Origin of the sequence: Streptacidiphilus cavernicola (assembly GCF_042510955.1) — a bacterium.
Taxonomy (GTDB): domain Bacteria; phylum Actinomycetota; class Actinomycetes; order Streptomycetales; family Streptomycetaceae; genus Streptacidiphilus; species Streptacidiphilus cavernicola.
This window is the reverse complement of the sequence record NZ_JBHFAB010000015.1, coordinates 113,405-170,075: the sequence shown is the minus strand read 5'-3', so window position 1 is coordinate 170,075 and position 56,671 is coordinate 113,405. Positions and strand designations below refer to the sequence as shown.

At 72.8% G+C, this 56,671-nt stretch carries 48 protein-coding genes and 1 pseudogene (2 of these 49 cut by a window edge); 18 read left to right on the top strand and 31 right to left on the bottom strand.

Features of this window, described 5'->3' with window-relative positions; translation table 11 throughout:
* Positions 1-1,344: the 3' portion of a chloride channel protein gene (locus tag ACEZDE_RS21025; RefSeq protein WP_380538045.1), read on the top strand. Its footprint begins 477 nt before the window's first position; only the last 1,344 of its 1,821 coding nucleotides appear in the window; the start codon falls outside the window, past its left edge; it ends in the stop codon at positions 1,342-1,344.
* Positions 1,345-1,375: 31 nt separating this feature from the next.
* Here the strand turns inward: ACEZDE_RS21025 and ACEZDE_RS21020 are convergent, their stop codons facing one another.
* A complete protein-coding gene (locus ACEZDE_RS21020) occupies positions 1,376-2,500 on the bottom strand; it encodes an FAD-dependent oxidoreductase (RefSeq protein ID WP_380538043.1) in 1,125 nt (374 codons plus the stop codon).
* Positions 2,501-2,924: 424 nt separating this feature from the next.
* Between ACEZDE_RS21020 and ACEZDE_RS21015 the strand changes: the two genes are divergently transcribed.
* A complete protein-coding gene (locus ACEZDE_RS21015; RefSeq protein WP_380538065.1) occupies positions 2,925-7,421 on the top strand; it encodes a golvesin C-terminal-like domain-containing protein in 4,497 nt (1,498 codons plus the stop codon).
* A gap of 84 nt (positions 7,422-7,505) precedes the next feature.
* On the opposite strand, the gene ACEZDE_RS21010 is transcribed toward ACEZDE_RS21015, so the two are convergent.
* The gene (locus ACEZDE_RS21010) at positions 7,506-8,105 is read right to left on the bottom strand and encodes a DUF6461 domain-containing protein (RefSeq protein ID WP_380538040.1); all 600 of its coding nucleotides are present in this window, start codon (positions 8,103-8,105) and stop codon (positions 7,506-7,508) included.
* Between the two features lie 501 nt (positions 8,106-8,606).
* On the opposite strand from ACEZDE_RS21010, the gene ACEZDE_RS21005 reads away from it, so the two are divergent.
* Positions 8,607-9,404, top strand: a complete 798-nt coding sequence (locus tag ACEZDE_RS21005) for a hypothetical protein (protein ID WP_380538038.1) — start codon at positions 8,607-8,609, stop codon at positions 9,402-9,404.
* Between the two features lie 97 nt (positions 9,405-9,501).
* Positions 9,502-10,017, top strand: coding sequence for a hypothetical protein (locus ACEZDE_RS21000; protein WP_380538036.1), 516 nt, complete (start codon positions 9,502-9,504; stop codon positions 10,015-10,017).
* 74 nt (positions 10,018-10,091) lie between these two features.
* Here the strand turns inward: ACEZDE_RS21000 and ACEZDE_RS20995 are convergent, their stop codons facing one another.
* From ACEZDE_RS20995 to ACEZDE_RS20955, 9 genes and pseudogenes are all read right to left on the bottom strand, one after another.
* On the bottom strand, positions 10,092-12,845 hold the full coding sequence (locus tag ACEZDE_RS20995; protein WP_380538034.1) for a bifunctional YncE family protein/alkaline phosphatase family protein: 2,754 nt from the start codon (positions 12,843-12,845) through the stop codon (positions 10,092-10,094).
* 4 nt (positions 12,846-12,849) lie between these two features.
* Positions 12,850-14,235, bottom strand: coding sequence for an ABC transporter permease (locus tag ACEZDE_RS20990; RefSeq protein WP_380538032.1), 1,386 nt, complete (start codon positions 14,233-14,235; stop codon positions 12,850-12,852).
* Entirely contained in the window at positions 14,232-15,173 is a 942-nt protein-coding gene (locus tag ACEZDE_RS20985) for an ABC transporter ATP-binding protein (protein ID WP_380538030.1), read from the bottom strand. The genes ACEZDE_RS20990 and ACEZDE_RS20985 overlap by 4 nt, the downstream gene beginning before the upstream one ends.
* A 156-nt stretch (positions 15,174-15,329) precedes the next feature.
* Positions 15,330-16,964 (bottom strand): hypothetical protein, encoded by a 1,635-nt coding sequence (locus ACEZDE_RS20980; protein ID WP_380538028.1) that lies wholly within the window; start codon positions 16,962-16,964, stop codon positions 15,330-15,332.
* Between the two features lie 65 nt (positions 16,965-17,029).
* Positions 17,030-18,193 (bottom strand): metallophosphoesterase family protein, encoded by a 1,164-nt coding sequence (locus ACEZDE_RS20975; RefSeq protein ID WP_380538026.1) that lies wholly within the window; start codon positions 18,191-18,193, stop codon positions 17,030-17,032.
* A 227-nt stretch (positions 18,194-18,420) separates the two neighbouring features.
* Entirely contained in the window at positions 18,421-18,963 is a 543-nt protein-coding gene (locus tag ACEZDE_RS20970) for a Chromate resistance protein ChrB (RefSeq protein ID WP_380538024.1), read from the bottom strand.
* Positions 18,964-19,029: 66 nt separating this feature from the next.
* Positions 19,030-19,794, bottom strand: a complete 765-nt coding sequence (locus ACEZDE_RS20965) for a succinate dehydrogenase/fumarate reductase iron-sulfur subunit (RefSeq protein WP_380538022.1) — start codon at positions 19,792-19,794, stop codon at positions 19,030-19,032.
* A pseudogene (locus tag ACEZDE_RS20960) lies at positions 19,791-21,777 on the bottom strand (fumarate reductase/succinate dehydrogenase flavoprotein subunit). Before ACEZDE_RS20960 ends, ACEZDE_RS20965 begins: the two are co-directional and overlap by 4 nt.
* Positions 21,777-22,475 (bottom strand): succinate dehydrogenase cytochrome b subunit, encoded by a 699-nt coding sequence (locus ACEZDE_RS20955; protein ID WP_380538020.1) that lies wholly within the window; start codon positions 22,473-22,475, stop codon positions 21,777-21,779. The pseudogene ACEZDE_RS20960 and the gene ACEZDE_RS20955 overlap by 1 nt, the downstream one beginning before the upstream one ends.
* Before the next feature lie 92 nt (positions 22,476-22,567).
* Between ACEZDE_RS20955 and ACEZDE_RS20950 the strand changes: the two genes are divergently transcribed.
* From ACEZDE_RS20950 to ACEZDE_RS20940, 3 genes are all read left to right on the top strand, one after another.
* Positions 22,568-23,494: a LysR family transcriptional regulator gene (locus ACEZDE_RS20950; RefSeq protein ID WP_380538018.1), complete on the top strand. Its 927-nt coding sequence runs from the start codon at positions 22,568-22,570 to the stop codon at positions 23,492-23,494.
* Between the two features lie 111 nt (positions 23,495-23,605).
* Positions 23,606-23,830: a hypothetical protein gene (locus ACEZDE_RS20945; RefSeq protein ID WP_380538016.1), complete on the top strand. Its 225-nt coding sequence runs from the start codon at positions 23,606-23,608 to the stop codon at positions 23,828-23,830.
* A gap of 35 nt (positions 23,831-23,865) precedes the next feature.
* Positions 23,866-24,378: a hypothetical protein gene (locus tag ACEZDE_RS20940; RefSeq protein WP_380538014.1), complete on the top strand. Its 513-nt coding sequence runs from the start codon at positions 23,866-23,868 to the stop codon at positions 24,376-24,378.
* A gap of 21 nt (positions 24,379-24,399) precedes the next feature.
* On the opposite strand, the gene ACEZDE_RS20935 is transcribed toward ACEZDE_RS20940, so the two are convergent.
* Positions 24,400-24,963 (bottom strand): dihydrofolate reductase family protein, encoded by a 564-nt coding sequence (locus ACEZDE_RS20935; protein WP_380538012.1) that lies wholly within the window; start codon positions 24,961-24,963, stop codon positions 24,400-24,402.
* Between the two features lie 232 nt (positions 24,964-25,195).
* On the opposite strand from ACEZDE_RS20935, the gene ACEZDE_RS20930 reads away from it, so the two are divergent.
* Together ACEZDE_RS20930 and ACEZDE_RS20925 are read left to right on the top strand one after the other, a co-directional pair.
* The gene (locus tag ACEZDE_RS20930; RefSeq protein WP_380538010.1) at positions 25,196-26,686 is read left to right on the top strand and encodes an alpha/beta hydrolase; all 1,491 of its coding nucleotides are present in this window, start codon (positions 25,196-25,198) and stop codon (positions 26,684-26,686) included.
* Positions 26,687-26,726: 40 nt separating this feature from the next.
* A complete protein-coding gene (locus ACEZDE_RS20925) occupies positions 26,727-27,896 on the top strand; it encodes an alpha/beta hydrolase (protein ID WP_380538008.1) in 1,170 nt (389 codons plus the stop codon).
* A gap of 35 nt (positions 27,897-27,931) precedes the next feature.
* On the opposite strand, the gene ACEZDE_RS20920 is transcribed toward ACEZDE_RS20925, so the two are convergent.
* The 4 genes from ACEZDE_RS20920 to ACEZDE_RS20905 are packed head-to-tail and all read right to left on the bottom strand — an operon-like array spanning position 27,932 to position 29,696.
* Complete coding sequence (locus tag ACEZDE_RS20920; protein WP_380538006.1) at positions 27,932-28,525, bottom strand: hypothetical protein; 594 nt, start codon at positions 28,523-28,525, stop codon at positions 27,932-27,934.
* A 6-nt stretch (positions 28,526-28,531) separates the two neighbouring features.
* Positions 28,532-29,143 carry a DUF6286 domain-containing protein gene (locus ACEZDE_RS20915; RefSeq protein ID WP_380538004.1) on the bottom strand — a complete coding sequence of 204 codons (612 nt, stop codon included), beginning with the start codon at positions 29,141-29,143 and terminating at the stop codon, positions 28,532-28,534.
* Positions 29,140-29,517 carry a hypothetical protein gene (locus ACEZDE_RS20910; RefSeq protein WP_380538002.1) on the bottom strand — a complete coding sequence of 126 codons (378 nt, stop codon included), beginning with the start codon at positions 29,515-29,517 and terminating at the stop codon, positions 29,140-29,142. The genes ACEZDE_RS20915 and ACEZDE_RS20910 overlap by 4 nt, the downstream gene beginning before the upstream one ends.
* Complete coding sequence (locus ACEZDE_RS20905; protein ID WP_380538071.1) at positions 29,514-29,696, bottom strand: hypothetical protein; 183 nt, start codon at positions 29,694-29,696, stop codon at positions 29,514-29,516. Before ACEZDE_RS20905 ends, ACEZDE_RS20910 begins: the two co-directional genes overlap by 4 nt.
* Before the next feature lie 190 nt (positions 29,697-29,886).
* Between ACEZDE_RS20905 and ACEZDE_RS20900 the strand changes: the two genes are divergently transcribed.
* From ACEZDE_RS20900 to ACEZDE_RS20885, 4 genes are all read left to right on the top strand, one after another.
* Entirely contained in the window at positions 29,887-30,369 is a 483-nt protein-coding gene (locus tag ACEZDE_RS20900; RefSeq protein WP_380538000.1) for an Asp23/Gls24 family envelope stress response protein, read from the top strand.
* Between the two features lie 64 nt (positions 30,370-30,433).
* Positions 30,434-31,033 (top strand): RNA polymerase sigma factor, encoded by a 600-nt coding sequence (locus ACEZDE_RS20895; RefSeq protein ID WP_380537998.1) that lies wholly within the window; start codon positions 30,434-30,436, stop codon positions 31,031-31,033.
* The gene (locus tag ACEZDE_RS20890; RefSeq protein ID WP_380537996.1) at positions 31,024-31,668 is read left to right on the top strand and encodes a hypothetical protein; all 645 of its coding nucleotides are present in this window, start codon (positions 31,024-31,026) and stop codon (positions 31,666-31,668) included. Before ACEZDE_RS20895 ends, ACEZDE_RS20890 begins: the two co-directional genes overlap by 10 nt.
* Positions 31,665-31,973 carry a hypothetical protein gene (locus ACEZDE_RS20885; protein ID WP_380537994.1) on the top strand — a complete coding sequence of 103 codons (309 nt, stop codon included), beginning with the start codon at positions 31,665-31,667 and terminating at the stop codon, positions 31,971-31,973. The genes ACEZDE_RS20890 and ACEZDE_RS20885 overlap by 4 nt, the downstream gene beginning before the upstream one ends.
* A 22-nt stretch (positions 31,974-31,995) precedes the next feature.
* On the opposite strand, the gene ACEZDE_RS20880 is transcribed toward ACEZDE_RS20885, so the two are convergent.
* The 5 genes from ACEZDE_RS20880 to ACEZDE_RS20860 form a co-directional block, all read right to left on the bottom strand.
* Positions 31,996-32,664, bottom strand: coding sequence for a DUF5825 family protein (locus ACEZDE_RS20880; protein WP_380538063.1), 669 nt, complete (start codon positions 32,662-32,664; stop codon positions 31,996-31,998).
* 38 nt (positions 32,665-32,702) lie between these two features.
* A complete protein-coding gene (locus ACEZDE_RS20875) occupies positions 32,703-34,625 on the bottom strand; it encodes a RiPP maturation radical SAM C-methyltransferase (protein WP_380537992.1) in 1,923 nt (640 codons plus the stop codon).
* Positions 34,626-34,948: 323 nt separating this feature from the next.
* Positions 34,949-36,838 carry a prolyl oligopeptidase family serine peptidase gene (locus ACEZDE_RS20870; RefSeq protein ID WP_380537990.1) on the bottom strand — a complete coding sequence of 630 codons (1,890 nt, stop codon included), beginning with the start codon at positions 36,836-36,838 and terminating at the stop codon, positions 34,949-34,951.
* The gene (locus ACEZDE_RS20865) at positions 36,835-38,154 is read right to left on the bottom strand and encodes an MFS transporter (protein ID WP_380537988.1); all 1,320 of its coding nucleotides are present in this window, start codon (positions 38,152-38,154) and stop codon (positions 36,835-36,837) included. The genes ACEZDE_RS20870 and ACEZDE_RS20865 overlap by 4 nt, the downstream gene beginning before the upstream one ends.
* 126 nt (positions 38,155-38,280) lie before the next feature.
* Complete coding sequence (locus tag ACEZDE_RS20860) at positions 38,281-40,056, bottom strand: hypothetical protein (RefSeq protein ID WP_380537986.1); 1,776 nt, start codon at positions 40,054-40,056, stop codon at positions 38,281-38,283.
* Between the two features lie 115 nt (positions 40,057-40,171).
* Between ACEZDE_RS20860 and ACEZDE_RS20855 the strand changes: the two genes are divergently transcribed.
* From ACEZDE_RS20855 to ACEZDE_RS20840, 4 genes are all read left to right on the top strand, one after another.
* Positions 40,172-43,687 (top strand): ricin-type beta-trefoil lectin domain protein, encoded by a 3,516-nt coding sequence (locus tag ACEZDE_RS20855; protein WP_380537984.1) that lies wholly within the window; start codon positions 40,172-40,174, stop codon positions 43,685-43,687.
* Between the two features lie 260 nt (positions 43,688-43,947).
* Positions 43,948-44,460 carry a hypothetical protein gene (locus ACEZDE_RS20850; RefSeq protein ID WP_380537982.1) on the top strand — a complete coding sequence of 171 codons (513 nt, stop codon included), beginning with the start codon at positions 43,948-43,950 and terminating at the stop codon, positions 44,458-44,460.
* Between the two features lie 70 nt (positions 44,461-44,530).
* Positions 44,531-45,049 carry a SigE family RNA polymerase sigma factor gene (locus ACEZDE_RS20845; RefSeq protein ID WP_380538061.1) on the top strand — a complete coding sequence of 173 codons (519 nt, stop codon included), beginning with the start codon at positions 44,531-44,533 and terminating at the stop codon, positions 45,047-45,049.
* Positions 45,046-45,840, top strand: coding sequence for a hypothetical protein (locus ACEZDE_RS20840; RefSeq protein WP_380537980.1), 795 nt, complete (start codon positions 45,046-45,048; stop codon positions 45,838-45,840). The genes ACEZDE_RS20845 and ACEZDE_RS20840 overlap by 4 nt, the downstream gene beginning before the upstream one ends.
* 11 nt (positions 45,841-45,851) lie before the next feature.
* Here the strand turns inward: ACEZDE_RS20840 and ACEZDE_RS20835 are convergent, their stop codons facing one another.
* The 6 genes from ACEZDE_RS20835 to ACEZDE_RS20810 all read right to left on the bottom strand — a co-directional run bounded on the left by ACEZDE_RS20835 (position 45,852) and on the right by ACEZDE_RS20810 (position 50,703).
* Complete coding sequence (locus ACEZDE_RS20835) at positions 45,852-46,292, bottom strand: VOC family protein (protein WP_380537978.1); 441 nt, start codon at positions 46,290-46,292, stop codon at positions 45,852-45,854.
* Between the two features lie 29 nt (positions 46,293-46,321).
* A complete protein-coding gene (locus tag ACEZDE_RS20830) occupies positions 46,322-47,584 on the bottom strand; it encodes a vWA domain-containing protein (RefSeq protein WP_380537976.1) in 1,263 nt (420 codons plus the stop codon).
* Positions 47,585-47,657: 73 nt separating this feature from the next.
* Positions 47,658-48,116 carry an ATP-binding protein gene (locus ACEZDE_RS20825; RefSeq protein ID WP_380537974.1) on the bottom strand — a complete coding sequence of 153 codons (459 nt, stop codon included), beginning with the start codon at positions 48,114-48,116 and terminating at the stop codon, positions 47,658-47,660.
* A complete protein-coding gene (locus tag ACEZDE_RS20820; RefSeq protein ID WP_380537972.1) occupies positions 48,113-49,045 on the bottom strand; it encodes an MEDS domain-containing protein in 933 nt (310 codons plus the stop codon). Before ACEZDE_RS20820 ends, ACEZDE_RS20825 begins: the two co-directional genes overlap by 4 nt.
* Before the next feature lie 155 nt (positions 49,046-49,200).
* Entirely contained in the window at positions 49,201-50,400 is a 1,200-nt protein-coding gene (locus tag ACEZDE_RS20815; protein WP_380537970.1) for a cytochrome P450, read from the bottom strand.
* Positions 50,401-50,505: 105 nt separating this feature from the next.
* Positions 50,506-50,703 carry a ferredoxin gene (locus ACEZDE_RS20810; protein WP_380537968.1) on the bottom strand — a complete coding sequence of 66 codons (198 nt, stop codon included), beginning with the start codon at positions 50,701-50,703 and terminating at the stop codon, positions 50,506-50,508.
* Positions 50,704-51,061: 358 nt separating this feature from the next.
* On the opposite strand from ACEZDE_RS20810, the gene ACEZDE_RS20805 reads away from it, so the two are divergent.
* The gene (locus ACEZDE_RS20805; protein ID WP_380537966.1) at positions 51,062-52,426 is read left to right on the top strand and encodes a PP2C family protein-serine/threonine phosphatase; all 1,365 of its coding nucleotides are present in this window, start codon (positions 51,062-51,064) and stop codon (positions 52,424-52,426) included.
* Between the two features lie 79 nt (positions 52,427-52,505).
* On the opposite strand, the gene ACEZDE_RS20800 is transcribed toward ACEZDE_RS20805, so the two are convergent.
* The 4 genes from ACEZDE_RS20800 to ACEZDE_RS20785 form a co-directional block, all read right to left on the bottom strand.
* A complete protein-coding gene (locus tag ACEZDE_RS20800) occupies positions 52,506-52,646 on the bottom strand; it encodes a hypothetical protein (protein WP_380537964.1) in 141 nt (46 codons plus the stop codon).
* A gap of 43 nt (positions 52,647-52,689) precedes the next feature.
* Complete coding sequence (locus tag ACEZDE_RS20795; RefSeq protein ID WP_380537962.1) at positions 52,690-52,845, bottom strand: hypothetical protein; 156 nt, start codon at positions 52,843-52,845, stop codon at positions 52,690-52,692.
* Positions 52,846-52,993: 148 nt separating this feature from the next.
* Entirely contained in the window at positions 52,994-55,585 is a 2,592-nt protein-coding gene (gene lanKC / locus ACEZDE_RS20790; RefSeq protein WP_380537960.1) for a class III lanthionine synthetase LanKC, read from the bottom strand.
* Between the two features lie 104 nt (positions 55,586-55,689).
* Positions 55,690-56,671 carry the 3' portion of a peptidase domain-containing ABC transporter gene (locus ACEZDE_RS20785; protein ID WP_380537958.1) on the bottom strand. 1,190 nt of this gene lie beyond the right edge of the window, so only the last 982 of its 2,172 coding nucleotides appear in the window; its start codon lies beyond the right edge, outside the window — the gene reads right to left on this strand; its stop codon occupies positions 55,690-55,692.

Here is a 56,671-nt window from a genome sequence, read left to right as displayed (position 1 = left end):
CGCCTCTCGGCCGACGAGCGCAAGACGCTGTTGGTGGCCGGTGCCGCGGCCGGGATGGCCGCCACCTTCAACTCCCCGCTGGCCGCCGTGCTGCTGGCGGTGGAGCTGCTGCTGTTCGAGTGGCGACCGCGCAGCTTCGTCCCGGTCGCCGCCTGTGTCGCGGTGGCCACGGTCTGCCGCGGGTTCCTGCTCGGCACCGCCCCCGTCTTCCCGGTGCCCACCGCCGGGCTGCACCTGACCGCCCCGGACGAGGTCCTGGCCGCGGTCGTGGGACTGACCGGCGGCGCGCTGGCGGTCGGCGCGACCTGGCTGGTCTACCGGGCCGAGGACGGCTTCGCGAAGCTGCCGTTCCACTGGATGTGGTGGCCCGCCATCGGCGGCGCGGTCATCGGCGCCGGGGGCCTGGTCGAGCCGCGCGCCCTGGGCGTGGGCTACGACGTCATCGACCAGCTGCTCACCGGCCGGGCGACGCTCTCGCTGATCATCGGCATCCTGGTGGTCAAGACCCTGATCTGGTCCCTCTCGCTGGGCTCGGGCACCTCCGGCGGGGTGCTGGCGCCGGTGTTCATGATCGGCGGCGCGCTCGGAGCCTGGGAGGGGATGCTGTTCCCCCAGGTCATCCCCGGCTTCTGGGGCATGTGCGGGCTGGCCGCGGTCGTCGGCGGGGTGATGCGCTCACCGCTGACCGGTGTGGTGTTCACCCTGGAACTGACCCACGCCTGGGGCGCCCTGCTGCCGCTACTGGTCGCCTCCACCGCCGCCTACGCGCTGTCCGCGCTGCTGCTCAAGCGCTCCGTGCTCACCGAGAAGATCGCCCGCCGCGGGCTGCACCTGACCCGCGAGTACTCCACCGACCCGTTGGAGACCTTCTTCGTCCACGAGGTGATGGACCGTCACCCGGTCACGGTCGCCGCCCACCGCGCGGTCGACGACACGCTGGTGCGCCAGCTCACCCACGACCGGGCCGCGCGCAGGCAGCCGCACTACCCGGTGATCGGCGACCACGGCCCGGTCGGCCTGACCACCCTGCACCGGCTGCGCCGGCATGCCGCCACCGGTCCCGTCCTGGCCGCGCAGGCCGCGCAGCCCGTCCAGGCGGCCGTCCGCCCGCACGACACCCTGCGCCACGTCGCCTACCTGTTCGCCGAGCACGGGCTGACCAGCGCCCCGGTCCTCGGCGACGACGGGCAGGTGGTCGGGCTGATCGCCCTGCCGGACCTGCTCCAGGCCCGGCTGCACGACCTCACCGAGGAGCACCACCGCCAACGCCTCCTCCCCGCGCCGGCCGCACCCGGCGCGGCCGACCCGGCCGGCCGGACCGCCGTCGGCACCAGCGCCACCTGAGCGATCGGGAAGGAGACGGCCTCCGGCGGCCTCAGGACAGCTTCGCCTCCGGGGCGAAGGCGGGCAGCTTCTCCAGGCTGCTGCGCACGGCCTCGGCGCCGTAGGCGAACATCTGCCGCTCGTAGTCGTCGACCGCGCTGAGCAGTTGCTGACGGCCCTGGTCGGCCTCGATCAGGCAGCGGCGCAGCAGGTCGGCGTCGCGCAGCGCGGTGTTCGCACCGTTGCCGCCGGTCGGGGAGGTGGCGTGGATCGCGTCGCCGAGCAGGGTGACCGGGCCGGAGGCCCAGCGCTCACCGGGCTTGACCGCCCGGATGGACAGCAGCGTGCTGTTGTCCGGGTCGGCCTGCTCGATCAGCGCGCGCAACTCCGGGTGCCAGCCCTCCATCCGGGAGAGCACCGCGTCCTGCGCGGTCAGGTTCTCCAGTGAGCCGTTCGGCGGCAGGATCATGGCCCAGCGCACGTAGTCGCCGATGTCGGGCAGCGTGACCTCGGGGGCCAGCTGTTCGGCCGCCTGCTTCGGCGGGGTGCGGAAGCGCATCGCGCCGAGCAGCAGGCTGACGCCGTCGCCCGCGATCTTCGAGCCGTAGGCCTTGGACAGGCCGGCGAACTCGTCGGTCAGCGGGGTGCGGCCGATGACGAACCGGACGCCGGTGTCGGTCGGGACGGTGTGCGGCGAGAGCACTCCGCGGACCGCGGAGGTGACGCCGTCCGCGCCGACCAGCAGGTCGGCGGCGGCCGGGCCGCGGCGGGCGAAGCGGGCCCGGACGGTGCCGTCGGCCAGTACCTCGTAGCCGGTCAGCGCGGCGTCGGTGCGCACGGTCAGGCCGGTCAGCAGCAGGTGTCGCAGCACCTGCCGGTCGACCACGATGCCGGTCCGGCCCCCGCCGAGCCTGCCGGTCTCGTTCAGCAGCGGGTCCAGGACCAGCTGCTCGGCGGAGGCCTCCGTCACGATCTCGTCCAGCAGCGGGTGCCAGCGCGTGGGCAGGCAGGCGCGCACCGCCTGGAACCCGTCCGGGTTCAGCACCAGCCGGTAGCCCTGGAACCGGGCGACGATCCCCGGGTCGCGCTCGAACACCTCGGCCTCGATCCCGGCACCGCGCAGACCCTGCGCGAGGGCCAGGCCTCCCAGACCGGCTCCGACGACGGACACGCGCATCAACACCTCCAGGCCACCGCTGACGAACTTAGTTCGTCCTGACGATCAAAGTTCTACCCAACGAACTTAGATCGTGTCAAGCGGCACACGCGACCCGCACCCCCGCTCGACACGGCCGGCCTGCACCCAGCTCATTCGTGCGCCAGTGAATCTCGTTCGCATATGTCCTTTTTCAGCAGGGCCGAAAAAGGACACAGCCGACTCTAAGGGATGCAATGAATGTGACCCAGGTCACGGCCCGGGAGCCTTGGCTTTATATGGGGTTTTTCCCGGGCCCGGGAAGGGTCTAGGGTTCACAGGAAGGCGCATGACGCTTCGTCATCGTGGCCCGATGCAACCCATGAATGGCGCGGGGCGGCGCTTTCTTGGCATTCAATTCGTGTACGTATATATTGAGGGGTGGAAGTTGCAATCCATCAGAAGGATGACCGGGGTGGCGGCGCTCGCCGCCGCCGCAGTCGTCGGGGGGCTGATACAGGGGCCGACGGCAGTCGCCAGTCCCGCGTCGGCGGTCAAGGCGGCCCCTGCCGCGAAGCCGTCGTCGGGCCCGGGGGTGAAGAATCCCGACAGCGTGCTGGGCAAGGGCTGGAAGGCGTCGTCCGACCGCGCGGTGACCTCCGCGGCCGACAGCGACGGTCTGCACCTGCTGGTCGCCGACAGCAAGGACGCCTACGCCTGGCGGACCGCGGCGGTGCTGGCGGAGCCGGGGATGCCGGCCGACAGCTGGATCGGCAACCAGTGCGTCATCGACGCCTCGCACGCGGCCGTCGTGTACGCGCCGCGCAGCTTCACCAACCAGCAGGACCTGATGCTGGGCGGGGCGTTCGCCGCGGTGGTGAACCTGGACACCGGCGCGGTGACCAAGCTCCCGTTCACCGCCTCGCTGGCGTACTTCGACCCGACCTGCAACCCCAGCACGCACACGGCGGTCTTCACCGCGTACCGGGACGACAAGACCCGCCTGGTCACCGTGAACAGCGCGGGCGCGCAGGTCGCGGACACCAGCGCGGCCGGGCAGGTGACGTCGGCGGTGCCGGTCGCGGACGGGGCGGTCGCCGCCCTGGGCAACCGGCTGGTGCACATCAGCCGGGCGGGCAAGGCCACCACGCTCACGGCCACCGACAGCGTGCCCTACGACATCCGTCCGACCGGCAAGGACACCCGCGGCAAAGACAGCTTCGGCTTCCTGGACCACAAGGGCCAGAGCACCGCGCACGCCAAGGTGTGGAAGAACGGCAAGGTCGCCACCGTCGCCACCGGCGCGCTGGACGCCCTGTCGCTGCAGCAGGCGGGAACCGGCACGGTGTTCCTGGCCGGGCACCCCAAGGGCACGCCGAAGACTGCCGGGACCGGCATCACCGCCGTGGCCGCCGGACCGGACGCCGACGTCTCCAGCCAGGGACGGCTGGCCGTCGACCCGGTACTGACGCCGGGGGTCGAGGCGGGTCTCGCCAACATCGCCGACGCGGGCCGCGACTTCGCCGCGTCGGCCGCCAAGACGGCGCCCACGCCGCAGCCCGCCGCGGTGGCTCCGGTCACCGCCAACGGCCCGCTGACGCTGACCGCCACGGCGACGGCCACCGGCAAGAAGGTCACCGAGACGGTCGTGCCGACCACCGGCGCCAAGGCCGACGCCGCGCACGCCGCCTCGGGCCTGGCCCTGTCCCCGGCCCTCGGCGGCACCGCCGCCGACGCGGGTTCCAGCGCCGGTTCCAGCACGGGCACCGGCGCCGCCAAGCAGAAGGCGCTGACCACGGACGCGGTCACCGACGACCACAACCCCGTGGACACCGGCCGCTGGTGCTCGGTGCCGCGCAACGACATCAGCGAGCAGGCGCTGCAACCCACCCCGAACCAGGTGGAGTGGGCCGTCGACATGGCGGTGCGCGGTGACCTGAACGCCAGTTGGGTCAGCCAGGGCGGCTGGCGCACCCAGATCGGCCTGGGCACCGTCGACCCGCAGGCGCTGTTCCCCTCGCCGACCCTGGCCGGCGGCGGCCGGATTCCCGCGCAGGTCGAACTGGGCGTCCTGGCCCAGGAGTCCAACCTGTGGCAGGCCGAGTCCGGCGCGGTCCCCGGCCAGATGGGCAACCCGCTCGCCTCGGTGGCCGGATTCTATGGACACACCGGCACCGACCCGGCCCAGTACTGGAAGATCGACTGGACCAAGTCCGACTGCGGCTACGGGGTCGGACAGGTCACCGACGGCATGCGCCTGGCCGGGCACGAGAAGCCCGGTGAGACCAGCCTGTCGCCGACCGTGCAGAAGGCGGTGGCCCTGGACTACACCGTCAACGTCGCCGCGTCGCTGCAGATCCTGGCCGACAAGTGGAACGAGATCCACACCGCGGGCCAGACCATGACGATCAACAACGACGACGCCTCCAAGCCGGAGAACTGGTTCGCCGCGATCTGGAACTACAACTCCGGCTTCAACCCGCCCGGCTCCTCGGGCGGCGCCTGGGGTCTGGGCTGGTACAACAACCCGGCCAACCCCATCTACCCGCCCACCCGGCTGGCATTCATGGACACCAGCCTGGACGCCCTGGCCAACCACGACGCCGCCCACCCCCAGGACTGGCCCTACGAGGAGAAGGTGATGGGCTGGGCCGCCTGGTCCATCGACACCGGCCACTCCTACGCCACCTCCGGACGCCAGGACTGGCCCGGTGAGAGCGGCTTCTCCTCGGCCGGCTTCGAGCCGGCCTGGTGGCTCACCGCCGGGGACCGCAGCGCGATCAAGCCGCCGCTGAGCACCTTCTGCGACGCCAGCAACGCCTGCGACGTCTCCAACCCGCCGCCCTGCGAGACTCAGCACATCGACGGCTGCGACCAACTCCACTGGTGGAACGCGGCGAACACCACCTGGAAGACCGACTGCGCCGACTACTGCGGCCACGAGAGCATCAAGTACGCCACGCTGCGCGCAGAACCAGGACGCGGCACCCGGCTGCAGTACGGGCAGCCCGACTGCTCCGCTCCCCCGGCCGGCGCGCTGGTCGTGGACTCGATCCCGGACGGCACCCCGACCTGGAGCGACTGCGGGGACGCCACCTCCTCCGGCAACTTCCAGTTCACCTTCTATCCCGACAGCGACGGCAACTACGAGGCCAAGGGCGACCTGCACCAGATCGGCGGCGGCTACCAGGGCCACTTCTGGTACGCCCACGACCGCAGCGCCGACCACCTCGGCGGTGACGGCGGCCCGATGACCGTCCTCGGTGACTGGACGCTGGGCTCGGCCCTGCCCTCGTCGGCGTCCGAGGCCCAGGTCTACGTCCACATCCCCGACACCGGGGGCCAGACCACGCAGGCGATCTACCAGGTCGTCACACCGTTCGGCACCGTGGACAAGACGATCTCGCAGAGCGCCAACGAGTCCAACAAGTGGGTCTCCCTCGGCGCCTACCGCTTCAACGGCCAGGCGCCCGAGGTGCGGCTGTCCAACTCCAACTACATCGGCACCGGCGACAACGACATCGCCTGGGACGCCGTGGCGTTCGTCCCCGGCAACTACGACAAGATGCCCGACGTCACCTTCCCGGCGGCCGTCCCGGACGCACCCGACCCGGACTCCCCCGACGACCCGGTGGCGATCACCCAGGCGTCCGGCTCCACACCGGCGGCGCTGAAGAGCAACGCGGCGGTGTCCGGCAAGAGCACGGCGGTGCCCAGCGTCGCCCCCGGGCACTGCAGCGCGGCGTCCGCGAGCGGCGTCACCACCTGTGTGACCCTGGCCAAGGCCACGCCCGCGGCCCTCGCGTTCGCGGCCAAGGCACGACAGAAGAGCACGTCACCGACTCGGCAGGCGCAGGCCGGGACCGGCGCCGTGAAGCAGAGCGCGACAGCGTCCGCGGACGACAGCCTGTGCACGGACCTGGCCGGCGGCCGTAACTTCACCCGGTTCGCTTCGTGCACCGGAGGCCTTCTCGGCGTCAACCAGTACGTCGACGAGTCGCTGGTCGCCAGCGAGACCTTCGTGATGGAGCAGACCACCACCCTGACGGTCAACAACACGCAGATCCAGCAGACCATGTCGCTGACGCCCTATCAGGCGACCCCCGACATCGGCGAGGTGAGCCTGAACGTCGACTTCGAGTGCCGGACGGACTGCACGGCGCCGGTGCCGAGCTGGAGCTCTCCGCCGCTGTGGGCCACCTTCGCCGACCAGCACACGGCCACGGCGACGGCGACCAGCAGCTGGACCCAGACCACGGGTTCCAGCCTGCTGGACCTGAGCTGGGTGCTCTCCGGGACCATCAACGGCGGTGCGACCGACACCGCGGGCTGGTACGAGCCGGAACTCACCATCCGCTGCGACAACACCTTCAACGGAAAGCTGGCGGGCTGCGTCTTCCCGAAGTACACCCCGACGTTCAATGTGAACAGCAAGGCCAACCCGGCCGCGGCGGCGCTGTACTGGGTCCTGCAGCAGAAGCTGAGCAACCACCCCGGCAGCAAGGCGTTCAACTCACCGCTGCACCGGTTGGCGGACACGACCCTGCAGACGCAGAACCGCAACATCATGTGCAAGAGCGCCGCGGCGAAGTGGGTGAAGAACCCCAACACGCCCACCTCCAGCTGCGACGAGTACCCGTTCGCGGCGTCTCAGGAGAGCGGCGGGTCACTGCCCGGGTTCGGGCTGACGCCCGGAATGCTGACGGGCAAGGACTGCGTACAGATCTACTCCGCTCCGGTCGGATCGGCGTGGCAGCTGTACATCGACCCCAACTACCCGCTGCCGGACTGGACCATCAACTGCGGCCGGGGCAGCATCCCGCTGACCCAGAACACCACGGAAGGCGGCTCGCTGGGGAGGTGGTCCCCCACCATGCGCGTCATGGACGGTGACGCCTACTACGTCAACGAGCCCGGCTTCGAAGGCTGCAACCCCGACACCGTGTGCGCGGCGACCCCGTAGCGCGGTAGACAGTCCCTCGACGACCAGGGGTGCCGGAACGGCTCAACACCGTTCCGGCACCCCGCCGCGTTGTGGCGGCAGCCGCTACTCGCCGAGCACCCCGGCGGTCAGGCCGCCCTCCAGTACCGCCTGGCGTGGTAGGTCCACGCCGAACTCCTGCTCGGCCAGGGCGAGCACCCGCAGCAGCGGGCCGTCGAGGTCGAGGCCGTGTTCGAAGGGGGTGCTGCCGTCGGGCAGCACCAGTCCGGCCCGGCGCAGCGCGGGGAGCAGCCGGTCGGGGTCGGTCCCCGACCGCTCGTGCTCCAGGCCCGGTTCGAACGCGCACACGGTCTGCCCGTCCTCGGCGAAGGCGAAGCCGGTGTCGGCGTTCACGGTGCGCCACCACTCCAGCGCCACCGTGCCGGACGACAGCAGACGCGCGGTCACGTCGACGCCGAGCCGCACCGGGCCGTTCTCCACCACCCCGAAGGCCCATCCCCCGCTGCTGCCCACCCGGACCGCGATCCCGCCGAGCCGCTCCTCCACGGCATCCACGTCGAACCGGGTGACCGGCTCGTCCACCGGGGTCACCGGGGCGAGGCGCCGGAGCAGCTCGCCGGGCTCCAGGCCCCGGGCGAACATCACCCAGTACCCGAGGTCGAACTGATTCTCCGTCTCGATCCACTGAACGCCGTCTGCTGCCATGCGGCCCAGGCTACCGGCCGTGCGGGATCCGCCACCGGTCCGACCACCTGTCAGGCAGCTGTGATCCCGCTCACTTTGGCTTGCGTCGAATCCACCCTTTGCCCCCTTTGCAGGGTGGGGAGAAAACGGTCAGACGGTAACGATCACGGAGTCGAAGGCGCAGGCAGAGCGCGGTGGAACCCCCAACCGGCTTGCCTGTGCAGGCGCGTACCGGAAAGAATCCGGGTGCCGCGGGCGGAACACCGCTCCGCGATCGAAGTGTGCACTGCCGGAATTCGTCCGCTTTTTGACGTTCCGGAGCGAGGAGGGGGACGAATGGGGAGCACTCCTCGTATACGGCCGGTACCGGCACTGCTCGTCTGCGCCGGAATTGCCGCACTCCTCGGCGGCTGCGCCGCGAATTCAGCGGACCGTGCGCAGCCGACGCCGCCGAGCCCGTCCGCGTCCGCGAACGCGAACACCGGGGCTCCGGATCCGGGCGACCGGTCCGACTGGCCGCCCGTGGTGCCGACCTCGGGCCTGACCGCCGGCATGGTGCTCCCGCTCGAGGGCTACGAGGAGACCTACCCCCAGTCCGTGCAACTGGAGCAGGCGAACGGGAAGCTGATGGGCAGTTGCCTGCAGCAGTTCGGCTTCGCCCCGCTCCCGTCGAACGCCGGGAAGTACCCGCCGCCGAGCAACGACCTGTCGAACATGCCGAGGCGCTACGGCCTGGCGGACCCGCAGGCGGCGGCCCAGTACGGCTACCACCTCCCGGCCGACCACTCGATGCCCCCCGGCGCCGCCGGACCGCCGCTGAGCGCCGCTGAGCAGCTGGTGGCCTTCGGTCCGGCGCACGGTGGCGCGGCGTCGGCGGCTCCCGGCAGCTACCGGGGCAAGCAGATCCCGCAGGGCGGCTGCCTCGGCGTGGCCACCCGGGCGGTCGGCAGCACCGTCGCGCTCTCCCTGGTGAGCCGGCTCGATACGGCGAGCCTGGACGCGTCGCAGAGCGATCCCCGGGTCGTCGCGGTGGTCCGGCAGTGGTCCGGCTGCATGGCCGGGCACGGGTACCGGGTGGCCGACCCGTTCAAGGCCGCCGACCTGGCCCCTTCCCTCAACAGCCCCAAGGCCGACGCCAAGGAGATCGCGATCGCCACCGCGGATGTGGCCTGCAAGCAGCAGACCGGCCTGGTGAAGACCTGGTTCGAGGTGGAGTCAGCCGTGCAGCGGCAGCAGATCGAGCAGAACCGGCTCGGTCTCTCGCAGGCCCGCACGCAGTTGGAACAGGCCGTCAAAAAGGCCGCAGACGTGGTCGGTTGACCGTCCGCCGGAAAACCGGCCGCGGTCCCGGGCACCCCGGATCCCCCGGCTCCGCCCCGGAGTCGGATGAAGTCGTCATCAGACGGAGGAGAATCCCATGGGAGCATCCCGCATTCTGTCCCGCACCGTGGTCGGGGCGGTCGCCCTCGGCCTCGCGGTCACCGGACTGGTCGCCACGGCCGGATCCGCGTCCGCCGACTCCTACGAGACCAAGTCCACCAACTGCAGTTGGACCGACGGCAGCGCGGGCCTGGAGCTGTACTACAACTCCAACGAGGGCGGCGCCGCCGCGTTCATGTGCAGCGACGTCTACGACTACGCCGGGTACGTCTACAGCCCGAACGGCGCCGTCGCGGACCACGTGACCTACGTCTTCTCGTCGAAGTACGCGGGCTCGGCCGGCAACGGGGTCGCCCTGAAGAACAACGCCGCGTCGGCGGAGGCGCAGTGGGGCGCGTTCTCCGGCAACATCCCGGGCTACTACATGGTCTACTACAACAGCGGCTACGCCGGGCACTCCCAGTACTTCGGCGCCCTCGACAACGGCGGCGCGCCCGCGAACCTGGACTCCACCCTGAAGAACAACGAGGCCTCGCAGCGCGCGTTCGCCTGACCCGTCCCCCGGGCAGCGCGGCAGTTCGCCGCGCTGCCCGGGGCCGTCGGTCGCACCGGCCGGCCGGCTCCGGGTCAGCCGTCGTTCTCCGCCGACGGGATGTAGCCGCCCGGGACGTCGTTCGGGGCGTAGATCCTGCTGTCGCCGGGGTACGGCGTGGTCCAGTTGTGGGTCTGGTACCAGGTGAAGCGGTTCATCTGCTCCGGGTTGGCGAAGTCGGGCACGGCCTTGGTCCCGGTCAGCCGCTGCTGCGACTGCCAGGTCTTCCACTGCGCCGCGACGGCCTGCTCCGCCGCCGGCACCGACACCGTGGTCGGCACCGGCGCCGCGGCGGGGTCCTGCGGGGCGGGGACGTCGGAGCCGCAGGGGGGCTGGGTGCTCAGGCCGAGAGTCAGCGAGGTGCGGTTGGGCAGCGCCGTGAACGGCGTGTCGTCGGGGTGCTGGGTGAAGGCCCCGGACATCGGCGTGGCCGCGCTGTCCTTCTGGTTCATCGGCTGGATCCCGAGGATCTGCTCGATGGTGCGGATCATGGTGATCTGCGAGTAGTAGTGGTCGTCCACGGTGCCGTGCTGGGCGTACGGGCTGATCACCTGGACCGGCGCGCGGTGGCCGTCGACGTGGTCGAGGCCGGCCTGGGAGTCGTCCTCGACCACGAAGATCGCGGAGTCCTTCCAGTACGTGCTGTGCGAGATCTCGTCCACCATCTTGCCCACCGCGAGGTCGTTGTCGGCGACCTCGGCGGCCGGGCTGGCCGGGCCGCCGGTGTGGTCGTTGGAGAACCAGAACATGTTCAGGTTCGCCGGACCGTTCTTCTCGAAGTCCTGCTTCCAGATCTCGTACTTGTAGGTGTCGGGGACGTCGAGGTCGAACAGCGGGAAGCCGGGCACCGAGACCTTGTTGAGCGACGGGATGGCCGAACCGGTCTGGATCGGGTAGGCGCTCGGCGCCCCGGTCGCGTCCATGGTCTTGGCGTCGCAGTAGAGGTTCTGCCAGGTCGCGCCGGCCGGCTTGCTCTCCAGCGACTGGAACTCGCCGAAGTCCTTGACGGTGTCCCCCGCCGCCTGCGCGCCGGTCCAGAGGAAACCGCTCTTCTGGTGGCCCAGCACGTCGTTCTCGGTGTCGTAGCTGCGGGTGTACTCACCGGCCGACGACTCGGTGTACTCCGGGTTGTCGGCCTGCATCAGCCAGTTGTGGCCCTCGGCGGAGTTGGTGCCGACGTCGTAGAAGTTGTCGTAGAGGCCGAACTGCGCGGCCAGCGCGTGCTGGTTCGGCGTCACGTTCTCGCCGAACTGGGTCAGCGCCGGGTCGCCGTTGCCCTGCGGCATGTCGCCGAGCACCTGGTCGTAGGTCCGGTTCTCCTTGACCAGCAGGAAGACGTGCTTGATCGTCGACGGGTCGCCGATCCGGGTCGGCACCGGCACCGGCTTGGCCTGGCGGCCGTGGGCGGTGCTGACCGAGTCGCGGGTCCAGCCGTTCTGCTGGAAGACCTTGACGGTCTGGTCCCTGATCACCCGGTCGCTGGGCAGCGTGAAGGTGGTCAGGCTCGACGTGGTGTCATGGGTGCCGTGCCCGGCGTTGGTGGTGGGGCGGAGGGCGTCGATGCCACGGGTGTTGGAGACCACGACCTGCTTGCCGACCGTGCTGATCTCGGCCGGGAAGTAGTCCGTCGGCAGCAGGCCGACATAGGAGACCGGCTCCTGGGCGCCGGAGTAGCGGTAGACGGCGACCGCGTTGGCGCGGCCGAGCGTCACCAGCAGGTGGCCGTCGGCGGTGAGCGTCACCGCGTCCGGCTCGTAGCCGACCGAGGCCTCCGGCCAGGGCTGGGTGGAGACGGTCTGCACGACCCGGTCGCGGGCGGTGCTGATGACCGACACGTTGTTGTCGGCGGTGTTGGTGACGAACACCGCGCCCTTGGCCGCGTACACCGCGGTCGGGTGCAGGCCGACCTCGATGGTGCCGACCGCGGCGGACGGGTCCGCCACCTTGATGACGCTGACCGTGCCGGTGGTGGAGGCGCCGGTCCTGGGGTTGGCCGGCACGGCGGTGCCGTAGGAGTTGATCGTGGTCTCGCCGGGCCTGGCCTGGCGCCCGCCCTCGTTGCTGACGTAGAGCTTGCTGCCGACCAGGGCCAGGCCGCGCGGGGCGATGCCCACCGCCCAGCTCCGCTCGATCGCCCCGGTCGCCGCGTCGATGGCGACCACCCGGTTCTGGCCGTTCACCGCGGAGTACACGGTGGAGCCGTCGGCCGAGAACACCGCCGCGCCGACCAGCGCGTGCGCGGCGCCCTCGGCCGGGATCGGGACGGCCACCGGGGCGGTGAGGGTGCCGTCCGGGTTCACCGTGAACCGGGTGTAGCCGTCGCTCTGGCCCAGCCACAGCTGCTTGCCGTCCGGCGAGTACGAGGGGCCCTCCTGGCCGATCGCGGAGCTCGCGATGCGCAGGGTGTCCGCGGCGTTGGTGCCGATCCTCTGCTTGACCTGGCCGGTCCTGAGGTCCATCAGCACCAGCGCCGCGTCGCCGTCGGTGACCGAGGCCGCGAGCGTGCTGCCGTCCGGGCTGACCGTGGACGACATGATCTTGCCGTCGTCGATGACGGTGCGGCTGCCGTACGGGTCGAGGTACTGGTCGTCGGAGACCACCTGCCCCTTGGCGGTGACCTGGCCGACCTGCTGGGTGCCGAACTGCTGGGTCGAGGCGACGGCGGTGCCGGTGACGCTGAGGGCGACCGCGATACCGGCGGTCACCAGCGCGCCGCGCCGGCCCATCCGTCGGCCGAGAATGCTGATCTGGGCCTTCTCCTTGATCCGACGCTGCCGGGTCACCTGCATGCTGTCATCCCTTCGGGGAGCTGGAGAGGAGTTCGACGCCGCCGTCGAACTGCCACAACGGGTTCGGTGCGTCTCCGTGGGAGGTGTGCACCAGGAAGTAGCCGTTCACTTCCTTGGGTCCGTCGCCGTCGGCGACGTACCGGCCGTTCGCGGAGATGTCGAGCTGGTAGATCGCCTGCCCGGCGACCTGGACTCCGGGCAGGTGCCAGCTGATGACGCAGCGCCAGTCGTTGCCGGGGCCGGTGTCGTCGGTCTGGCCGTCGCCCTTGTCGCACGCCGCCGACACCCGGAGCTGCGCCTCGGTGACGGCGGGGCGGTTGAGCTCGTCGGTCTGCATCCGGTAGAGGTGGGCGAAGGCGGTGGCGGCCGAGCGCTGGACCTTGTCCCGGTCGATGCCGGAACCGGTCGACGGCGTCGCGACGGCGACACCGCCCACGGTGACCGCGAGCAGCCCGGCCAGCGGCAGCACGCCGAAGGCGACCGCCCGGCGCCCGGCGCCGTCGTAGGAGGCGTTGGTGAAGTCGCGGCGGACGAACAGCGCGTAGGCCAGCGCGGTCGCGACCACCGCCCACAGCAGGCTGACCCCGATGCTGATCAGCAGCGGGTCGAGCTGGCTCGGGCTGGTGAACAGCCCGTTCCAGGAGATGAAGGCGTAGCCGGGCAGTGCCAGCCGGACCGCCACCGGCAGCGGCAGCAGCTGCGCGAGCTGCATCGCCAGCGCGACGAACGCGGGCAGCAGCAGGCCCATCGGGGACCGCCCCAGCGCGATCGAGCCGAGCAGCGCGATCGCGGCCAGGGCCAGGGTCGGGGCCAGCACACAGGCCCAGGCGAGCAGCACCTGTCCGGCCGCGTCCGACGGGGCCAGCAGGTGGCCGTCGAAGCCGACCAGCGGCCGGTTGCCGACCGCGAGCAGCCCGCCGACCACGCTGGAGCAGGCCAGCCCGACCACGAGCAGCACGATCAGGGTGAGGCCGGACAGGGCCTTCGCCGCGAAGATCCGCCGCGGGGATCTGACCGCCACCAGCAGGTGGCGCCAGGTGCCGAACCGGTCCTCGACGGCGAAGACGTCACCGGTGACCACCGAGGTCAGCAGCGGGAGCGCCCAGCTGCCCGAGAAGCCGAGCACCACCAGCGGTCCGGCCCATCCGGTGGCGTGCATCCAGCGGCCGAAGAGGGTGTCCGAGGGCAGCGTGCTCTGCCGGCTCACCGCGGCGACGAACAGCGCGGGCGCGAGCCAGCAGACCAGGACCAGCAGCCGGATCCGCCACTGGGAGACCAGCTTGACCAGTTCGAAGCGGTAGCCGCGGGCCACCGAGACGGGGTGAGCGCTGCCGGCGACGTGGTCGGCGGCAGCGGCGTCGACCGGTGTCGCGAGGGCGGTGTCGGTCATCGGGCGGCCTCCTGCGGTTCGGTCAGGGCGAGCAGCGCGGCCTCCAACGGGGAAACCACCGGGGCGAGTTCGCGCACCGCGACGCCGTCGCGGACCAGGTTCGCCACCAGCGCGTCGAGGGCGGGCACCAGGGCGCGGACGACGAGTGCCTCGGCGCCGCGCCAGGCCACCGCCCGCTCCACCACCTGGATCCCGGCCGTGCCGTCGGCCAGGCCGAGGGCGGCCCGGGGGTCGGAGGTGAGCAGCCGGTAGTCGAGTTCGCGGTTCCCGGCCGCGAGTTCGCCCAGCGGCCCGGAGAAGACGACCCGCCCGGTGGCCAGGATGGTGACCTCGGAGCAGAGCTCCTCCAGGTCGTCCATCCGGTGGCTGGAGAGGACCACGCCGGTGCCCTCGGCCGCGAGCCGGGTCAGCACGCCGTGGACGTGCCGCTTCCCGGCCGGGTCGAGGCCGTTGGCGGGCTCGTCGAGCACCAGCAGCCGCGGCCCGGTGAGCAGCGCGGCGGCGAGTCCGAGCCGCTGGCGCATGCCGAGGGAGAAGCCGCGGACCCGGTCGTCGGCGACCTCGGTGAGGCCGACCTCGGCGAGCGCCGCGTCGATCCCGGTGGCCGCCGGGCCGCGGCCGCGCAGGGCGGCCAGTGCGGCGAGGTTCTGCCGGGCGGTGAGCGAGGGATACAGACCGGGGCCGTCCACGAATCCGGTGACGCCGTCGGGGGCGGCGAGCGCCCGGCCGACCCGCACGCCGAGGATGTCGAGTTCGCCGCTGTCGGCCGCGGCCAGGCCCAGCAGCAGTCCGAGCAGCGTCGTCTTGCCCGCGCCGTTCGGCCCGACCAGGCCGTGCACCTGACCCCGCGCCAGATCGAGGTCGACCGCGTCGAGGGCGACGACGTCGCCGAAGCACCGGGTGATCCCACGGGCGCGGACAGCAAGGTGGGTATCCATAGGACCCTTCTCTCTCAAGCACCTCCCCGGACTCTAGGAGCCGCGTACAGCCGCGTCACAGGCTGTGAGTTGAACATTGGGGGAACGGTGTTCTTGTCCGGGCCCCGTCAGAGAGCCGGGCCGGGGCCCGGCTCTCCGCCGTCCTGTGCTGGTCCGTCAGTGGCCCGGGACGTAGACGATGCCGCGCAGCGCCTCGCCGGCCCGCGCGGTCCGCAGGGTCCGGAAGGCGTCGCCGGCCGGGCTGGTCGCGCCGAGCCGGTCGGTCACGCTGACCAGGCGGTTGGGGTCGGCGCCCTCGTCGGTCGCGCCGGAGACGGTGGAGGTGACGGCCCAGACGGTGACGCGGCCGTCGGCGCCGACCGTGCCGGTGAGGGTGCGCAGACCGTCGGTGGCCGGGGCCCACGGCAGGCCGGTGGCGGAGTTGTCACCGGTCGGGTAGTCGGAGACCCGGTACGGACGGCCGAGGTCGAGCCCCTGCTGGATCGTGTAGGCCAGGCTCCAACTGCCGTCGCGGAGCACCCACTTCTGCAGCCCGGCGCCGGTCTGGGCGGCGGCGTCGGAGTAGCTGCCGGTGGCCGGGTCGTAGGCGTTGCCGCCGTCGCCCTCGTCGGCGACGTACAGCGTGGTGCGGTTGGCGAACCACATGCCGAACGGGAAGGACGTGGTCGACTTCAGCGCGGTCGGGAAGCCCTTCAGCACGCACATGTCGTCCGGCAGGCCGGTGGACTGCAGCGTCGCCGGGTCGTACGGCAGCGCCTCGGTCGGCAGCGGCGCGCCCGGCACCGGGAGGCCGACGCCGCTCGGGCAGGCCCTGCCGGTGGTGTCGATGAAGTAGACGGTGTTGACGCCGTTTCCGCCGCTGCCCTTGGTCAGGTAGACCACGTTGTCGTGGACGGTCAGGCCGCGGAAGTTGGTGTCCTTGCCGACCTTGTCGGCCTTGTCGCCCAGCTCGGTGACGCTGAAGCCGCCGACCGGCATCGGCGGGCCGACCTGCTGCCTGCTCTCCGGCAGCGTCGACGGCGTCGCCAGCTGGGCCCCGGCCCCGGCGATCACGCCGACCGGCTGCGGGTTGCCGCCGTTGCCGGCGTTGCCCGCCATGAAGAACCGGTTGTCGGCGCTGTCGAGGATCGCGGAGCGGCCGTTGTTGCCGCTGTAGGCGTTGGTCTCGGTGAAGCCGAGGGTGCCGTTGGGGCGCAGCTCGGCGACCGCGCGGTAATACGCGGTGCCGACCGGGTCGGTCGGGTCGACGGCGCCGGGGGTGTTGGAGTTCGACACGTCGGGCGCGTTCACCGGGGCGACGTAGCCCATGAAGGTGAGCGCGCGGCCGTCGGTGGAGAGGTTGAGGCCGAGTTCGGACTTCGAGGGGAAGCTGGTGACCAGGTGGTCGCCGCGGAGGCCGGTCGGGACGTTCAGGGTGCCCGTGGTGCGGCCGGACCGGGTGAGGGTGTCCAGCAGGATCGGCGAGGAGATGCCGAAGCTCGGGTCGACCGACTCGTTGTTGAAGACCTCGGGGTAGCCGCCGTCCGCGACCGCGCTGACGCACGCGGTGGTGCAGCCGGCCGGCAGCTGGGTGACGCCGGGGGTGATCGAGCCCTTGCCCGCGGTGTAGACCGTGCGCGAGAGGACGAGGCTGCCCGGGACGAGGACGCCGTGACGGCCGCCGTGGCCGCCGTGGTTGCCGTGGTCCTGGTGCGGTCCGGCGGGCGCGGCCGTCGCGGTGGTGCCGGGGACCAGCAGCAGACCGGCCAGGACGCCGCCGGTGGCGACGGCGAGGGTGAGGCGAGAGGGCATCGGGACACTCCTGCGAGAAGACGGGGTCGGGGACGGGACCGGTGTGCCGGAAGAGTGACGCGGCGTCACTTGCAGCTGCCGCTGCCGGAGTCGCTGTACTGCAGCGCCGTGGCGTCGAAGCCGGGGCCGGGCTGGACCGGCTTGTAGTTCCAGCTGTAGCCGTTGGACTTGAGGGTCAGGTCCATCACGCCGAAGGCGCTGGCCTGGGCGGTGACCACGTTGGGGTTGGCGTAGGCCCCCTCGGTCCCGGCGAGGGTGTCGAGGGCCTCGCCGCCGGAGCCGATGATGAACTCCGGGATGCCGTGGGCCCGGTCGTACTGGCCGGCCGGGTTCATCGGGCGCAGCCGGGCGTAGGCGTGCTCGTGCCCGTTGAGGACCAGCGTGGCGCGGTGCTTGTAGAGGAGCGTCCACCAGGCGTCGGCCGCCGCGCCCTCGATGCCGCCGGCGCCCGGCGCGGAGGCGGCCACCGTCGCGGTGGAGGCGGTGGTGGCGCTGAAGGTCGGCTGGTGCCAGTAGGCGATGGTGCACGGACGCTTGTTCTCGGCCAGGTCCTGGGCGAGCCACTGGGTCTCCTGGCTGAGCAGGCCGCCGTCCGTGGTGGAGCAGTCGTGGCCGAACGCGTCGGAGTCGCACTCGGCGTTGAGCGAGACGATGTGCCAGTTGCCGAGGTCGTAGGAGTACCAGCCCTGGTTCCCTGCCGTGTCATCACCGGCCTGGCCCTGGGCGTTCGGTGTGCCGGCCTGGTCGTGGCCGTTGAAGTAGCCGAAGTAGCCGACGCCGTTCTGCCCGGCCTCGTTGTCGCCCTTCTTGGCGTAGGGGTAGTACTCGTGGTTGCCCGGCGCGGGGCGTTCCAGCATCTTCAGGCCGCCCCAGGCCTGCTCGAAGGACTGCTCGAAGTCGGTCAGCTTGCCGACCTGGTACTGCTCGTCGCCCAGCAGCGCCACGGCGTCCGGGTGCATGTCCGTGGCCTGCTTCGCGGTGGCGAACTCGGCGCCCATGCCGCCCAGGGTGGGGCCGCCGCACTTGAGCGCCGCCGGGTTGGCGGCGTTGTCGTCGTCGTCCGGTTCGCAGGCGATGTCGCCGACGGCGGCCAGGGTGTACGACTTCGCGCTGTGCTGGGCGTAGGGCCAGTCGTTGCTGCTGTGGTGCACATCGGCGGCTGCGGTGCCGGTGACGGCGAGGACGGCCAGGCCGACGGCTGCGGCGGAGATCTTGGTGGCGCGTTTCATGCCCATTGCCCTTCTGCGGAGCGAGCGGTCAACGCACGCTATTCCGCAGATCTAACAGTTGACACAAACACTTCCTAACGGCTGAGTGAACTCCGTCTAGGGGCTGCTGGGTGTGTCCTCGGGCCGGGCACGGACCGCCCACCGTGCCGCAGAGGACCTAACACCGAGGTAACAGAGGCCTGCTGACGGCATGCCGGTGCCGCGGGCCCCGCACCGGGTCCCGCGGGTCAGCGACCCTCCGCCTCCTCGGCGTAGACCCGGGCGGCGTACCCGTCCAGGGCCTGTTCGCAGCCGGCCAGCGCGGCCGTCGCCGCGGCCCTGCCCGGCGCCGCCAGCACGTCCCGCTGCTCCACCTTGGCGAACCAGCTCCGCAGCTTCACCAGGTCCTCGTCGTGCTGCTCCAGCTCGGCGTAGCCGAAGTGCCCGGCCCGGTCTTGCTGCTCGATCTGCCCGAGGAACTCCTGGCAGCGCTCGACGATCTCCTGGTACTCGTCGTCGCGGGCGGTGTTGAAGGCCTGTTCGGCCTCCGCGCCGCCCGCCAGCACCTCGGAGCCCAACAGCAGCGCGCTGCCGCCCATCTCCAGGATCTCGTTGCGCAGGAGTCGGAACGCGCGCTCCGCGCCCGGACTCCGCGGCAGGGCCGCCGCCGAGTTCTGCAGGTAGATCGCGCCCAGGCCCTTGATCCTGCGCCACACCCCGGCCCGCAACCGGGTCGGCTCGGCCGGGACCTTGTAGACCAGGACCAGCCAGCGCACCCCGGAACCGTCCACCTGCACCCCTCCACACCCCGGCCCTGCGACCCTACGTGATCAGACTAGTCGCCGACGATCGGCGGGTCAGCCGCGGCGCGGCGGCGACAGCTTCCTCAGGGCGGCCCGCAGGAACTCGCGGTTCATGGTGGCGATGCTGGTCAGCGGGATGCCCTTGGGGCAGGCCGTGGCGCAGGCGCCGGTGTTGGTGCAGCCGCCGAAGCCCTCGGCGTCCATCGCGGCGACCATGTCCAGCACCCGGCTCTCCCGCTCCGGCGCGCCCTGCGGAAGGGTGTTCAGGTGGGTGACCTTGGCGCTGGTGAACAGCATCGCCGAGCCGTTGGGGCAGGCGGCCACGCACGCACCGCAGCCGATGCACTCGGCGTTCTCGAACGCCAGCTCGGCGTCCGGCTTGGGGACGGGCGTCGCGTGCGCCTCCGGGGCGGAGCCGGTCGGCGCGGTGATGTAGCCGCCGGCCTGGATCACCCGGTCGAACGCGGAACGGTCCACCACCAGGTCCTTCACCACCGGGAAGGCCGAGGCCCGCCAGGGCTCGATCTCGATGGTCTGCCCGTCGGCGAAGTGCCGCATGTGGAGCTGGCAGGCGGTGGTGGCGCGCTCCGGCCCGTGCGGGCGGCCGTTGATGACCAGGGAGCACATCCCGCAGATGCCCTCGCGGCAGTCGTGGTCGAAGGCGACCGGCTCCTCGCCGCGCCGGATCAGGTCCTCGTTGAGGACGTCGAGCATCTCCAGGAAGGACATCTCCGGCGAGACGCCCTCGACCCGGTAGCCGACCAGGCCGCCCGGGGCGTCGGCGTCGCGCTGGCGCCAGATCCGCAGGGTGAGGTTCATGTGTAGCTCCGCTGGGTGGGGTGGACGTACGCGAAGACGAGTTCTTCCCGGTGCAGGACGGGGGCCGCGCCGCTGCCGGTGAACTCCCAGGCGGCGGCGTAGCAGAACGCCTCGTCCTTGCGGGCGGCCTCGCCGTCGGGGGTCTGCGACTCGACCCGGAAGTGGCCGCCGCAGGACTCGGTGCGGTGCAGTGCGTCCAGGCAGAGCAGTTCGGCGAGTTCCAGGTAGTCGGCCACCCGGGTTGGCCTGCTCCAGCGTCTGGTTGAGCTGCTCGCCGCTGCCGGGCACCCTGACCCGGCGCCAGAACTCCGCGCGGATCTCCGGGATCCGGGCCAGCGCCTTGCGCAGGCCCTCCTCGCTGCGGGCCATCCCGCAGTGCTCCCAGAGCAGTTCGCCGACCTCCCGGTGGAAGGAGTCGGGGCTGCGGTCGCCGTCGTTCGCCAGCAGCCGCCGCAGCCGCTCGGCGGTCTCCGCGACGGCGGACACCGCCTCCGGGTGGTCCTCGGCCACCGGGGCCAGGTCCGGGTGGCGGGCGAGGTAGTCGTTGAGGGAGGCGGGCAGCACGAAGTAGCCGTCGGCGAGGCCCTGCATCAGCGCGGAGGCGCCCAGCCGGTTGGCGCCGTGGTCGGAGAAGTTCGCCTCACCGATCGCGAACAGGCCGGGGACCGTGGTCTGCAGGTCGTAGTCGACCCACAGGCCGCCCATGGTGTAGTGGATCGCCGGGTAGATCCGCATCGGGACCCGGTACGGGTCCTCGCCGCTGATCCGCCGGTACATCTCGAACAGGTTGCCGTACTTCTCCGAGACCGCCTCCCGGCCCAACCGCGCGATGGCATCGGCGAAGTCGAGGTAGACGCCGAGCCCGCCGGGGCCGACGCCGCGGCCCTCGTCGCAGACGTTCTTGGCGGCCCGGGAGGCGACGTCGCGGGGCACCAGGTTGCCGAAGGACGGGTAGCCGCGTTCCAGGTAGTAGTCCCGCTCGTGCTCCGGGATCAGGTCCGGGGCGCGGGTGTCGCCCTTGGTCTTCGGCACCCAGATCCGGCCGTCGTTCCGCAGCGACTCGCTCATCAGGGTGAGCTTCGACTGGTGCTCGCCGGAACGCGGGACGCAGGTCGGGTGGATCTGGGTGAAGCAGGGGTTGGCGAAGTACGCGCCGCGCCGGTGCGCCCGCCAGACGGCCGTCGCGTTGGAGTTCTTCGCGTTGGTGGAGAGGTAGAAGACGTTGCCGTAGCCGCCGGTGGCGAGGACCACGGCGTCGCCGAAGTAGCTGGACACCGCGCCGGTGACCAGGTCGCGGGCGACGATGCCGCGGGCGCGGCCGTCGACCACGATCAGGTCGAGCATCTCGGTGCGGGCGTGCATCTCGACGTTGCCCGCGGCGATCTGCCGGGAGAGCGCCTGGTAGGCGCCGAGCAGCAGTTGCTGCCCGGTCTGGCCGCGCGCGTAGAAGGTGCGCTGGACCTGGACGCCGCCGAAGGAGCGGGTGTCGAGCAGTCCGCCGTACTCCCGGGCGAAGGGCACGCCCTGGGCCACGCACTGGTCGATGATCTGCACCGAGATCTCGGCCAGCCGGTGCACATTGGACTCGCGGGCGCGGAAGTCGCCGCCCTTGACCGTGTCGTAGAACAGCCGGTGGACGCTGTCGCCGTCGTTGCGGTAGTTCTTCGCCGCGTTGATGCCGCCCTGGGCGGCGATGGAGTGAGCGCGCCGTGGGGAGTCCTGGTAGCAGAACTGGACCACGCGGTAGCCCTGTTCGGCCAGCGTGGCGCCGGCCGAGCCGCCGGCCAGGCCGGTGCCGACCACGATCACGGTGTGCTTGCGGCGGTTGGCCGGGTTGACCAGCTTGGCCTCGAACCGGCGGGTGCTCCAGCGGTCCGCGATCGGGCCGCCGGGGGCCGCGGTGTCGCTGACGGGGGCGCCGACGGTGTAGTCGGCGTAGGCGGCGGGGGCAGTGTGATCGGCGGGGGCGGTGTGATCGGTCATCAGTGCACGGCTCCGGTCATGACGGCGACGGGTACGGCGGTGAAGCCCGCGAAGAGGACGAGCCCCAGCAGCCAGCTGACGGTCCGGAGGACCGGGCCGCTGCGGGGGCCGTTGGCGCCGAGGGTCTGGGCCGCGCTCCACATCCCGTGCCGGATGTGCAGGCCGAGCGCCGCCATCGCCACGATGTAGATCACGTCGGCCCACCAGTTCTGGAAGTCGGCAACGATGTTCTGGTACGGGTGCCCGGCCTCGCCCCGCGGGTTCAGCGTCCCGGTGGTCAGGTCGAGGATGTGCCAGACCAGGAACAGCAGCAGGATCACGCCGCCCCAGCGCATGGTGCGGGTCGCGAAGGACCCGCCGGTCGGCCGGGCGTAGCCGCGGTCGCGCGCCCTGAGGTCGCGGCGGCTGAGCTGGTACGCGCAGACCGCGTGCAGCACCGCGCACCCGGCGAGCACCGTGCGCTGGGCCCACAGGTACCAGGTCCGGTGCAGCACCGGCTCGCCGATGGTGCGCAGCCAGGCCGCGTAGGCGTTGAAGTCCGGGGCGCCGAAGAAGATCTTCAGATTGCCGAGCATGTGGACGATGAGGAAAAGGAGCATGATCACGCCGGTCACCGCCATCACGGCCTTCTTGCCGATGGTGGAGGACCAGAGCGTCCGGGTCGTGGACGGCCGGGCCGTCCGAGTCGCTACTGCCACGCGGACGACGTTAGGTTCGCCGAATCGATAGGTCAAAGACATGAAGTTGCTCGTTTCGATAGCCAATGCCTATCAACTGGTATCGTCGGCCTATGCAGCTCCAGCAGCTCAGCTACTTCCTGGCGGTCGCGGAGACCTGCCACTTCACCCGGGCCGCCGAGCGGGTGCACGTCGCCCAGCCCTCGCTCTCCCAGCAGATCCGGGCGCTGGAGCGCGAGTTGGGCGCCGACCTGTTCCACCGCGCCCGCGGCAACATCACCCTCACCGACGCCGGCCAGGCGCTGCTCCCGCTGGCCCGGCGGATCCTCGCCGACGCCGAGTCCGCGCGGATCGAGGTGCGGGAGGTGGCGGGCCTGCGCCGCGGGCGGGTCCGCCTCGGCGCGACCCCGAGCCTGTGCACCGGTCTGCTCCCGCAGGTCCTGCGGGCCTACCACCGCGAGCACCCGGGCATCAGCCTGCGGATCGAGGAGGGCGGCTCCCGCGACCTGGTGCGCGAGCTCGCCACCGGGAGCCTCGACCTGGCGCTGCTCATCCTGCCGCTGCAGAACCACGACCCGGCCCTGGCCACCACCGAGCTGCTGAGCGAGGAGCTGGTGGTGGTCTCCGCGGCGCACGCCGCCCCGCCGACCGCCGAACCGTGGATCGAGGTGCAGGACCTGCGCGACCAGCCGCTGGTGATGTTCCGGCACGGCTACGACCTGCGCGAGTCCACCATCGCGGCCTGCCGCGCCGAGGGCTTCGAACCGGACTTCGCCGTGGAGGGCGGCGAGATGGACGCCGTCCTGGCCATGGTCGAGGCGGGGCTCGGCATCGCCGTGGTGCCCAGCATGGTCGCCGAGCGGCGTCTGCTGCGGGTCACCCCGTTCGCCCCGCCCGGCCTGCGCCGCACCATCGGCCTCGCCCACCGCAAGGACGTCGAGCCGCCCCGGGCCGCGCGCGAGCTGCGGCGGGTGCTCCTGGCGTACCTGGCGGAGGCGGCCCGGGACGGACGACTGTCGCGCGGCGCCTCACCGCGCTGAGCCGGGCGCAAAGTGCCTACGCCTACTGCCGGTTGGCGCCGTCATGCGCTTCTATATGTCATGCATCGGATCCATGCGCCCATGGATCCGCACCGGTCGAGAGGGAGAACCATGGACAGGAACACCATGCGCGCCGCCGCGGCAGCCGCCGTACTGGTCGCCGGGCTCGCCGCCGCCGCACCGGCCCAGGCCGCCACCAGCAGCAGCAGCAGTCGGATCACCTCGCTGTCGCAGCTCCACGCCCACCTGGCCACGGCCGTCGCCGCCGAGAGCGTCGCCGCCGTCGGCACTGGCCCGATCACCGGATTCGTCAACGCCGCCACGTCCACCGACTGAACCGACCGCAGAACCAGGGGCCGGAGGCGAGCACCGTGGAGAACCCGCAGAACAGCACCGAGGACCGGTCAGCGCACCCGGCCCCGGTCACCTGGTGTCCGAGCGGCACGCCGGACCGCCCGGAGTCCGTCGTGCTCGGGGTCAGGTCCGGCCCGGAAGGGCAGGTCGTCTACCTGGAGACGCCGGTACCGGCCGCCGAGGTGCTCGGCGCCGTACCCGAGGGCATCGCGCCCACCCGGGTGCTGCGCTTCGCCTCGCACTGCGTACCGGAGTGCGCCAACCGGGTCGGCACGGACTGCGGCCTGATCGAGCGCATCCGGACGGTGCCCTCCGGGCCCACCGCCTCTGCCACCGCCTCCGTGCCGCGGTGCCACCTCCGGCCGCACTGCACCTGGTGGCACCAGGCGGGTGTGGAGGCCTGCCACCGCTGCCCCGCCGTCACCACCCTGAACTCCCCCGACGACGAACTGACCACCCTGGTCGCGGACCCGGCGACCACCCCCGAGCAGCTGCGGGAGTGGATCACCGCCGACACCCCGACCGACTGACCACCGGCCGCACCGGACGCCTCAGCGCGCCACCCGGTAGTGGAGGGAGACGACGTTCGAACCGAAGGTGCGGGTCTCGACGAGTTCGAGACCGACCTGCTGTTCGCGCCGGGGGAAGAAGGGGACTCCGCCGCCGACCAGCACCGGGTGGACCAGGGCCCGGTACTCGTCGATCAGGCCCAGCGCAGCCGCCTCGGCGGCGAGGGTCGCGCCGCCGATCGCGATGGCCCCCTCCCCCGGCTCGGCCCGCAGCCGCGCGATCTCCTCCGCCAGCCCGGCGGTGGACAGGCGGGCGTTGCCCCGCACCGCCGACAGCGTGCGGGAGAAGACGACCTTGGGCAGCGGCTTCCACAGCGCGGTCCAGGTGAGCATCGCGTCGTCGAGCGAGGGATCCTGGTCGGCGGTCTCCCAGGGCAGCATCGTCTCGTACAGCCGACGCCCCATCAGGTGGACGCCGACCTCCCGGATCTCGTCGGTGACGAAGCGGAAGACCTCGTCGTCGGGCGCCGCCCAGTCGAAGCGCCCGTCCGGTCCGATGATGTAGCCGTCGAGTGAGACACCCATCGAATAGGTCACGCTGTGCATCGGAACTCCTCCTCGGTGACTGGGGTCGACAGTACGACCGCCGGACAGCGCGGAACTCATCGCGACGCGCGGAACGGGAACCAGCCCCCACACTTCCTCGACCGCCCTGATGTGCGGGTTCGGGCAGGCCGGTGCACTTCCGGGCCAGGCTGGCCGGTCGGCGCGGCCGGCTGCTGTGCGACCCGCGGCTGGACGGCGTCCCGGTCTTCCTGGACAGCGGCAGCGGAAGGTGGTGGAGATACCGCGCGGCGGCCGGGCGCTGGAAGCCACCCTGGCAGCGCGGGGCGCCGTCGACAACGGCGTCGAGCGGGTGACGCTGCGCTACCGGCCACCCGGCGGCATGCCACTGCCGCTGGGCCTGAACAGCTACGACGCAGCCACCCTCGGCGACTGGCTCGCCGCCCCCGCGACCGACCGCCCGGCCCGGACCACCGCCGACGGGTCACCGCCCGCTGAGACCGGTGAGACCCCTGTTCGGGTGTCTGCGGTGGCAGCGGTCCGGGAACTGAGTGACGATCAGGTCTGGCGTTCCCGCGCCGGGGATGCCGTACGTCGACAGGTGGGTCGGAGTTGTGGAATGTCCGATGAAGTGATGCCGTCCGTTCCGTCCGAGGGCCGCCGTGGTCGCCGGCTGAGCGGGGGCTGGCGGGTGACGGCGTGGGTTTCGGCGGCCGTGTGCACGGCCGGGCTGGTCGCGGCGGCGGTGCCGGTGATGCGGCACTACGAGATCCCGCCGTTCTCCCAGAAGGGCGATCCGGTCAGCTACGGCACGGTGCCGCTGGTGGCGGCCACCGCCCCGACGGGGCTCGGCCCGGACCACAGCGGCGACGGGCGGATCGCGACGGTGCCTGCCGGGACCCTGCTGCCGACCGGCCCGCGGGCGCCGTTCAAGGTCGCGCACACGCTGGACGACGGCACCCACATCGGCGTGGTGACCCTGCACGGGAAGCAGTCCGGCTACACCGGCAAGGTCTGGGTCTGGGCGCCGAAGGCGTACGACGACCCCAAGTACGCCAACAGCGGCTTCCCGGTGATGATCGCGCTGCCCGGCGGTCCCGGCTACCAGGACAACTACTGGATGGACCCGAGCCTGAAGCTGGAGGAGTCCATCACCAAGTGGTACCAGCAGGGCAAGAGCAAGCCCTTCCTGCTGGCCATGCCGGTGCTCAACCCGGGCCCCGACGACAAGGGCATCTACTGGGACGGCAGCGACATCCCCGGCCAGCCGAAGATGGGCACCTGGCTGACCCAGGACGTCCCGGCCCTGATGCGGGCGAACTTCCGCACCCTCAGGTCCCGTGACGGCTGGGCCTACATGGGCTCCTCCAGCGGCGGCTTCGCCGGTCTGAAGGCCGTGCTGAAGTACCCGGACCGGTTCAAGGCCGCACTGATCTCCGGCCCGGACATCGTCCCCGACTCGCCACTCTGGGCGGGCCACGCCGCGCAGGAGCGGGAGAACAACCCGCAGGTCCTGGCCCAGCAGCTGATCACCCGCAAGGGCCCGGACGTCTACCTCGGCTTCCAGGTCGGGACCCGGGAGAACCGGTCGACCATCGCGGACATCCAGAAGTTCATCGCGACCTACGGCAAGGGCCCGGTCCACACCCAGCTGAACCTGATCCAGGGCGGTCAGCACAACGCCTACACCTACGTCCCGGCGATGGGCACCGGACCGATCCAGTGGATCAGCTCCCACCTGGCCGGCCCCACCCCCTCGCCCTGACGCCGCTCCAGGGTCTCTCCAGCCGTGGGAAGGAAGCCCGATGGGTCTGACCAGCCGAAAGCTGGAACTGCTGGTCGCGCTGTGTGCGGTGGCGGCCTTCGCCGGGACGATGTGGCTGTGGCCGCGGCTGAGCGGGCGCGGCTGGCGGGCCCTGTCCGGGCGGGCCGTCGCCCTGCTCGCGGGCCAGGCGCTGGCGCTGGGCGCGATCGGCCTGGCGGCGAACAACTGGGGCGGCTTCTACAGCTCCTGGGGCGACCTGCTGGGCACCGACCAGGGCGGCGCGGCGGTGTTCACCCCGCACGCCAACACCGGCGGGACGCCGCAGCCCTCGGCGGACGCCGGCAGCTCGGTGCAGGTGCTGGGCAGCAAGCCGGTGCCGCTGATGCTGCCCGGCGCGGCCGGGCGCTCACCGGGCGGGACGGTGCAGCAGGTGCGCGTCCACGGCGGCGGCACCGGGCTGACCGAGTCGGCCTACGTCTACCTGCCGCCGCAGTACTTCCAGGCCGCCCATGCCCGGAAGAGGTTCCCGGTGGTGCTGGTGTTCACCGGCTACCCCGGCACCGCGCAGAACCTGATCACCCGGATGAAGTACCCCACGGTCGCCGCCCAGGCCATCGTCAAGGGCGCGATGCAGCCCACGGTGCTGGTACTGATGCGCCCCTCGGTGGCGATGCCCCGGGACACCGAGTGCCAGGACGTGCCCGACGGCCCGCAGGCGGAGACCTTCTTCAACGTGGACCTGCACCGGGCGATGGCCGCGCACTACCGGGTCGCCGACACCGGCCGCGGCTGGGGGGTGATCGGGGACTCCACCGGCGGCTACTGCGCGCTGAAGCTCGCCATGCGCAACCCGGGGGCGTTCAGCGCGGCGGCCTCGCTGTCCGGCTACTACGCCGCGGCCTCCGACAGCACCACCGGCGACCTGTTCGGCGGCAGCGAGCGGCTGCGCAACGAGAACAACCTGATGTGGCGGCTGAAGAACCTGCCGCCGCCGCGGATCTCGGTCCTGCTCGCCAGCAGCCGCGAGGGCGAGGCCGACTACAAGGCCACCATGGCGTTCATCGCCGCCGCCAAGCCGCCGATGGACGTCGCCTCGCTGATCCTGGCCAGCGGCGGCCACAACTTCGACACTTGGAACCGGGAGACCCCCACCGCCCTGCCGTGGACCGCCGGCCAGCTGACCGCCCCGGCAGACGCCCCGGCCGGCTGACCGGGGCCGGTCCGGGGGCCGCCGGTAACGGCGGGTCAGTCCACCGGGGGCCGCCCCGCGCGACCGCGGCTGTCGGCCCGGCTGCTGTGCAGGGTCACGTCCAGGCGCAGGCCGGGCGCCTCGGCCGCGGTGCGGGCGTGGGCGAGGACGGTGCCGTGCAGGGCGGTCAGCACCTTCTCCGGCTCGGCGGTCCGCTCCAGGGCGAGATCCAGTCGCAGGGTCGTGCCGGAGCGCTTGGCGCGCAGCGCCGCGCGGGCCGCCGTGACGCCGTCGATCCGCTCTGCTTCGAGCTGTGCGGCGCGCGACAGGGCGGAGCCGTGCAGCCGGGTGGTCGCGACCCGGAGCCGACGGGTGCGGTAGCGGCTGAACTGGGCCGCCAGCCAGAGCAGGGCGAGCGCCGCGGCGCCCGCGCACACGCCGCGCAGCAGCGCGGTGTTCCGGGCGAAGGAGTGCCAGCGGTCCAGGGCCGTGGTCCCCAGCAGCGGGTCTCCGGGGTGGCGGATGCCCAGGAGGGCGGGGACGCCCCAGCGGTGGGCCAGGTCCAGTCGACCGCTGAGCACGCCGAGGCCCACCGCGAGCAGCAGCAGGGCGGCCAGCAGGAGCAACAGCCGGTTGAGGAACGTGCGCACCTGCGGTCAGCTCCTCTCGGCGACGGGCAGCGTGGCGGCGGGCAGGGTGGGGCGGCAGACCAGGCGCGGGGGCCGGGTCAGGGTGAGCCCGGCCAGGGCGGCCGAAGCGACCCGCTCGATCTCGTCGTGCAGGAGCTCGGGTTCGCCGTAGCGTGCCCGGGAGCGGACCCGGACCCGGCGGCGGCCCACCGTGACGGACACCCGTCCGGTCCCGGGGACCCGCTGGATCCGGTCCTGCAGCAAGGCCGCCACCAGGGCGCGGTCGACCCGGGCCCGGACCGCCCGGTCCGGGGTCGCCATGGCCAGTCGGCGGCGCTGACCCGGTGTCAGCGCCGTGACCACGAGCGCGAGGGCGACGACCACGGCGAGGACGGCGACGGCGGTGATCCACGGGTTGTCGACCGGATGGCCGGTGAGCGCCCGGTAGAGGGTGCCGCGCCAGCGTGCCGTGGTCCGGTCGTGCCTGGTCAGCGACTCGGCCAGGAGGGCCGCTGCGGCGGCCAGGCCGACCAGCGCGACCAGGGTGGCCGGGATGCGCCGCGCCGACCAGCGGCGGGGGGTGCGCGCGTCCGGGCGGGGCGCGTCCGGCGCGGGCGCGTCCGGGGTGGGCTCGTTCATGGCTGCTCCTGCGTCAGTTGCGGCAGCAGTTGGTCGACTTCGACGGTCACCCGGGGGTCCGCGACCGGGGTCAGCGCCTGGAGCCGGGCGCGCACGTACTGTGCCACCTGGGTGGAGGTCTTCCCGATCGGGACGGGATAGGGCAGCGCCAGCCGCAGCTGGATGCCGTGCCGACGGCCGCGGGTGGTCAGCCGGGCCCGGGGCCGGTGCGCGTCCGCGGGCTGGGACAGGCCGACGCTGTCCAGGGCCTCGACGCAGGCGTGCTCCGACAGCCGGGTGAGCACGCGCGGTGCGATGGAGAGCGCACCGCGCTCGCGGGCGGCCGGCAGAGCCGGTGTCGGGGCGGGCGGCAGCGGGCCGCGGGGCGGTTTCATCGCCGCGGGTTCCGGCCGCGCAGGAACTCGGTCAGGTCCAGGTCGCCGTCGCACAGCCGACCGACGATGAATCCCAGCGCGCCGAGCGCCGCGACCAGCAGAAATGCTCCGAAGCCACCGAAGTATCCGGCGAAGCCCAGAGCCATTCCGGCCATGAGGCCGATGGTGGAGTTGTACACGTGGCTTCCTCTCTCTCGGCGTTCCCTACCCCCTTGGACACGCGTCGGCGGCGACCCTCACGTTCCCCGGCCGTGAAATGTGCGGCGGAATTTTTTTCGCGGAATCCGCGTGAGGATGCGCCCGGCACCGGGTCCAAGTCCATGTACGGGCCGCAGCACACGGCCTCACGGCAGCAACTGGAGGTTCCCGATGTCCAGCGTTTCCAGTACAGCAACCGCTCCGGCCCCGGACGCGGCCAAGTCCGCGCCCACTCCCCCGCCCGCAGAGCTGGCGCCGGTCGCCGAGCGGGGCCGCACCTCGATCGCGGACCCGGTGGTCAGCAAGATCGCTGGAATGGCCGCACGGGAGGTCCCGGGTGTCTACGCGTTCGGCGGCAGCCTCAGCCGTACGCTGGGTGCGGTGCGCGACCGGGTCCCCGGCAGCCGCACCAATCTGACCCGTGGCGTGAAGGTCGAGGTGGGCGAGCGGCAGAGCGCCATCGACCTCGACCTGGTGGTCGAGTACGGCTTCGCCATCGCCGAGGTCGCCGCCGACGTCCGCGCGGACGTGGTGGCCGCGGTCGAGCGGATGACCGGCCTCCAGGTGGTCGAGGTGAACATCAGCGTGGTCGACGTCCATCTGCCCGGCGACGACGGTGACGAGCAGCAGGAGTCGGAAGGGCGTGTCCAGTAGCGCAGCGGGCACGTATCCAGCGGATCGGTGAGGGGTGGACCAGTCGACACGGACGGGCAGGCGGATGGTGCGAGCCGGAGAGCAAGTCTCGGGGCCCCCACGGCCTCCGTCCACCGCCGCCGGTCGCACGGGCGACGCGCTGCTCGCCGCACGCGCGGCCGAGGGCGACGACGCGGCCTTCGAGACCCTGGTCCGCAACCACAGCGGTGCTCTGCTGCACCTGGCCCAGCGGATGCTGGGGGACCAGGTGGAGGCCGAGGACGCGGTCCAGGAGTGCTTCCTCACCGCCTGGCGCCGGCTCCCGGACTTCCGCGGCCAGGCGGCCTTCGGGACCTGGATGTACCGCATCGTCACCAACCGCTGCCTGAACATCCTGCGCGCCCGCAGGCCGACGCAGCCGCTGGACTCCGTCCCCGAGCCGCAGGCCGCGGAGTACCGCTCCTCCCCCGCCCGGGTCGCCGAGGCGTCGGCCACCGTCCAGGCGCTGGGGACCGCGCTCGGCACGCTGACGCCCGATCAGCGTGCCTGCTGGATCCTGCGGGAGCTGCACCACCTGTCCTACGAGGAGATCGCCGAGGTGGTCGGCATCGGCGAACCGGCCGTACGCGGCAGAATCTTCCGAGCCCGCCGCAGCCTGATGGAGGCGATGGACGCATGGCGCTAGGACCACAGCCGCCGCCCGGCGGCGCACCGGACCACCCCGACCGGCTCGACTGCGGAGCCGACCTGTTCCAGCTCTGGGAGAGCGGGCGACCGCAGCCGGGGCACGAGCAGTGCCCCGACTGCCGCGCCGAACGCGAGCGGCTGCACCAGTTCGACGCCCTGGTGCGCGCCGCCGCCGCTCAGCCCGCGCCGGACGCCGAGCGGCTGACGGCCAAGGTGATGGACATCGTGCGCACCGAGATCCGGCCCGGACGGCTGGTGCCGCTCGGCGAGCCGGTCGGCAACGACTGGATCACCGAGGCCGCCGCCGCCCGAGTGCTGCGCGCCGCCGCCGGGCGGCTGCGCGGCGTCGTCTGCGGCAGTTGCCGGATCCGCTCCGCCGCGCCGGACGCCGACGACTCGCTGCGCCGCGCCCTGGACCCGCTCCCGCGCGGGCCGCTGCGGGTGAGCGTGGAGGTCGCGGTCGCTGCGAGCTGGACCGTCCCCGGCGTGTCGGCCGCGCTGCGGGAGCGTCTGTTCGCGGTGGCGGGAACGGAGTTGGGAATCCAGGTCACCCTGGTCGACGTGCGGGTGGTCGACCTGCTGGAAGAGACCGAGCTGCCGGAGGCCGTGGAGGAAGGGGGCGAGCAGACATGAGCCGAGCACCTCTGCGCCCGACGCCGGCCGCCGTCGCCGAGGCCGCGCAGGCCGTCCCCGGGGTCGCCTATCTGAGCCCGAATCTGCGCCAGCGGGTACGGCTGGCCCTCCCGCAGGCATCGGACCAGGTCGCCGGAGTGCGGCTGGAGCCCGGCGAGCAGCGGGTGGAGATCCTGCTCGCCGTCCGCGCGGGCTACCGCGCCGCGACCGTGGCCGAACAGGTCCACGAGCAGGTGTGGGGCGTCCTGCGCGGGGTGTCGGCCAACGGGTGGACGGTGACCGTGACGGTGACGGCGATCGTCTGAGGCACGATCGGCTGAAGCGCGGTCAGATCACCATCGCCGCCTGGGTCCAGCGGCGGACCCGGTAGGGCAGCAGCCAGACCTGGTCGCCGACCTGGCCGACCAGGTCCTCCCCGGCCAGGTCGGCGAGGATCGGGGCGGGCACCGCCGAGGCCGGGGCGCCCAGGCTGAGCCGGTCGACGGCCTGGTGGTACTCGGGCTCCTCCACGGTGAAGCGGCGCAGCTCGCCGTAGCGGCGGTCGCGGATCTGCAGGAAGCCGGGGCCCCGGCGCCACAGGCACTTGCCCAGGTAGTGCCCGGCCCGCCAGGCCGCCAGATCCCCGGCGGGGTCGGCGGAGCCGAGCAGCACCGACGGGGGCTGGAGGTGGCCGAGCGACCGGCTGGAGGAGGTGTCCGGTCCGAGCCGCAGCCGCCAGTCGACGTAGACCGCCAGCGCCGTCAGGTCCCGCACCAGGCACAGCGCCTGGACGGTGCGGGCCGCCCGCGCGGTGTCGGTCAGATCCTGGACGCCGGGGAGTTCGACCCGGCGCGCGCCGAGGTCCCAGAGCCGCTGGGCGGCCTCGGCAGTGGGGCCGGTCAGCTCGATCCGGCCCAGGGACATGCCGTCCAGCTCACGGGCCTCCGGGTCGTAGTCGCGCCAGGCGGTGACGGTCAGTACGGGCGCGGGCGCGGTGGTGGGCGCGGGGGTGGTCATGGTGGTCACGGTCGGGTTCTCCTCGGTCGCGGGCGGGGTCAGACCAGGGCTGCCGGGAGGGCTTCGGGTGCGTGGACGTGGCGCATGAAGTCCAGTCGCAGCAGGTCCTCGTTGAGGGCCTGCGGGACCACGTGCACGTACTGGCCGCCGTCGGTGAAGACCAGGCCCTGGTCCAGCCAGCGGCGCAGGATCCGCAGCACGGCCGCCTCGTCCACGGCCGCCGCGTCCACCGCCGCGACGCCGGGCAGCCGTTGGGCGACCTTGCGGGCCAGCGCGGCGGGCGCGTGCGGCTGCTCCAGCAGGCGGAAGGCGGCCAGCTCGACCGGATCGCACAGCTCCAGGGTGGCCCAGGAGAACGCCCGGCGGCGGTTCACCAGGACGATCCGGTCGCCGAGGTCGTTCTGGGTCAGCCGGCTGGTGGCGTAGGACTTCTTCCAGCTGCGGAGGCCGTCGTTGAGCAGCTTGACGGTGTCCTCGCCGATGCCGCGCGGCGGCACCTCGAACACATAGGCGAGGTCGAGCATCTCGTCCTCGGGCAGGTCGTAGGTGAGCCGGTAGGACTCGGCCGGACGCAGTTCGGAGAACCCGAGCTCGGGCCGGTTGAAGTACGGGCTGAACCGCTCGATGGCGATCCGGGCCGACAGGTCGACCGGCGGCTCCAGGTGTTCCAGGGCCGGGAACTGGGCGATCACCGGCTCGTAGTCGCTGTCCTGCTCCCCGGGGAAGCCGTGCAGGTAGTTCCAGGCCACGGAGAGGCCGGTGGCCTGGCCGTCGCGCAGCATCCGGACGTTCTGGCAGCCGCTGACGCCCTTGTCCATCAGGTCCAGGACGCGGCTGTTGAGGCTCTCGATCCCGGGCTGGACGTAGATCAGCCCGGCGTCGGCCAGCACCTGGAGCTGGTTCAGCCGCATGTTGGCCTTGATCTCGATGTGCATCCGCAGGTCGTAGCCGCTGTCCACGATCCGGGGCAGCAGCGTGGTGAGGTAGCCCATGTCGAGGATGTTGTCGACCACGTACATGTCCAGCACCCGGTGCCGCCGCGCCAGCGCCATGATCTCGTCGTGGAACACCTCCGGGCTCTTGCTCCGGAACTGCATGAACGAGCCGTTGAGGCCGCAGAAGGTGCAGTGGTGCTTCTCCCCCCACCAGCAGCCCCTGGCCCCCTCCACCACCAGTTTGGGCTCGACCCAGGAGCGCGCCTCGGAGGCGGCGAGCCGCTCGAAGTAGCCGCTGTAGTCGGGGGCGAGGATCGAGGCGGGCGGCAGCGGGCTGGTGCTCATCGCGTTGGCGACCGAGCGGCCCTCCTCGCGTCGGCACAGTCCGGTCACCGCGGACAGGTCGGAGCCGTCCTGGAGCGCGGTGAGCAGCTGCGGGAAGGCCGCTTCGCCCTCGCCGCGCAGCACGAAGTCGAGGAAGGGGAAGTTGCGGTGCATCGACTCGCCCTGCGCCCCGTCGCAGTTGGCCCCGCCGATGGCGGTGACGATGTGCGGGGCGAGCCGCTTGACGTACTTGGCGGCGGCGAGCGCGGCGGTGTTCTGCTGGAAGGTGGAGGTGAAGCCGACCACGTCGGGTTCCAGGGCGACGATCTGCTCGGCGATCCGCTGGACGAACTCCGGGGCGCTCCGGTGCAGGTCCAGGGTCATCGCCAGGCGCTTGGCGCTGAGCTGGCCCTTCATCGCCTCGGTGAACTCGTCCACCCGCCAGGCCGGGTCGTCGTAGAGGGCGGAGGAGAAGACCCAGTCGCCGCAGCCCAGGAAGTAGGAGGAGAGCGCGAAGTACTCGTAGTCGCCGGGGCTGAACCCGGTCCGGCCGGTGATCCAGTCGACGTACTCCAGATTGGCGTGCAGCACCTCGGCCCGCGCGCCCGGGGTCTTCTCGTCGACGGACCGCTTGAGGATGCCGAGGGCCAGGGACGGCAGGTCGATCGGCGACCAGGGCATGTTGACCAGGAGTACGCGCACGGCTTCTTCTCTCAGGTTGCGGGTCTCAGGGTTACCGGGCTGGGTTTACCGGGCTGGGGTTGCGGTTCTCGGGTGCGGGGCCCGGAGCACGGGTCTCGGGTGCGGGGCCCGGAGCACGGGTCTCGGGTGCGGGAGCCCCGGAGCGCGGCGGCGGCTTGCGGTCGTCCCGGTCGTGGGGGACCGGGCCGACCGGCGCTGTCAGTCCTCCTCCGGCTCCTCGACGGAGCGGAAGGGGATTGTGATCTTGATCCCGATCCCCGGCTTGCGGTTCTCCTCGTCGCCTTCCAGCGGGTCGTTGTTGATGACGTCCTTCTGCATGGTGGTCACCTCCTCCCCCGGTCTCGTTGCCCGGAGCGGCCGGTGCTCCGGACGCTCCCCCCGTCCCCGCCCGGAGGCGGAGCGGGAAGCAGGTGGGTCCCGGTGCGGCGGGACAGCAGGGTCCGCCCCAGGAAGGTGACCGCCCGGCGCAGCACCTCCACGTGCTCGCCGCCGTCGTGGCCGTCGTGGCCGGTGTCCAACCAGTGGGCCAGGTGCGGCACGGCGTGCGCGCGCAGGGCGGCGAGATACGCCTCGACCTGCGCCGGAGGGCACTTGACGTCCCGTCGGGCGGCCACCAGCAGCAGCGGGGCGCGCACCGCGGCGGCGTAGCTGGACGGCGAGGAGCGGGCGTAGCGCTCGGGCACCTCGGCCGGGGTTCCGCCGAAGAGTTCGGCGTCCAGCGCCCGCAGCGCGGCCGTGCCGTCCGCGAAGGCCATCGCGCAGTCCGCGATCGGCTTCACCGCCACCCCGGCCTGCCACAGTCCGGGCCGGCTGCCGAGGGCCAGCAGCACCAGGTAGGCGCCCCAGGACACCCCCCACAGGCCGACCGCGTCGGGCCGGGCCAGCCCGCGGTCCAGCAGGTCCGCGCGGACCCGGGCCAGGTCGGCCACCTGGGTCAGGCCGACCCCCTCCCCGAAGGCCCGGCACCAGCGCGGCCCGTAGCCGGTGGAGCCGCGGTAGTTGACCCGGGCGACGGCGAAGCCGGAGGCGACCAGGGAGTGCACGGCGGGGTCGTAGGCGTCCCGGTCGTGGTCGGCCGGGCCGCCGTGGACCAGGAACACCAGCGGCGGCGGCGGGCCTTCCGGGTCGGGGTGGGTGACCAGGGTGTGCACCGGGCCGTCGGGGCCCGGGGTCCACAGGTCGAGGGTGCGGCCGGGGACGCCGGGGTCGTCCGCCGCCGGGAACGACCCGGGGAGCGGGGCGCCGAGCAGGGAGACCGCCCGGGGCGGGGTGACCGCGTCGGTCCAGAGGTAGTGCAGGTCCCCGTCGGCGCGGGGGGCGGCGTCCAGCACCGTGCCCGCGGGGACGGCGACGGGCGTCCGGCTGCGCCGGTCGAGGTCGACCCGGAGCAGCCGGCTGCGCCCGTGGCGGTCCTGACGGACCAGCACCTGGCGTCCCCCGGGGTACCAGTGGGCGGTGATCTCGCTGTCGAAGGCGCACCAGCGGTGCGGTTCCAGGCCGCGGGACCGGGTCCAGGAGGCGAGATGGTAGGTCTCCCCGGAGTCGGATTCGGCCACCAGGAGCAGTTCGGGTTCGCGGTCCGGGGTCTCCGAGGTCTCCGGGGTCTCCGGCGCGGCGGGGGCGAAGCCGAGGGCCCAGATCCGTCCCTCCCGGCCGGACAGGGTGGCGAGCTGACGGCCCGTCGAGGTCAGCACGGTGACCGCCCGCTCGCTCGCCGCGCCGCGGCCGAGCACCAGCAGGCCGCCGTCCGGGGAGAGGTCGATCAGCGTCGCCCGGTCGTCGGTGCGCAGCAGCGCGGCGCCGGGTCCGCCGCGGCGTCCGAGCGTGACGGTGAGCGCCTGCCCGTCGCTGAGTCCCATCGCCACGGTGCCGACGGCGCTCATCGCCAGGCCGCGGTGCCGTCCCGGGGCCACCCCGGTCAGCGCGGGGGTGTCGGGACCGCCGCCGAACGGCTGCACCTGCCAGCGGCCGGTCCCGCCGAGGTCCTCGTCGAACCACCAGACCGCGCCGTCGGCGTCCACGGCGCAGTGCAGCGTGCCGTGCGGACGGTCCGTCACCTGGCGTGCGGTGGACGTCCTGCCGTCCCAGGTGAAGACCTCGCAGCGGCCGTCGGCGTCGCCGGTGAAGACCATCAGGTGCGGGGCCGACGGCGAGGGCAGCGGCAGCACCGGGCGGTAGACCTGGTAGCCGAGGCCGGGCGCTGGACTGCTCATCGCTGCTCCCCGGGCTCCGCCGCCGCCATGACCGGGGCGGTGGCACAGTCATGTCCGATGGCGGGGCCGGGGCCGGTCGGGGTGGTGTTCCAGCGGGCGGTGCCGGTCGTGGTGCGCAGCGCCAGCAGGGTCAGCAGCACCGCGCAGGTCAGCCCCACCCCGGTGCTGCCGGTCCGGTCGGCCAGCAGGCCGACCCCCGCCGGGACCACGGCCGCGACGACCGCGGAGGCGGTGCCGAGCACCGTGCCGACCCGGGCCTGCAGACCGGGCTCGGTGACCAGCACCGCGCGGGCCTGCAGCATCACCGCCACCGAGGGGACCATCAGCGAGACCGCGCCGAGCAGCAGTCCGAACGCCCAGGCCCTGGTGGTGAAGGCGAGCGCGGCGGCCACCGGCACGATCGCCCAGGAGGCCGCCACCACGATGTGGGCCGCCGGGATCCGGCGGGCCAGCCGCGGGGCGGCCAGTGCCCCGAGCAGTCCGGCGGCGCCGGACACCGCCAGGACCGTGCCGGTCGCCCCGCTGCCGTGGCCGTGGTGCTGACCGGCGAGGGTGAACACCGCGAGGTAGTAGAGGGCGGAGAGCATCGCGTTGACGCCGACGGTCCACCACAGCAGGAACCGCAGGAACGGGTTGCCGCGGACGAACCGCAGCCCGGCGCCCAGCTCACTGGCCAGGGACGGCGCGTCCTGCGCCGACTCCCCGGGCTCCCCCGGCTCCTCGGCGTCCGCCGGCTCACGGAGCGTCAGTTCCGCGCGGATGGAGCGCACACACAGCGCGGTGACCAGGTAGGACCCGGCGTCGGCCAGGAACGGCAGCCAGCGCGCGAGTTGGAACAGGACCCCGGCCAACGCGGGTCCCAGCACCGTCGCGCCCTGCTCCCCCGCCTGGAGCCGGGCCACCGCGCGCGGGTACTCGGCCGGGGCGGTGAGCGCGGCGACGGTGCCGCCCGCGGCCGCCGCGTAGCAGGAGGTGGCGATCCGTTCCACCAGCACCACCGCGGCCAGCTGCGGGACGGTCGGGTGGCCGAGGGCCACCGCGAGGCAGAACGATCCCATTGCGCAGCCCGCGGCGACCGCCGACCAGACCATCGTCGGCCTGCGCGAGGCCCGGTCCGCCAGCACCGCCGCCACCGGACCGGCGGCGAGGCCGCCCAGTCCGGCGACGGCCACGAACAGGCCGACCAGACCCGGCGAGTAGCCCGCGCTCAGCAGGAAGACCGGAAGGACCAGACCGGAGACCTGGCTGCCCAGCTCGTCGGAGGTCCCCGCGGTCCAGTAGAGCCAGAAGTCCCGTGCCGAACCCGCGCCGCGCATGAGACCTCCCCCTCGGCGTTCCAGGCAGATCGCTGTGCGAGGAAATCCGCACAACCGAGAACCGTAGGGATCGGAGCTGGAGCGGGACCTGTCGCGGCGCTGGAGCCGGACGTGTCCGAGGGACCGTCAGTTGCGGGTGAGGGTGCGGCTCGCCGCCGCGGCGATGGCGATGCCCAGGGTCCAGCCGAGGACCGTGAGCAGCACGGTGACCACGGCCGGAACGCCGTGGTACTGCCAGACGTCGGGCTGGCCGAAGTGGATCACCGGCACCAGGTGGTCGGCGGAGTACAGCACCGGGTTGAACACCGAGTGGTCGTCGGAGGCGACGTGGTCCGGCCGGACCCGGCTGAAGTAGACGCTGCTCGCGGTCAGCAGCGCGGCGGCCCAGCCGATCGCCCGCAGCGGCCGGTAGCCGTAGCCGACCAGGGCGTCGAGCACCCGGCCCGGCACCCGGCGCCACCACGGCAGTTTGGACCGGAGCGCCCGCTGCTTGGCCAGCAGCACCGTCCTGGCCTCGCCGTCCTCGCCGAGCGAGCGGTAGTAGGAGGCCAGTTGCTCGTAGGGCTGCGCCCGGTAGGCGCCGCTCCGGGTCTCGTCGTTCCGCCGCACCTGACGTCGCATCAGCGCCAGCCGGGCCGAGGCCTCCCGGTAGGCGGTGAAGCCGCCGTAGGTGAAGCCGTCCAGGTTCAGCCGGGACGGCCAGGAGGCGGCGTCCTCCTGGATGCCGCCCTCGGCGCAGGCCGTGTAGAGCGTCAGCAGGGCGTCCGGGCTGGACATCCCGGTCAGGTCGAGGTGGCTGGTGATCCGGGCGGCGGTGAGCCGGATCTCGCCGTCGGTGCGGAAGCCGCCGCCGAGCCGCAGGCTGCCCTCGACCAGGATGCGTTCGGCCTCCAGCGCGGGTTGGTCCGCCGACGGGGTCAGCCGGGCGCCGCGCAGGTCCAGGTCGTTGCCGAAGCGGGACCACGGCAGCCGCACCGTGCCGACGGCGGTGAAGGCGCGGCGGCTGCGGCCCCTGCTGTGGGTGCGGAAGGTGGCCTCACTGGCCACCAGCAGGTCGTCGGCGTGCAGCGCGACCCCGCCGAGGCCGTCCAGGCGGGCTCCGTTCAGCACCAGGGAGCTGCCGATGTGCGCGCCCGGCAGCCGCAGTTCGCCCTTGGCCCAGAGCCCCTGGGCCAGCAGGCTGCGGCCGATCCTGATGCCGCCGCCGTTGAAGGACTTGCCGTCGGCGGAGGTGTTGAACAGCCGCGCGTCGACCAGCGTCAGCTGGCCGCCGACCTGTGCGTTGATCAGGCAGAACGAGCCGGTGACCTGGGCCCGCGAGGCGAACAGGCCGCCCTCGATCCGGGCCCCGTCCCCGTGGACGGCGCTCAGGCCGCGGCCGGGACCGTCGGCCAGGCCGGTGATCACCGTGTCGCTCAGGTCCAACTGGCCCTTGACCACGGCTCCGTAGGCACTGATCCGGGTCAGCCGGGAGCCGCGCAGGTCGATCGCCCCGGTGGTGGCGCCGTCGAGGTCGATCCGGCCGTCGACCCGGCATCCGCGCAGGTGCAGCAGCGCGGAGACGAGGCCGTGGTCGATCCGCAGGTCCCCGCTGATCCGGGCGCCGACCAGCCGGACCGCCGCGACTGCCCCCGGCGCGGCCGGGCGGGCGCCGAGCAGCAGCGCGGCCAGCACCTCCCCGCGGACGGTGCGGTCGGCGGACCAGTGGGCGGCCTCGGCCGGATCGTCCCGGGCGGGGTCGCCGGTGCGCAGGTCGACCGGCTCCCCCAGCGGGAAGGCGTCCCAGATCCGCTGCTCGGTCCCGCTCAGCCGGCCGAGGCGGGTGGGAACGGCGGAGCCGTCATGAGAACTGCCGGAGCCGGCAGAGCCGTTGGGGGCGAGGGAAGGGCTCATGCCAGTCATGCCGATCATCCTGCCGTATCGCGGCCCCGCATCCGTGCTTCTTCGTCGGGAGCGTTGACGCTTAAAGGGACATGACAAGACACTGGTTCTTCCCGTCCGATCGGAGGCCCCCCTGATGCGGTCCGCGTTCCTCTCGGCCGGGAGCTGTCTCGCTCTCCTGCTCACCCTGGCGGCGACCGGGTTGGCGTCCGCGCCGCCGGTCCAGGCCGCGAGCAACGTCGTGACCGACGGCAACGCCCGGTTCGAGGTGCTCAGCCCGACCCTGGTCCGGATGGAGTACGCCGGGGACGGCGCCTTCCAGGACGGGACCACCTTCACCGCCGTCAACCGCGCGTTCCCGGTCCCCGCCTTCAGCACCGACGTCAGCGCGGACGGCTACCGGGAGATCCGCACCAGCGGTCTCACCCTGCGCTACCGGGAGGGCAGCGGGCCGTTCACCCCGGCCAATGTCTCGGTCACGCTCACCGGCAGCGGGGGCGCCCCCGGCGTCCAGGCCGCGCCGTCGTTCCCCTCCTTCTGCACCGTCGACTCCGCCTGCGAGGCCGAGGACGGCCAGTTCAGCGGGATGGCGGCGGCGGCCTACGACCACACCGGGCACACCGGCTCGGGCTTCGTCGCCGGATTCCAGGGCACCGGCAGCGGGGTCTCGCAGGACGTCTCGCTGGTGCCGGCCACCGGCAGCTACCGGCTGTCGGTGCGCTACTCCAACGCCAACGGCAGCACCGGGAGCCTGTCCACCCGGATCAACGGCGGGTCGGGACCCGCGCTCAGCCTCCCGGTCACCTCGTCCTGGAACGCCTGGTCCACCGCCTCGGTGACGGTGAACCTGACGGCGGGCACCGACACCGTGGGCCTGCTCCAGGCGGCCGGTGACACCGGCAAGGTCAACATCGACAGCATCGCGGTCACCCCGGTCTCCACCACCGCCTACCCCGCCGCGTCGACCGCGCTCACCAGCACCGGCTACGGGGCGGGCCCGACCGACACCCTCGGCGGCTGGTCCCGGACCCTGGACAACCCGGAGACCCTGCCGGTGCCGGAGCACCCGGGCATCCTGGACCGCGACGGCTGGTACCTGCTGGACGACACCCGCACCGCGCTGCTCAGCAGCGGACACACCGTCACCGACCGCCCCGGACACGGCGGACAGCCCTACCAGGACGGCTACTTCTTCGGGTACGGCCAGAACTACAAGCAGGGCCTGGCCGACCTCAACACGCTGACCGGCGGCACCGCGCTGCTGCCCGAGTCCGCCTACGGCGTCTGGTACTCGCGCTACTACGCCTACACCACCGCCGACTACGAGAACACCCTGCTCCCGGCCTTCCGCAGCACCGAGACCCCGATCGACTGGCTGGTCACCGACACCGACTGGAAGTCACCCAGCCAGTGGAACGGCTGGAACTGGAACCCGGCGCTGTTCCCCGACCCGCAGGCCTTCCTCGACTGGACCAAGCAGCAGGGCCTCTCCCTCGCGCTCAACATCCACCCCACCATCGACAGCGCCGACCCCAAGTTCGCCGCCGCCGACAGCCAGGCCGGAGGGCTGCTCCCGGACGGCGGCACCACCTACGCCTTCGACTGGTCCAAGCCCGCCCAACTGGCCTCCTACTTCGCCCTGCACCAGCCGTTCGAGCAGCAGGGCGTCCGCGAGTGGTGGCTCGACTACTGCACCAACTGCGGCGGCTCCACCGCCTCCGACCCGCAGGTGGCGCCGGACAACCTGATCAACCAGGCCTACGCCGACGACGGCGCAGCCAAGGGCCTGCGCGGGTTCTCCTTCGCCCGGATCGGCGGCTCGGAGCAGGGCGGCGACGACAGCAACTACGCCATCGGCCCCTGGTCCGAGCGCCGCAACACGATGCAGTTCACCGGGGACACCCCGGCCACCTGGGACATGCTGGCCTTCGAGGCCCGCTTCACCCCGGACGAGGCCGCGGCCGGGCTGTCCAACATCAGCGACGACATCGGCAGCTTCCACGGCGGGCACCTCCCCGACGACCTCTACGCGCGCTGGCTGCAGCTCGGGGTGTTCCAGCCGGTCGACCGGCTGCACTCGGACCACGGCGACCGGCTGCCCTGGAACTACACCGGCGCGGCGGCGGCCAGCGCCGAGTCCTCACTGCGGCTGCGCGAGTCCCTGGTGCCGTACACCTACACGCTGGCGCAGCAGGCCCACAGCACCGGCGTCCCGATCGTCCAGCCGCTCTATCTGGACTACCCGGCCGAGTCGGCGGCCTACAGCGCCACCGGCGAGTACCTGTACGGGGACGACGTCCTGGTCGCGCCGATCACCACGCCCGACGACGCCTCGGGCAACGGCTCGGCCCAGGTCTGGGTGCCGCCGGGCAGCTGGACCGACTACTTCACCGGCCGCAGCTACACCGGCCCGGCGACGGTGACCATCACCGACCCGCTGTCGCAGCTGCCGGTGCTGGTCAAGGCCGGCGGCATCCTGCCGACCAGGACCGACTACGTGAACGACCAGGCGCAGCGCCCGCTCACCCAACTGACCGTGAACGTCGCCGCCGGGGCCGACGGGAGCTTCTCGCTCTACCAGGACGCGGGCGAGGGCACCGGCTACCAGAGCGGGCAGTCCAGCTCCGCCCCGCTGTCCTGGAACGACGCCGCGCGCACGCTCACCGTGGGCGCGCAGACCGGCGGTTACGCCGGTGCGCCGACCTCCCGGGCGTACACGCTGCGGCTGTCCAACACCACGGCTCCCGGCGCGGTGCTGGTCGACGGCGTCCAGGTGCCGGAGACGGCGTGGTCCTGGAACGGGAACCGACGGACCGTCACGGTGACCACCGCGGCGCTGCCGCTGGGCTCCGCGCACACGGTCACCCTCTCCGGCAGCGGCACCGGCAACCCGACCGCGGGCGAGGTCCTCGGCGACGGCGGCCTGTGCCTGGACGTGCGGGGCGGCCTCACCGCCGACGGCACCGCGGTCCAGCTGTGGGGCTGCAACCACACGGCCGCCCAGACGCTCTCCTACCAGGCCGACAACACCGTCCGGGTGCTCGGGAAGTGCCTGACCGTCAGCGGCGGCGGCACCGCGAACAACACCCCGGTCGGGATCGCCGCCTGCGCCGGAACGGCCGCCCAGGCCTGGTCGCACGGGTCGGACGGCACCCTGGTCAACCCGGCCTCGGGCCGCTGCCTGGACGTCCCGAACGGGAACACCACGCCGGGCGCGGTGCAACTGCAGCTCTACGACTGCAACGGCACCGCGGCGCAGCTCTGGAAGCCGCCGCCGGGACAGGTCACCGGGCCGGCCGGGCTGTGCGTGGACGTGGCCAATGCCGACCCGTCCTCGGCGACCGCGGTCCAACTGTCCGGCTGCAACGGCACCGACGCCCAGCGCTGGTCGGCGCCGGGCGACCGGACCCTGCGCGACTTCGGCAAGTGCCTGGACGCCACGGGCGGCGCGACCGCGAACGGGACCCCGGTCCAGCTGTGGGACTGCGACGGGACCGGTGCGCAGACCTGGGTCACCCGCGCCGACGGGACCCTGTTCAACCCCGCCTCCGGCCGCTGCCTCGACGACCGCGACGATGCCGAGCAGTCCGGTGACGTGCTCCAGCTGTACGACTGCAACGGCACGGCGGCACAGCACTTCCGGCTGGGCTGACCGGGGGCGCACTGACCGCGCCGCCCCAAAAAACCAGTGGAGCGGCGCGGATACCGGTCCGGCTGGGCGGCAGGCCACCAGCGACTTCACCTTCACCCTCAGGCGCTGAGCCCTGCTCGGGGCTGAGTCCTGCTCGGGGTCGGGGCCCACTTCGGCAGTCCGTGCAACCACTTCGGGCACTGCGGGAGTGAGTAGGTCGGAGAGGGGCCCCTCCGCCGGACATCGACCGCCACCGTCAACTGAGAACGCCGAGGAGCACGATGTACCCGAGCAAGAACGTCATCGCCACCGTCCTGGCCGCGACCGCCGCCGTCACCCTGACCGCCGCGGGCACGGCCAGCGCGGCGGGCACCGCCACCGCGGGCACCGCCCCCCGGAGCCCGCGGGTCGAGGTCGTCCGCCCCGGGCAGGTGGTGGACACCGGGCACGGCGTCGACCTGCAGCTCAACAGGACCGACCGCTGTTTCGGCGCCCCCGACGCCTGGAGCTGCAAGAGCGTCGTCGACGGCAACCAGGCCCCCGACTCGGTGAGCCTGCAGACCCAGGGGGACAGCACCGGCACCGTCTACTCCCCGCTCTACCTCGGCTCCGGCAAGGCGGCCAGGATGACCGTGACGGTCGGCGGGGTGACCTACCGGGTCCAGGTCGTCACCCTGGCCGGACACCCCGGCTACTCCACCGGTTGGGCCTGGGGCGCCCCGCTGAGCAACCCGGGCGACATTCCCCAGGTGACGGTGTTCGACCGGGCAGGCCGGGTTCTTGCCCAACTCTGACGCCCCCTCACTACGACTGCCGGCCCGGCGCGCTGAGCGCTCCGGGCCGGTAGCCGCGCCCTCGGTCTCGGTGGAGGCCGGGGCCCGCTGGGACTTCGACAGCTACGCGGCGGCGCGCTGGCCCCGGCTGGTGCACACCGCCTACCTGCTCACCGGCGACCTGCACGAGGCGGAGGACGTGGTGCAGGCCACCCTGGCCAAGGTCTACCTGGCCTGGAGCCGGATCAGTCGGCTCGACGAACCCGACGCCTACGTCCACCGCGCCCTGGTCAACAACAACCTCAGCCGCTTCCGCAAGCGCCGCGTGGTGCACCTGCTCACCTCCGTCGTCCCCGACCGCCCCCGCGAGGCCCCGCACGACCAGGTGGAACAGCGCGCCCTGCTCCTGTCGGCGCTCGCCGAGCTGCCGCCGCGACAGCGCGCGGTGGTCGTGCTGCGCTACTGGGAGGACCTGAGTGAGCATCAGGTCGCCGAGATCCTGGGCTGCTCCCCCGGCAATGTGAAAAGCCAGGCCAGCCGCGGCCTGCGCAAACTACGGGGACACCCGGCCCTGGCCGCCCTGGCCGCAGGAGAGGAGGACGGGCGTTGACCACGCCGTCACAGCAGCCGTCACAGCCACCGCAGCAGCCGCCGTACGACGGCGGTGCCGCGGAACCCGACCTGCCCGCTGCCGAGGACCGGGTCCGGCACGCCCTGCGCGAGGCCGTGCGCGGCGTCGAACCGTCCCCGTGGCAACCCGCCGAGGTCAGAGAGCGGGCCGCCGGACACCGCCGGGCGCGCAGGCTCGCCGCGACGCTTCCGGTGGTCGCCGCGGTCGCGGCCTGCGCCGTGGTGATGGCCGCGGCGAACCAGGACCGGGGGCCCGACAGCCCGACACGTCCCCCCGCGCCCACCGGACCCACCGCGCCCGACGGACGGCTCACCGCGGACCACCCCCCAGCGACCCCAGTGATGTCGGCGCCCGCCGTCCGGGTCGTCGCGCCCGGACAGCCCTTCGCCGTCGGCGACGGCGAGCAGATGCGACTGGAGCCCACCCGCGTCTGCCTGCTCCAGCGCGGCGCGGCCTGGCAGTGCGACAACGTCGCCGGCGACAACCGGTCCGCGGGCAGCGTCAGTTCCGAGAACCGCGCCGACCAGCACGGCACCGTCTACGCCCCGCTCTACACCGGCCCGGTACCGGCCGCGCGGATGACCCTCACCGTGCAGGGCCGCGACTACCCGGTCCAGCTGGTGGTCCTGGCTGGACCTCCCGGCTATGCCGCCGGTTATGTCGTCGGGCCGCCGCCGCCCAGCCCCGGGGTGTTCCCGGGACTGACGATCCGGGTCTACGACGCCGGGGGCGCCGTCCTGGCCACCCTGGTCTCGCCCGCTGGCGGGTGAGTGAATGCTTACTACCCGATCTGCTCGGCCAGGGCGACGATGACGCCCGCGGGGCCCCGCAGGTAGCAGAGCAGGAACGTGTCCTGGTACCGGACCACCTCGCCGAGCAGCTCCGCACCGTGGCCGCGCAGGCGGGCAACCGTGTCGTCGAGGTCGTCCACGGCGAACATCACCCGGTGCAGGCCCAGCGTGTTGGGCGGCGGGTTCTCCGCCCCGGCCCCGGACAGCGCGGGGGCGTGGTACGTGGTCAGCTCCAGCTTGCTGTGGCCGTCCGGGGTCCGCATCATCGCGATCTCGCTCCGGATGCCGTCGAGGCCGACCGTGCGGTCCGCCCAGACGCCTTCGATCTGTGCCTTGTTCTCCAGTTCCATGCCCAGTTCGGTGAAGAACGCGACAGCCGCGTCCAGGTCGGCGACGACGATGGCGACATTGTCCATCCGCAGAACAGTCATGCCGTCGAGCATAGGCCGGTGCGGTCCGCTCAGGGCCTTCGGACGATGCCGAGTCGGCGGGCCTCGGTCAGCCACTGCGGGAACTCGCTCAGCAGGCGGTCGTACAGCTCCGCGTCGGTGACCTGGTCGAAGTCGTCCACCTGGAAGAACCCGGCGTTGTCGACCACCCGTCCGGGCAGGGTGTCGAAGCGCTCCAGGATGCCGTACTCGGACCTGCCCAGGCCGATGAACTGCCAGAACAGCGGTTGCGTGGCAGCCTCGGTGAGGAGGTCCTGGATCTGCCGGCTGCGGTTGACACCGCCGTCGGAGAAGAACAGCACCAGCACCGGATCACCGGGCCGCTCGGCGTAGTAGGCCAGGATGTCGCGGATCACCTCGGGCTCGTTGTTGCCGCCGAAGACGTCCACCAGGTGGTCGGGGACCCGGGACCGCCCGCCGGGGAGCTCCGGGAGCTGGCGCTGCCCCGAGCGGATGTAGACGTTGCGCTCGATCCAGTCGGCCAGTCCGGGAATGGTCAGCGTGGGCAGCCGGGCGCAGCGGTCCGCGAAGATCCAGGCGTCCAGGGAGCTGTCGTCGTCCACCACGGCGGCGACCGGGGCCATCCGCTCCACCAGGCGGCCCACCGTGCCGCCGTTGTAGAGCGGGCGCATCGAGCCCGACCGGTCGAGCACCAGCGCGACCCGGGCGCGCACCCCGGCCGCGCCCCGCTTGGCCAGGTTCACCCGCACGATCTCCTTGCGCAGCGAGACCGGGTCAGCGGCGGGGGCCACGGCTCCCGCCGGCAGCTCCTCGTCCACCGCGACGCCGAAGTCCGCGGCCAGCCCGGCCAGCCCGGTGTCGTAGCCCTGGCCGAGGGCCCGCAACCGCCAGGCCCCCTGGCGCCGGTAGACCTCGCCGAGCAGCATCAGCGTCTCCTTGCCCGCCGTCCGCACCGGGAAGACGGCGGCGACCGCGCCGCCGGCGTCGTGCAGCTCCATCGCCAGCTCGCGCACGTCGCCGAAGCTGCCGCCGTCCAGGGTGGCCGCGAGCACCACCCGCTCCACGCTCGCGGGCAGTTGCTCGGGCCGCACCAGCAGGGACTGCCGTCCCGGGCCGCCGCCCTGGTGCCGTACCGCGCCGCCCTCGGCCTCGGGCTGGTTGTAGAACACCAGGTCAGCGTCCGTCCTGACCTTGCCGTTCGGGCCCACCAGCACGGCCGAGGCGTCCAGCACCGAGCCGCAGGACCAGCGCACCACCAGGGTCAACGGGCCAGGGGGAACCGGGACATGGGCACCGGGCAGGAGTTCGGTCATGCCCGCATTGTTCACCAGAGCCGGACGCTTCGACCAGCGCTGATCGCCAGTGGTCGGCAGGGGTCGGCGCCGGTCAGTCGCCGGGCTGTGAGCGGTGGCTCCCGGCGTCGCTCTGGGACGGTGTCAGGAAGGTCCGCATGGTGACCCGGATCGTCGTCCCGTCCACGGCGCGCACGACTTCGTCGCACAGCGCGGCGGCCAGCCGCCAGCCGCGGCCCCGGGTCATCGCCGGATCGGTCAGCCTGGGCGCGGGCACCCGGGGTGGGGAGCCGTCCGGTTCCGGGTCGCGGAACTCGCAGCACACGCCCTCCGGCGCGGCGATCACCGAGAGCAGGGTGGGCCGGGGGTCGGCGGCGAAGGCGGCGACCGCGATCTCGTGCACGGCCAGGACCAGGTCCGCGGCACGGTCGCAGGTCAGGCCCAGCACCAGCGAGCGCATCCGGACCCGGGCGCGGACCATCGCCAGATCACTCGCGTCGATCAGCAGGACGTCCAGGGGTTCGTCGTCGCGGCCCGGTTCGGAGTGGCTCATCGCGCTCCTCCCGCGTCCGGGTCCGCCGAGTCGGGATTCACCGCGCCCGGAGCCGCTTCCACCCGGATGCCGCTGATCCGGCCGCGGTCCAGGACGGCCAGGACCCGGCGCACGGTCGGCGAGGCCGAGCGCAGCACCAGCCGCCGCCCGTAGCCGAGCCGGGAGCCCGCGTCCAGCAGCACGTCCACCGCGCTGGCGTCGGCGAAGGCGAGCGACGACAGGTCGACCAGCACGTCGACGTCGCCCGGGATCCGGTCGGCGGCCTGCCGCAGTGCCGTCCTCAGTTGCTCCTGAGTGGTCAGGTCGGCCTCGCCGATCAGCCGCAGCCCCCTGACGGTCTGCAGGATCTGCAGGCAGGGCACCCCGGCCCGGCCGGGACCGGCGACCAGGGCGTGCCGCTCCGCGCACCGGCGCAGCTGTTCCGCGGTGAACTGGCCCGGATCGTAGAGGCACAGCCCCATCCCGGCCCGGCACTCCAACCCGGTCTGGATCAGCTGCTCCATCTCCGCCAGGCCCTCCCCCGGCACCGGGTGGATCGCCGCCCAGCTCATGTCCGAGCACACCCGCAGCCCGCGGAAGCCGTCCCCCACGGCCGCGTCGATGGCGTCGAACATGACCTGGGCGGCGGCGGGCGCGGAGAACGGCCCCTGCCACATCGGAACGGCGCCCATGTCGGCGATGACCAACGACCCGTCACCCTCGTGCCGCGGCAGCTCGATCCGCGCCGCGGTCAGCGCCTCTTCGAGCCAGGACCGCTCCCGCATCCCCAGCACGCACAGGACCCGGTCCCCGGCGGCGAGCCCGTCCCGGACGTAGCCGGTCACAGCGAGCCGGGTGATCTCGTCGTCGTCGGACACGACGCAGCAGTGGCTCCCGTAGCCCATGGCACCGATCTGCACCATCACCTCGCCGGCCTGCGACCCGTCCATCAGCACCCCCTACTACGCCCCGCCCACACCGCCGACCCCGTGCCATGGAGGCATTCGAAACCGCGGCGGCTTCGGATGGGTCGATCCGACGACACATCAGAAACGTGTGTCGGACGACGGATCAAGGCGTTCCGGGGCGCTCCCGGGGCCCGCTCCTACCAGGCGACCGGCAGGGCCTCCACCCCGTAGACGACCGTGTCGTCGCGGAACCGGATCTCCTCGACCGGCACCGCCAGCCGCAGCGTCGGCAGCCGCCGGAACAGGGTGTCCAGGGCGATCTGCAGTTCCAGCCGGGCCAGCGGCTGGCCCAGGCACTGGTGCACGCCGAAGCCGAAGGCGACGTGACGCCTGGCCTCGCGCCCCACGTCGAGCTGTTCGGCCCCCGGGAACGCCGCCTCGTCCCGGTTGGCCGTGGACAGCATGCACACCACTCCCTCCCCCGCCGCGACGGTCACCGCGCCGATCCGGACCGGCTCCAGGGCGACCCGGGTGACGCCGCTCTGGACGATGCTGAGGTAGCGGAGCAGCTCCTCCACCGCGCCCTTGATCAGCGTCGGGTCCTCGCGGAGACGCGCCAGTTGGGCCGGTTCGCGGAGCAGCGCCAGCGTCCCCAGCGCGGTCATGTTGGCGGTCGTCTCGTGGCCGGCGACCAGGAGCAGCAGGCTCATGCTCGCCACCTCGCTACGGCTGAGGTCGCCGCGCCCGACCAGTCGGCTGATGATCTGCTGGTCCGGCTCCCGTTCCTTGCGCTCCGCCAACTCCTCCAGATAGCGGGTCAGTTCGTCCCGCGCCTGGCGGACCTGTTCGGCCGAGGTGCGGTTGTCGAGCAGGATCCGGCTGTGCTGCTGGAAGAAGTCGTGGTCCTGGTAGGGGACGCCGAGCAGCAGGCAGATCACCAGGGAGGGCACCGGCAGCGCGAACTCCTGGACCAGGTCGGCCGGGGGCCGGTGCGCGGTCATCCCGTCCAGGAAGCCGTCGACGATGCTCTGGATCTCCGGGCGCAGCGCCTCCACCCGCTTGATGATGAAGTCGCCGGTCAGCATGCGCCTGAGCCGGGCGTGCTCGGGGTCGTCCATCCGGATGAAGGACGGCTTCTGCACCGCCAGTTCGCGGCGTCCGGCGCTGAGGAACGGGAAGCCGGAGTGCCGGGCGTCGGAGCTGAACCGGCTGTCCCCGAGGACGGCGCGGACGTCCTCGTGCCGGGTCACCAGCCAGGCGCGGGAGCCGTCCCAGAGCGAGACGGGGGTGACCGGCCGCTGCTCCATGGCCTGCTGGTAGGCGGGCGGCGGGGCGAACGGGCAGCCGCCGCGGGCGGCGGGGAAGGTCAGGGTGTCGGTCGGCTCCACGGTGGTCATGGATCGTCCTCCTTGCAGGCTTCGGCACCCGGGCGGGCATGCGCGCCTGCCTGGCACGCACGCGTCAGCGCACGGGTATCGCACGGGTATGACGTGGGATTCGCTTCAGGACTCCTGGACCGAGATGGCCCGGCCGGGGCAGATGCCCGCCGCCATCCGGACACCGGCCCGCAGTCGCGGCTCGGGCAGCGGCTCCAGCAGCAGGACCATCCCGTCGTCCTCGCTCTGGTCGAACACCTCGGGCACGGCGGCCACGCACTGCCCGGAGCTGCAGCATCTGTCCCGGTCCACACTCACTCGCACGGCGGGCTCCTCCGGGGAGATAGATGGTAGAGGCAACTACTTGCTCGACCAACGTAACCCTCGCCGACGCGTGGTTGTAGTGCGCAGATCAACCATCGGCGAACATGACCGAAAACCGTACGTACTCGTCCCGAACAGGATGTTCGCGGCACCGGCGACCTTCCGGGCGGACATCCAGTCGAACATTCGCGTGAGGATGGTGAGGATGCACGGACGGTTGGGGTGGGTGGGGGACGTGGGGTCGGTGTGGGGGCGTAGCATTTCCTCGTGTCGCCTATCTCACGGGCTGCCGGGGTGCGTCGCACATCCGGGGGCCTGATGATTGCTTCCCCGGAGTGGACCAGAGCAGGGAGGCCAGGTGCGTTCCCACGACGTGAGCGCCGGCCTCGGCGCGGGTGAGCCCATCGCGGCGGCGGACCCCCGGAGCGCACGTGCGCTGCGCGGCCTGCTGGCGGACCACGCCCGGCTGACGCTGCTGGACGAGGCCTCGCGCCGGATCGGCACCACCCTGGACCTGCAGGCGACCTGCACCGAGCTGGCGCGTTTCGTGCTGCCGCGGTTCGCGGACCTGGCGAGTGTGGAGATCATGCCGCCCGAGGCACTTCCGACCGGGCTGACCCTCGGGTCGGGTCCGCTGCGGGCGCGGCGGATCGCCCTGGAGGCCGCCTCGGCCCAGCGGGCCCGGCTCAGCGGGCTCACCCCCGCCGGGCAGTGGGTGCGGCACCGGCCCGACTGCCCCACCTCCCGCTGCCTCCGGCAGGGCGGGGACGCCCACCCCGGCGTCGACGCGGGGCAGGACTGGAGCTGCGAGATCGGCGCCGGGGGCGGCAGCGCGACCGGCAGCGTGCTGATCGTGCCGCTGCGCGCCAGGGGCCAGCTCATCGGGGTGCTGTCACTGCTGCGGACCGCGACCGCCACCGCGAGCAGCGTGTCGGCCGAGGACGAGGCCGCGGCGGTCCAGGCCGTGGCCGACCGGGCGGCCCGGAGCATCGACGACGCCCGGCGGCACGCCCTGGCCCAGGATCTGACCATCGATCTGCAGCGGGCGCTGCTGGCCGAGCCGGGCAACCCGCACGCGAACCTGGAGCTGGCATCCCGCTACCTGCCCAGCGGCACGTCCGCGATGGTGGGCGGGGACTGGTTCGAAGCCGTGCGGCTCTCCTTCGGCCGAACGCTCCTGGTCATCGGCGACGTCATGGGGCACGGCGTGGAGGCGGCGGTGGACATGAGCTCCTACCGCACCCTGCTCCGCTACATCGCCGCGACCGACCTGCCGCCGCACCGCATCCTGCGCCAGCTGGACCACCTCACCTCGCAGAACGACGCCACCCGCCCGGCCACCTGCCTGCTCGCCCTGGTCGAGCCCGCACGCCACCGCTGCACCTTCGCCAGCGCGGGACACCTCCCGCCCGCGCTGCTCGGCCCCGGACACCCGGCGCGGCTGCTGGACGTGCCGACCGGGCCGCCGCTGGGCACCGGCCTGGGCGACTACCAGGCCGTGGTCCACGCCATGCACCCCGGCCAGGTGCTGCTGCTCTACACCGACGGGCTGGTCGAGCGCCGCACCGAGGACATCGACGCCTCCCTGGCCAGGCTCACCCGCCTCGGACGGCCCCAGCCCGCCGGACCGCTGGACGAGCTGCTCGACCACGTGCTGGCCGCGGTCACCCCCGGCGCGCCCGACGACGACATCGCGGTGCTCGCCGCACGCATCCAGGGCTGAGCGGGCCGGGAGCAGCTCGCGCCGAAGGCGGCCTCTGCTGAGCGCAGGGGCCGCCTCCGGTGGTGCGGGTGAGCGGGGATCAGTACGGCATGGGCAGCGTGAGGTTGGTCTCGCAGTCGCCCTCGACGCTGATCCAGCTGGTCAGCCCGAACAGCTCCGGATGAGCGGAGCCGCCGTACTCGGGAAGGTCCTGGAGTTCCAGGATGTCGTCCTGCTGCATGGTCGTCGTCCCGTTCTGCTGGATGACCGAGGCTGGGTGGCTGCTACTGCTGGACCGGGCGGGCGATCATGCAGTCGGACCAGATGCTGAACCAACTGGTCTGGCCGCCCATCATCGGCTCGATCGCGCTGCCGCCGTACTCGGGGAGGTCCTGCAGGCCGAGGATGCTGTCCTGCTCGATGACGTCGTCGTACTCCATGGTGTCTTCCTCTCTGGGATAACGGGTGTTCTGCCTGGTGCGGAGCCCTGCTGCCGGCTGAGGGCTGCGCGGACCGGCCTGGTCCGCCCGGTCTGTCGACGACCTGGCGGGGCCGGAGTCTGTGGGGGGACGGTGCGGGCGGCGGGGCTCACACGTCCGGGAGGAACAGCGAGGCCGGTGGGCCCTTCACTACCCGGGCCAGGGCGAGCAGCACGCCCGCGCTGCCGGTGGCCAGGTCCGCGTGGTAGCGGGGCTCGAACGAGCCCAGCACCCGCAGCCCGCCGCCGAAGCGCACGGTGTACTTGGCCAGGCTGGTGGCGATACGCACCGCGGTGGCCCGGTCGTCCGGGCCGCCCGCGTGGTCGGCGTGCTCGGCGTGGGCGTAGGCCCAGCTGCCGACGCCGGTGTAGAGGCCGGGCTCGACCGAGCTGGTGGCCCGGCACGGGACCAGCACCCGCGGCAGCGCGGTCGCGCAGCGCTCGTCGCCGAGGTCCGCCGCCAGCCGGGTCAGCGCGGTGGCGACCCCGGCCGAGCCGATGGTGAGGTAGGTGATCACCCGTCGGCCGCCGCCGTCGTTGAACCGCAGCCCGTCCTCGCCGCAGTCCTCGGCCTGGTCCAGTTCCGCGTGGACCAGTCGGCGGGCCGCCGCGTGGTAGCGGTGCTCACCGGTGTCGCGGCCCAGCTCGTGCAGGAACAGCGCGACCCCGGAGCGGCCCTGGTCGAGCCCGGGGGTCCCGGCCTCCGCGTCCAGCGCGTCGAGGCCGGTTCCGAGCAGGGCGTCCGCGATCGAGGCCGCCGCCTTCAGCTGCCCCGGGTCGCCGTGCAGCCGGTGCAGCAGCAGCCGGGCCATCCCGACGCCCGCCGAGCCGTGGCCGAGCAGTGCGGACCGGGCCAGCAGCGGGTGCCGCTGCGCGTGGTCGAGCAGCAGCTCGGCCTCCTCCGGCCGGCCCAGCTCGGCCAGGGTCCAGGCGAGGCCCGCGGCGCCCGCCTGCAGGCCGGGCGGCAGCGCGTCCGCCGCGGCCAGGGCGTCCCGGCGGAACCTGGTCAGGATCTCCTCCGGCACCGCTGCGCCCCAGTGGTGCAGGGCGTGCAGCACCCCGGCGGTGCCGTGGGCCAGGCAGTGGGTGTTCGCGGCGTAGCCGTCGGGCCCCGGCGGGAACACCCAGTCGGCCTGCTCGGGACGGGCCATCGCGACCAGGCCCGCGGCCAGGCCGTCGCCCAGCGCGGTGAGCGAGGCCAGCGGTCGTGCGTCCAGCTCGGCCGCGGTCGGCAGCGGGAACGGAGTGTCAGGGACGGCCGGAGCAGCGGTAGTTGCCCCGGAGCCCGGACGGTAGAACCGGGTGGCCTGCTCCCACAGCCGCTCCGGGATCGGCAGGTGCCGGTCCAGGTCGCGGCGGTGCAGTTCCAGTCGGCCCACCGGGTCGACCTGGAGCGGGCGGGCCAGCGGGAAGAGCAGCAGCATGGCCAGTGCCGAGAAACCGTACTCGTCGCCGTCGACGCCCGCCGCCAGCAGTTCGGCGGGAGCCGCGTAGCCGATGGTCCCCAGCTGCACCGGGGGTTCGGACAGCGCGGTGGCGGTCTCGAAGTCGATCAGCCGGACCGTGTCGTCGTCCTGGACCAGGACGTTGCCGTGGCTCAGGTCGCCGAAGCGCAGCCCGATGGCGTGCAGCCGGTCCAGCGCGGAGCGCAGCGAGTCCAGCAGCCGCTCCACCCGGGCCAGGTACTCGGCCCGCCGCCGCGGGTCGGTGTCCAGCTGCGGCAGCACCTGGTGCACGGCCGACCAGCGGAACAGCGGGTGGCCCGGGACGAACTCGGTGACCAGGAACTCGTGCTCCCAGTGCCCGAAGTAGTCGAGCGGTTCCGGGCACACCCCCGGTGCCTGCTCGTGCACGGTCCGCAGACTGCGGTGCTCCTGCCGCAGCCGTTCCCGGGCGTCGGTCCAGTCCGCGCCGTAGCCGTTCCTGGCCCTGGCCTCCTTGACGAACACGGTTGCGCCGGTCCGGGTGTCCAGGGCCTGGTAGGTGCCGCCGCCGTTGCTGTGCCGGATCGCCTCCTGCACCTGGAAGCGGTCGTTGAGCAGGGCCGGACCGCCGCGTGCGGGTCCGCGCGGGGGCCGGTTGCCGAGGAACGGGTCCTCGATCCCGGCCGGCAGCACGAAGGACGGGCGCCGCTCGTCCGGGACGTCGTTGCCCTCCGCGTCCCGGACCAGGGGCTCGCTGGTGCCGTCCAGTCGCAGCCGTTCGCGCCGGGTGAAGGCGCCGTAGCGGTAGTGCACCACCTTGCTGGGGCCGAACCGCCGGTCGGTGAGGACGTAGGCGCCCTCCTCGTCGGCCAGGTCGAGGGTGAGCCGCTCCATCAGCAGCCGGGCGGTGTGCGCGTCGCCGGGGTAGGCGGCGCAGAACTTGCCGGCCTGCACCCGGCTGGAGTGCTTCTGATGCAGCATCAGGAAGTAGTCGGCCGAGCCGAGGTGCTTGAAGGCGACGTCGAGGGCGAAGCAGGCGGCGGCGACCCGGTCCAGCACCTCGGCGAGCCGCTGCGGCACGGCCGAGACATGCACCTTCCAACCCTGCTCGGCGCCGGGCCCCGCGGGTGGCGACCAGTGCCGCCAGACGCTGTGGTCGTGTCCCGACCAGCCGGACGGCAGTCCGGCCGGGGTGAGCGGGGTGGTCGGCGCTCCGGAGCCGGGGCGGACCGGGGTGTAGAACTCGTCGTCGGCCATGAGCAGCCAGGGGTTCTGCACGGGGGCTCCTCCTACGACGGCGGGACCTGCGGGTCGGGTGACGGCCTGTCCGGTGACGGCCGGTCCGGGCGGGCGGGTGCGGCTCGGAGCCGGGGCGGGGTGGTTCATCCGACGGCCCTCGCCGTCACCGCGGTGTCGCCGAACAGCCTGCGGTAGAGGCCGTCCGCGCGGATCAGTTCCTCGTGCCTGCCGTGCTGCACCACCCGGCCGCCGTCCAGCACGATGGTCTGGTCCGCGTTGCGGATCGCGCTGAGCCGGTGCGAGACCACGATCCGGGTCACCGCGAGTTCGCTGAGCGCCGCGTCCACCTGCCGCTCGGTGGCCGGGTCGAGGTGGCTGGTCGCCTCGTCGAGCAGCAGCAGCCGCGGCCGGTGCACCAACGCCCGTGCCAGGGCGACCCGTTGGCGCTGGCCGGCGGAGAGGGCGCTGCCGCCCTGGCCGACCATGGTGTCGTAGCCCATCGGCAGGGCCAGCACGTCGTCGTGCAGCCCGGCGGTCCTGGCCGCCCTGATCACCTCGTCGGCCGGGGCGTCCGGGCGGGAGAGCGTGAGGTTGTCCCTGATGGTGCCGTTGAACAGGGTCAGTTCCTGGAGCACCGCGCCGCAGCGGGCGCGCAGCTCCCAGATGTCGAGGTCGGCGACGGGCACTCCGTCGTAGCGGATCTCGCCCTCGTCGGCCCGGAGCAGGCCCAGGATGAGCAGTCCGAGCGTGCTCTTCCCGGAGCCGGTCCTGCCGACCACGCCCAGTTTGGCGCCGGGCGGCAGGTCGAGCTCCAGGCCGCGCAGCACCGGCCGCTGGTTCTCCTGGTAGCGGAAGCCGACGCCGTGCAGGGTGATCCGGCTGGGGGTGTCGTCGGCCAGCCGCACCGCACCGGAGGGCTCCTCGGCCGAGTCGACCACGTCGAAGACCCGTTCCACCTGCGCCCTGACCACCTGGTAGACCTGCCCCGAGCTGGCAAAGGTCTCCAGCGGGGCGAGGACGGACAGCGCCACCGCGTTGGCGGCCAGCATCGTCCCCAGGCTCATCCGGTGGGTCAGCACCATCCACGCCCCGACCCAGAGCAGGGCGAGCGGCGCGAGGGTGCTG

Excerpts from the sequence above, each read along its gene's own strand:
- ACEZDE_RS21020 (WP_380538043.1), bottom strand. The coding sequence starts at position 2,500 with ATGCGCGTGTCCGTCGTCGGAGCCGGTCTGGGAGGCCTGGCCCTCGCG.
- ACEZDE_RS21015 (WP_380538065.1), top strand. The coding sequence starts at position 2,925 with ATGACCGGGGTGGCGGCGCTCGCCGCCGCCGCAGTCGTCGGGGGGCTG.
- ACEZDE_RS21010 (WP_380538040.1), bottom strand. The coding sequence starts at position 8,105 with ATGGCAGCAGACGGCGTTCAGTGGATCGAGACGGAGAATCAGTTCGAC.
- ACEZDE_RS21000 (WP_380538036.1), top strand. The coding sequence starts at position 9,502 with ATGGGAGCATCCCGCATTCTGTCCCGCACCGTGGTCGGGGCGGTCGCC.
- ACEZDE_RS20995 (WP_380538034.1), bottom strand. The coding sequence starts at position 12,845 with ATGCAGGTGACCCGGCAGCGTCGGATCAAGGAGAAGGCCCAGATCAGC.
- ACEZDE_RS20990 (WP_380538032.1), bottom strand. The coding sequence starts at position 14,235 with ATGACCGACACCGCCCTCGCGACACCGGTCGACGCCGCTGCCGCCGAC.
- ACEZDE_RS20985 (WP_380538030.1), bottom strand. The coding sequence starts at position 15,173 with ATGGATACCCACCTTGCTGTCCGCGCCCGTGGGATCACCCGGTGCTTC.
- ACEZDE_RS20980 (WP_380538028.1), bottom strand. The coding sequence starts at position 16,964 with ATGCCCTCTCGCCTCACCCTCGCCGTCGCCACCGGCGGCGTCCTGGCC.
- ACEZDE_RS20975 (WP_380538026.1), bottom strand. The coding sequence starts at position 18,193 with ATGAAACGCGCCACCAAGATCTCCGCCGCAGCCGTCGGCCTGGCCGTC.
- ACEZDE_RS20965 (WP_380538022.1), bottom strand. The coding sequence starts at position 19,794 with ATGAACCTCACCCTGCGGATCTGGCGCCAGCGCGACGCCGACGCCCCG.
- ACEZDE_RS20950 (WP_380538018.1), top strand. The coding sequence starts at position 22,568 with ATGCAGCTCCAGCAGCTCAGCTACTTCCTGGCGGTCGCGGAGACCTGC.
- ACEZDE_RS20945 (WP_380538016.1), top strand. The coding sequence starts at position 23,606 with ATGGACAGGAACACCATGCGCGCCGCCGCGGCAGCCGCCGTACTGGTC.
- ACEZDE_RS20935 (WP_380538012.1), bottom strand. The coding sequence starts at position 24,963 with ATGCACAGCGTGACCTATTCGATGGGTGTCTCACTCGACGGCTACATC.
- ACEZDE_RS20925 (WP_380538008.1), top strand. The coding sequence starts at position 26,727 with ATGGGTCTGACCAGCCGAAAGCTGGAACTGCTGGTCGCGCTGTGTGCG.
- ACEZDE_RS20915 (WP_380538004.1), bottom strand. The coding sequence starts at position 29,143 with ATGAACGAGCCCACCCCGGACGCGCCCGCGCCGGACGCGCCCCGCCCG.
- ACEZDE_RS20910 (WP_380538002.1), bottom strand. The coding sequence starts at position 29,517 with ATGAAACCGCCCCGCGGCCCGCTGCCGCCCGCCCCGACACCGGCTCTG.
- ACEZDE_RS20900 (WP_380538000.1), top strand. The coding sequence starts at position 29,887 with ATGTCCAGCGTTTCCAGTACAGCAACCGCTCCGGCCCCGGACGCGGCC.
- ACEZDE_RS20895 (WP_380537998.1), top strand. The coding sequence starts at position 30,434 with ATGGTGCGAGCCGGAGAGCAAGTCTCGGGGCCCCCACGGCCTCCGTCC.
- ACEZDE_RS20890 (WP_380537996.1), top strand. The coding sequence starts at position 31,024 with ATGGCGCTAGGACCACAGCCGCCGCCCGGCGGCGCACCGGACCACCCC.
- ACEZDE_RS20885 (WP_380537994.1), top strand. The coding sequence starts at position 31,665 with ATGAGCCGAGCACCTCTGCGCCCGACGCCGGCCGCCGTCGCCGAGGCC.
- ACEZDE_RS20880 (WP_380538063.1), bottom strand. The coding sequence starts at position 32,664 with ATGACCACCCCCGCGCCCACCACCGCGCCCGCGCCCGTACTGACCGTC.
- ACEZDE_RS20870 (WP_380537990.1), bottom strand. The coding sequence starts at position 36,838 with ATGAGCAGTCCAGCGCCCGGCCTCGGCTACCAGGTCTACCGCCCGGTG.
- ACEZDE_RS20865 (WP_380537988.1), bottom strand. The coding sequence starts at position 38,154 with ATGCGCGGCGCGGGTTCGGCACGGGACTTCTGGCTCTACTGGACCGCG.
- ACEZDE_RS20860 (WP_380537986.1), bottom strand. The coding sequence starts at position 40,056 with ATGACTGGCATGAGCCCTTCCCTCGCCCCCAACGGCTCTGCCGGCTCC.
- ACEZDE_RS20855 (WP_380537984.1), top strand. The coding sequence starts at position 40,172 with ATGCGGTCCGCGTTCCTCTCGGCCGGGAGCTGTCTCGCTCTCCTGCTC.
- ACEZDE_RS20850 (WP_380537982.1), top strand. The coding sequence starts at position 43,948 with ATGTACCCGAGCAAGAACGTCATCGCCACCGTCCTGGCCGCGACCGCC.
- ACEZDE_RS20835 (WP_380537978.1), bottom strand. The coding sequence starts at position 46,292 with ATGACTGTTCTGCGGATGGACAATGTCGCCATCGTCGTCGCCGACCTG.
- ACEZDE_RS20830 (WP_380537976.1), bottom strand. The coding sequence starts at position 47,584 with ATGACCGAACTCCTGCCCGGTGCCCATGTCCCGGTTCCCCCTGGCCCG.
- ACEZDE_RS20825 (WP_380537974.1), bottom strand. The coding sequence starts at position 48,116 with ATGAGCCACTCCGAACCGGGCCGCGACGACGAACCCCTGGACGTCCTG.
- ACEZDE_RS20820 (WP_380537972.1), bottom strand. The coding sequence starts at position 49,045 with ATGGACGGGTCGCAGGCCGGCGAGGTGATGGTGCAGATCGGTGCCATG.
- ACEZDE_RS20815 (WP_380537970.1), bottom strand. The coding sequence starts at position 50,400 with ATGACCACCGTGGAGCCGACCGACACCCTGACCTTCCCCGCCGCCCGC.
- ACEZDE_RS20800 (WP_380537964.1), bottom strand. The coding sequence starts at position 52,646 with ATGCAGCAGGACGACATCCTGGAACTCCAGGACCTTCCCGAGTACGGC.
- ACEZDE_RS20795 (WP_380537962.1), bottom strand. The coding sequence starts at position 52,845 with ATGGAGTACGACGACGTCATCGAGCAGGACAGCATCCTCGGCCTGCAG.